This window comes from Acidovorax sp. A1169, from assembly GCF_030704685.1.
Taxonomy (GTDB): domain Bacteria; phylum Pseudomonadota; class Gammaproteobacteria; order Burkholderiales; family Burkholderiaceae_C; genus Acidovorax.
This window is the reverse complement of record NZ_JAUZDX010000023.1, coordinates 1-56,165: the sequence shown is the minus strand read 5'-3', so window position 1 is coordinate 56,165 and position 56,165 is coordinate 1. Positions and strand designations below refer to the sequence as shown.

General features: G+C 67.4%; 56 protein-coding genes (1 of these 56 running past the window's edge). 40 read left to right on the top strand and 16 right to left on the bottom strand.

Annotated features, from left to right (window positions below; translation table 11 throughout):
* The 8 genes in view from QYL93_RS27020 to rfbF are tightly spaced (at most 13 nt apart) and all read right to left on the bottom strand, a layout consistent with a single transcriptional unit that may run on beyond the window.
* A protein-coding gene (locus QYL93_RS27020; protein ID WP_305746577.1) for a cephalosporin hydroxylase family protein crosses the window boundary here: on the bottom strand, positions 1-672 show its 5' portion. The gene continues 111 nt to the left of window position 1, outside the view; the window shows 672 of its 783 coding nt (coding positions 1-672); the start codon lies at positions 670-672; its stop codon lies off the left edge, out of view.
* 10 nt (positions 673-682) lie between these two features.
* Positions 683-1,429, bottom strand: a complete 747-nt coding sequence (locus tag QYL93_RS27015; RefSeq protein ID WP_305746576.1) for a class I SAM-dependent methyltransferase — start codon at positions 1,427-1,429, stop codon at positions 683-685.
* Between the two features lie 13 nt (positions 1,430-1,442).
* Positions 1,443-2,228, bottom strand: coding sequence for an NAD(P)-dependent oxidoreductase (locus QYL93_RS27010; RefSeq protein WP_305746575.1), 786 nt, complete (start codon positions 2,226-2,228; stop codon positions 1,443-1,445).
* The gene (locus QYL93_RS27005) at positions 2,225-2,713 is read right to left on the bottom strand and encodes a DapH/DapD/GlmU-related protein (RefSeq protein WP_305746574.1); all 489 of its coding nucleotides are present in this window, start codon (positions 2,711-2,713) and stop codon (positions 2,225-2,227) included. The genes QYL93_RS27010 and QYL93_RS27005 overlap by 4 nt, the downstream gene beginning before the upstream one ends.
* Positions 2,710-3,936: a class I SAM-dependent methyltransferase gene (locus QYL93_RS27000; RefSeq protein ID WP_305746573.1), complete on the bottom strand. Its 1,227-nt coding sequence runs from the start codon at positions 3,934-3,936 to the stop codon at positions 2,710-2,712. Before QYL93_RS27000 ends, QYL93_RS27005 begins: the two co-directional genes overlap by 4 nt.
* A gap of 13 nt (positions 3,937-3,949) precedes the next feature.
* A complete protein-coding gene (locus tag QYL93_RS26995) occupies positions 3,950-4,513 on the bottom strand; it encodes a dTDP-4-dehydrorhamnose 3,5-epimerase family protein (RefSeq protein ID WP_305746572.1) in 564 nt (187 codons plus the stop codon).
* Positions 4,510-5,595 carry a CDP-glucose 4,6-dehydratase gene (gene rfbG, locus QYL93_RS26990; RefSeq protein WP_305746571.1) on the bottom strand — a complete coding sequence of 362 codons (1,086 nt, stop codon included), beginning with the start codon at positions 5,593-5,595 and terminating at the stop codon, positions 4,510-4,512. Before rfbG ends, QYL93_RS26995 begins: the two co-directional genes overlap by 4 nt.
* A gap of 5 nt (positions 5,596-5,600) precedes the next feature.
* A complete protein-coding gene (rfbF, locus tag QYL93_RS26985) occupies positions 5,601-6,383 on the bottom strand; it encodes a glucose-1-phosphate cytidylyltransferase (protein WP_305746570.1) in 783 nt (260 codons plus the stop codon).
* 329 nt (positions 6,384-6,712) lie between these two features.
* Between rfbF and motA the strand changes: the two genes are divergently transcribed.
* The 9 genes from motA to QYL93_RS26940 all read left to right on the top strand — a co-directional run bounded on the left by motA (position 6,713) and on the right by QYL93_RS26940 (position 16,084).
* Positions 6,713-7,573: a flagellar motor stator protein MotA gene (motA, locus tag QYL93_RS26980; RefSeq protein ID WP_057204096.1), complete on the top strand. Its 861-nt coding sequence runs from the start codon at positions 6,713-6,715 to the stop codon at positions 7,571-7,573.
* Between the two features lie 12 nt (positions 7,574-7,585).
* Positions 7,586-8,524: a flagellar motor protein MotB gene (motB, locus tag QYL93_RS26975; protein WP_305746569.1), complete on the top strand. Its 939-nt coding sequence runs from the start codon at positions 7,586-7,588 to the stop codon at positions 8,522-8,524.
* A 72-nt stretch (positions 8,525-8,596) separates the two neighbouring features.
* On the top strand, positions 8,597-8,983 hold the full coding sequence (cheY, locus tag QYL93_RS26970) for a chemotaxis response regulator CheY (RefSeq protein ID WP_057204094.1): 387 nt from the start codon (positions 8,597-8,599) through the stop codon (positions 8,981-8,983).
* Positions 8,984-8,987: 4 nt separating this feature from the next.
* Positions 8,988-9,617 (top strand): protein phosphatase CheZ, encoded by a 630-nt coding sequence (locus QYL93_RS26965; RefSeq protein WP_305746568.1) that lies wholly within the window; start codon positions 8,988-8,990, stop codon positions 9,615-9,617.
* Between the two features lie 200 nt (positions 9,618-9,817).
* Positions 9,818-10,978 (top strand): flagellar biosynthesis protein FlhB, encoded by a 1,161-nt coding sequence (locus QYL93_RS26960; protein WP_305746567.1) that lies wholly within the window; start codon positions 9,818-9,820, stop codon positions 10,976-10,978.
* On the top strand, positions 10,975-13,053 hold the full coding sequence (gene flhA, locus QYL93_RS26955) for a flagellar biosynthesis protein FlhA (RefSeq protein WP_305746566.1): 2,079 nt from the start codon (positions 10,975-10,977) through the stop codon (positions 13,051-13,053). The genes QYL93_RS26960 and flhA overlap by 4 nt, the downstream gene beginning before the upstream one ends.
* Complete coding sequence (flhF, locus tag QYL93_RS26950) at positions 13,050-14,564, top strand: flagellar biosynthesis protein FlhF (protein WP_305746565.1); 1,515 nt, start codon at positions 13,050-13,052, stop codon at positions 14,562-14,564. Before flhA ends, flhF begins: the two co-directional genes overlap by 4 nt.
* Positions 14,557-15,363: a hypothetical protein gene (locus tag QYL93_RS26945; protein ID WP_305746564.1), complete on the top strand. Its 807-nt coding sequence runs from the start codon at positions 14,557-14,559 to the stop codon at positions 15,361-15,363. Before flhF ends, QYL93_RS26945 begins: the two co-directional genes overlap by 8 nt.
* Positions 15,364-15,367: 4 nt before the next feature.
* On the top strand, positions 15,368-16,084 hold the full coding sequence (locus QYL93_RS26940; RefSeq protein WP_305746563.1) for an RNA polymerase sigma factor FliA: 717 nt from the start codon (positions 15,368-15,370) through the stop codon (positions 16,082-16,084).
* Between the two features lie 315 nt (positions 16,085-16,399).
* Here the strand turns inward: QYL93_RS26940 and QYL93_RS26935 are convergent, their stop codons facing one another.
* The 3 genes from QYL93_RS26935 to flgA form a co-directional block, all read right to left on the bottom strand.
* On the bottom strand, positions 16,400-16,786 hold the full coding sequence (locus tag QYL93_RS26935) for a hypothetical protein (protein WP_305746562.1): 387 nt from the start codon (positions 16,784-16,786) through the stop codon (positions 16,400-16,402).
* 51 nt (positions 16,787-16,837) lie between these two features.
* Complete coding sequence (gene flgM / locus QYL93_RS26930) at positions 16,838-17,167, bottom strand: flagellar biosynthesis anti-sigma factor FlgM (protein ID WP_057268657.1); 330 nt, start codon at positions 17,165-17,167, stop codon at positions 16,838-16,840.
* A 92-nt stretch (positions 17,168-17,259) separates the two neighbouring features.
* Positions 17,260-18,006 carry a flagellar basal body P-ring formation chaperone FlgA gene (gene flgA, locus QYL93_RS26925; RefSeq protein ID WP_370877044.1) on the bottom strand — a complete coding sequence of 249 codons (747 nt, stop codon included), beginning with the start codon at positions 18,004-18,006 and terminating at the stop codon, positions 17,260-17,262.
* Positions 18,007-18,221: 215 nt separating this feature from the next.
* Between flgA and flgB the strand changes: the two genes are divergently transcribed.
* The 13 genes from flgB (at position 18,222) to QYL93_RS26860 (ending at position 30,963) form a co-directional block, all read left to right on the top strand.
* Complete coding sequence (gene flgB / locus QYL93_RS26920) at positions 18,222-18,713, top strand: flagellar basal body rod protein FlgB (protein ID WP_057204086.1); 492 nt, start codon at positions 18,222-18,224, stop codon at positions 18,711-18,713.
* Between the two features lie 30 nt (positions 18,714-18,743).
* Positions 18,744-19,148 (top strand): flagellar basal body rod protein FlgC, encoded by a 405-nt coding sequence (flgC, locus tag QYL93_RS26915; RefSeq protein ID WP_305746561.1) that lies wholly within the window; start codon positions 18,744-18,746, stop codon positions 19,146-19,148.
* Between the two features lie 18 nt (positions 19,149-19,166).
* Positions 19,167-19,820: a flagellar hook assembly protein FlgD gene (locus tag QYL93_RS26910; RefSeq protein ID WP_305746560.1), complete on the top strand. Its 654-nt coding sequence runs from the start codon at positions 19,167-19,169 to the stop codon at positions 19,818-19,820.
* 51 nt (positions 19,821-19,871) lie between these two features.
* Positions 19,872-21,152 (top strand): flagellar hook protein FlgE, encoded by a 1,281-nt coding sequence (gene flgE, locus QYL93_RS26905; RefSeq protein ID WP_305746559.1) that lies wholly within the window; start codon positions 19,872-19,874, stop codon positions 21,150-21,152.
* 34 nt (positions 21,153-21,186) lie between these two features.
* Positions 21,187-21,927 (top strand): flagellar basal body rod protein FlgF, encoded by a 741-nt coding sequence (locus QYL93_RS26900; RefSeq protein WP_057204082.1) that lies wholly within the window; start codon positions 21,187-21,189, stop codon positions 21,925-21,927.
* A gap of 27 nt (positions 21,928-21,954) precedes the next feature.
* Positions 21,955-22,737, top strand: a complete 783-nt coding sequence (gene flgG, locus QYL93_RS26895; protein ID WP_305746558.1) for a flagellar basal-body rod protein FlgG — start codon at positions 21,955-21,957, stop codon at positions 22,735-22,737.
* A gap of 41 nt (positions 22,738-22,778) precedes the next feature.
* Positions 22,779-23,492, top strand: coding sequence for a flagellar basal body L-ring protein FlgH (locus tag QYL93_RS26890; protein ID WP_305746557.1), 714 nt, complete (start codon positions 22,779-22,781; stop codon positions 23,490-23,492).
* An 86-nt stretch (positions 23,493-23,578) separates the two neighbouring features.
* Positions 23,579-24,208: a hypothetical protein gene (locus QYL93_RS26885; RefSeq protein WP_305746556.1), complete on the top strand. Its 630-nt coding sequence runs from the start codon at positions 23,579-23,581 to the stop codon at positions 24,206-24,208.
* Positions 24,209-24,335: 127 nt separating this feature from the next.
* Complete coding sequence (locus QYL93_RS26880) at positions 24,336-25,490, top strand: flagellar basal body P-ring protein FlgI (protein ID WP_305746555.1); 1,155 nt, start codon at positions 24,336-24,338, stop codon at positions 25,488-25,490.
* A 2-nt stretch (positions 25,491-25,492) separates the two neighbouring features.
* Positions 25,493-26,419, top strand: coding sequence for a flagellar assembly peptidoglycan hydrolase FlgJ (gene flgJ / locus QYL93_RS26875; RefSeq protein ID WP_305746554.1), 927 nt, complete (start codon positions 25,493-25,495; stop codon positions 26,417-26,419).
* A 16-nt stretch (positions 26,420-26,435) separates the two neighbouring features.
* Entirely contained in the window at positions 26,436-28,367 is a 1,932-nt protein-coding gene (gene flgK / locus QYL93_RS26870; RefSeq protein WP_305746553.1) for a flagellar hook-associated protein FlgK, read from the top strand.
* Positions 28,368-28,395: 28 nt separating this feature from the next.
* Positions 28,396-29,655 (top strand): flagellar hook-associated protein FlgL, encoded by a 1,260-nt coding sequence (flgL, locus tag QYL93_RS26865; protein ID WP_305746552.1) that lies wholly within the window; start codon positions 28,396-28,398, stop codon positions 29,653-29,655.
* A gap of 75 nt (positions 29,656-29,730) precedes the next feature.
* Positions 29,731-30,963 (top strand): HDOD domain-containing protein, encoded by a 1,233-nt coding sequence (locus QYL93_RS26860; protein ID WP_305746551.1) that lies wholly within the window; start codon positions 29,731-29,733, stop codon positions 30,961-30,963.
* 15 nt (positions 30,964-30,978) lie between these two features.
* Here the strand turns inward: QYL93_RS26860 and cls are convergent, their stop codons facing one another.
* Together cls and QYL93_RS26850 are read right to left on the bottom strand one after the other, a co-directional pair.
* Entirely contained in the window at positions 30,979-32,430 is a 1,452-nt protein-coding gene (gene cls, locus QYL93_RS26855) for a cardiolipin synthase (RefSeq protein WP_305746601.1), read from the bottom strand.
* Between the two features lie 110 nt (positions 32,431-32,540).
* On the bottom strand, positions 32,541-34,007 hold the full coding sequence (locus tag QYL93_RS26850; RefSeq protein ID WP_305746550.1) for a PLP-dependent aminotransferase family protein: 1,467 nt from the start codon (positions 34,005-34,007) through the stop codon (positions 32,541-32,543).
* Between the two features lie 147 nt (positions 34,008-34,154).
* Between QYL93_RS26850 and QYL93_RS26845 the strand changes: the two genes are divergently transcribed.
* The 12 genes from QYL93_RS26845 to QYL93_RS26790 all read left to right on the top strand — a co-directional run bounded on the left by QYL93_RS26845 (position 34,155) and on the right by QYL93_RS26790 (position 44,294).
* Complete coding sequence (locus tag QYL93_RS26845; RefSeq protein WP_305746549.1) at positions 34,155-34,769, top strand: LysE family translocator; 615 nt, start codon at positions 34,155-34,157, stop codon at positions 34,767-34,769.
* Positions 34,766-35,731, top strand: coding sequence for a DMT family transporter (locus QYL93_RS26840; protein WP_305746548.1), 966 nt, complete (start codon positions 34,766-34,768; stop codon positions 35,729-35,731). The genes QYL93_RS26845 and QYL93_RS26840 overlap by 4 nt, the downstream gene beginning before the upstream one ends.
* A complete protein-coding gene (locus QYL93_RS26835) occupies positions 35,728-36,057 on the top strand; it encodes a DHCW motif cupin fold protein (RefSeq protein WP_305746547.1) in 330 nt (109 codons plus the stop codon). The genes QYL93_RS26840 and QYL93_RS26835 overlap by 4 nt, the downstream gene beginning before the upstream one ends.
* A gap of 79 nt (positions 36,058-36,136) precedes the next feature.
* Positions 36,137-37,348, top strand: a complete 1,212-nt coding sequence (locus QYL93_RS26830) for a PLP-dependent aminotransferase family protein (RefSeq protein ID WP_305746546.1) — start codon at positions 36,137-36,139, stop codon at positions 37,346-37,348.
* Positions 37,349-37,353: 5 nt separating this feature from the next.
* Positions 37,354-37,980 (top strand): glutathione S-transferase, encoded by a 627-nt coding sequence (locus QYL93_RS26825; protein WP_305746545.1) that lies wholly within the window; start codon positions 37,354-37,356, stop codon positions 37,978-37,980.
* A gap of 28 nt (positions 37,981-38,008) precedes the next feature.
* Positions 38,009-38,869: a PhzF family phenazine biosynthesis protein gene (locus QYL93_RS26820; protein ID WP_305746544.1), complete on the top strand. Its 861-nt coding sequence runs from the start codon at positions 38,009-38,011 to the stop codon at positions 38,867-38,869.
* 134 nt (positions 38,870-39,003) lie between these two features.
* Positions 39,004-39,882: a PhzF family phenazine biosynthesis protein gene (locus tag QYL93_RS26815; protein ID WP_305746543.1), complete on the top strand. Its 879-nt coding sequence runs from the start codon at positions 39,004-39,006 to the stop codon at positions 39,880-39,882.
* Positions 39,879-40,604 carry a VOC family protein gene (locus tag QYL93_RS26810; RefSeq protein WP_305746542.1) on the top strand — a complete coding sequence of 242 codons (726 nt, stop codon included), beginning with the start codon at positions 39,879-39,881 and terminating at the stop codon, positions 40,602-40,604. The genes QYL93_RS26815 and QYL93_RS26810 overlap by 4 nt, the downstream gene beginning before the upstream one ends.
* A 6-nt stretch (positions 40,605-40,610) precedes the next feature.
* Positions 40,611-41,249: a LysE family translocator gene (locus QYL93_RS26805; RefSeq protein ID WP_305746541.1), complete on the top strand. Its 639-nt coding sequence runs from the start codon at positions 40,611-40,613 to the stop codon at positions 41,247-41,249.
* Positions 41,246-42,232, top strand: a complete 987-nt coding sequence (locus QYL93_RS26800; RefSeq protein WP_305746540.1) for a threonine dehydratase — start codon at positions 41,246-41,248, stop codon at positions 42,230-42,232. The genes QYL93_RS26805 and QYL93_RS26800 overlap by 4 nt, the downstream gene beginning before the upstream one ends.
* 81 nt (positions 42,233-42,313) lie before the next feature.
* Positions 42,314-42,985, top strand: coding sequence for a histidine phosphatase family protein (locus tag QYL93_RS26795; protein ID WP_305746539.1), 672 nt, complete (start codon positions 42,314-42,316; stop codon positions 42,983-42,985).
* Between the two features lie 91 nt (positions 42,986-43,076).
* The gene (locus QYL93_RS26790; RefSeq protein WP_305746538.1) at positions 43,077-44,294 is read left to right on the top strand and encodes an aspartyl protease family protein; all 1,218 of its coding nucleotides are present in this window, start codon (positions 43,077-43,079) and stop codon (positions 44,292-44,294) included.
* Positions 44,295-44,306: 12 nt separating this feature from the next.
* Here the strand turns inward: QYL93_RS26790 and QYL93_RS26785 are convergent, their stop codons facing one another.
* Both QYL93_RS26785 and QYL93_RS26780 read right to left on the bottom strand, forming a co-directional pair.
* A complete protein-coding gene (locus tag QYL93_RS26785) occupies positions 44,307-45,185 on the bottom strand; it encodes a creatininase family protein (RefSeq protein ID WP_305746537.1) in 879 nt (292 codons plus the stop codon).
* Between the two features lie 18 nt (positions 45,186-45,203).
* The gene (locus tag QYL93_RS26780; RefSeq protein ID WP_305746536.1) at positions 45,204-45,716 is read right to left on the bottom strand and encodes a DUF1569 domain-containing protein; all 513 of its coding nucleotides are present in this window, start codon (positions 45,714-45,716) and stop codon (positions 45,204-45,206) included.
* Positions 45,717-45,771: 55 nt separating this feature from the next.
* On the opposite strand from QYL93_RS26780, the gene QYL93_RS26775 reads away from it, so the two are divergent.
* From QYL93_RS26775 to QYL93_RS26750, 6 genes are all read left to right on the top strand, one after another.
* Positions 45,772-46,524: an alanyl-tRNA editing protein gene (locus QYL93_RS26775; protein ID WP_305746535.1), complete on the top strand. Its 753-nt coding sequence runs from the start codon at positions 45,772-45,774 to the stop codon at positions 46,522-46,524.
* Between the two features lie 124 nt (positions 46,525-46,648).
* On the top strand, positions 46,649-50,395 hold the full coding sequence (locus QYL93_RS26770) for a DUF748 domain-containing protein (protein WP_305746534.1): 3,747 nt from the start codon (positions 46,649-46,651) through the stop codon (positions 50,393-50,395).
* A gap of 57 nt (positions 50,396-50,452) precedes the next feature.
* Entirely contained in the window at positions 50,453-52,669 is a 2,217-nt protein-coding gene (locus QYL93_RS26765; protein WP_305746533.1) for a protein-disulfide reductase DsbD, read from the top strand.
* 91 nt (positions 52,670-52,760) lie between these two features.
* Entirely contained in the window at positions 52,761-53,375 is a 615-nt protein-coding gene (locus QYL93_RS26760) for a thioredoxin family protein (RefSeq protein WP_305746532.1), read from the top strand.
* A 24-nt stretch (positions 53,376-53,399) separates the two neighbouring features.
* On the top strand, positions 53,400-53,876 hold the full coding sequence (locus QYL93_RS26755; RefSeq protein WP_305746531.1) for a CoA-binding protein: 477 nt from the start codon (positions 53,400-53,402) through the stop codon (positions 53,874-53,876).
* Between the two features lie 28 nt (positions 53,877-53,904).
* Entirely contained in the window at positions 53,905-55,203 is a 1,299-nt protein-coding gene (locus QYL93_RS26750; protein WP_305746530.1) for an O-acetylhomoserine aminocarboxypropyltransferase/cysteine synthase family protein, read from the top strand.
* Here QYL93_RS26750 and QYL93_RS26745 read toward each other — a convergent pair.
* Positions 55,200-56,006, bottom strand: a complete 807-nt coding sequence (locus tag QYL93_RS26745) for an IclR family transcriptional regulator (protein WP_305746529.1) — start codon at positions 56,004-56,006, stop codon at positions 55,200-55,202. The genes QYL93_RS26750 and QYL93_RS26745 overlap by 4 nt on opposite strands.
* Positions 56,007-56,165 lie beyond the last annotated feature (159 nt).

The following is a 56,165-nucleotide window of genomic DNA, read 5'->3' as shown; positions in this document are numbered from 1 at the left end:
CGCCGTCTTGGGATTGTTGCCCACATCCCAGGGCCTGTCGGCAAAGAAGTGTGGCGGCATGTCCTCTACAAAGGTATCGAACACCACGCAGTAGCTGCCCGGGGTCACCAGCGGCGCATAGGCGTCCAGCTCGCACAGTACATGCTCGTGCGTGTGCATGGAGTCAAGGCACACCATGACCCGCTGGTAGCCCTTGGCAAAGGCACGCACCTGCTCGACCACCTCGGGGGCAATGGCAGAGCCTTGGATCATCTCGATTCGGCTGGCCATGGGATGCGCCTCAATGGCAGCACGGTTGTGGGACCGGATGTCAATATCGACACCGAGCACCTTGCGGCGCGAAACACGCGGATCCAGCGTGGTACCCGCCTCGATGGCATCACTCAAGTCAAGCAGGGCCAGCAGCGAGGCACTGAGCACCAGCGAGCCGCCGTGGGCGATGCCTGTCTCGACAATGAGGTCCGGCCGCACGCGCCACACCAGCTCCTGCATGGCCACCATGTCCTGCGGGTACTGGATGATGGGGCGCCCCATCCAGTCGAAGTTGTAGACATACTGCCGGCGCATGGACTCCTGCAGCCATTGCTGCGACAGCGCCTTGAAGGGGGCATCCGTGCCGTAAGCCTGCAGGCGGGTCTGCCGCTCTTGGTTGAATTGCTCTGAGGGGGTCATGGGGATGGCCTTACTTGATTAACAAACCTTGGCCCGTGGGCATCTCGAGCACACGGTAACCGTACTTGGCAAACCAGGGGTCTTCGGCCAACTTCTGCGCACGGTAGGCCAACCAACCGTAATCGTCCAGGATCAGGACGGCGCCCGGAACCATGCGCTCAAAAAGAATCTCCAGGGCACCAACCTCCGCATCGGCATTGTTCATATCCAGATGCATGAAGGCGATTTTCTGCGGTGCGACTTCTGCCAGCACCTCGGGCACCTTGCCCTGCGTGACGGTGACATTGTTGAATCCCGAAAAACGCTCCTTCACCTGCGCATACAGCTGTTTGCTGTGCTCAGGCATGGCATGGTGAGGCAGGGTAGGGTCGTGATCGAACAGGTCGTACAGGTAGTAATGGCGGTCCGAGCGGCTTGCGAAATCCACCGCATCGCACACGATGCGGGCTGTGGTGCCCTTATAGCAGGCGCACTCCACAAAGTCGCCCTCCAGACGCAAACCATTGCGCACACCCCACAGCACAGTGGAAATACGCCAGAGAACCGCCTTCTCGATCTCGGTGCTCACATGGGCTTCAAACGCCCGCATCAAGGGCTCGTCTTCCAGGAACCCCAGATTGCGGTGGTAGGTGAAAAGATTGTCGCCCGCGTAGATCCCGCTTTGGCCACTGATTCCATTGATCGACTGCTGGATGCCCTGGATAAAGCCCGGCATGTCGCTCAGTCCAAAAAAAGCTGTACTCAAATGATTCTTCATAGATAACTTCCTGCTATGTTTTGTCACCCCAGACCGGTCTGGCTACCACCCCAAATTCTTCATGCAGGCGCGCCACGCTGATGGGCGCAAACCGCTGCAAGGGTGCTCCCTCCTGCACTTCGAAAGAGCTTCCGTAGCGATCACCCAGCCATTGGAGCCACTGGCCATGGGTAGTCTGCTTGCCACTGGCGATGTTGTAGGTCACGGACCTGCCGCTCAGCGCAATACGTGGCAGCCAGTGGACCACGTCGTCAACGTGAATGTAGTCCTTGGCGCTGTCCAGGTGGCTGCGCAGCAGCATCGCGCCCTGTTGCGCCTGGCGCACAAGGTCCGCCACGAGGTTGCCCGAATGCGCATCCATCCCCGGCCCTACCACATTCGACAGACGCGCCACGCGCACGCCAGAGCGCCCGCTGGCATGACACAGGGATTCGCCGGTCAGCTTGGACAGGTTGTACAAATAGGAGGGGTCGCCAGGCACAACGCTCAGCGGGGCATCCTCATCGGTCCTCGCTGCACCCATGTAGACCCGCGTGGACGACAGGTACAGCAGCGAATCGAACTGCGCACGCCGGAGCACGTCGGCCAGCAGCCCGACATGGGCCTCTATCGTGTCAAAGGGTCGCGTTCGGAAATCCGCCGTCAGGCCCACGCAGTACAGGACATGGCCCAGCGGCTGGCTGAATACCTCCGCATCGCCCCTGGCTGGCGCCCGGACGGGGTGCCCCTGGCCCCTGAGGTACGCCACAAGGCGGCTGCCGATGTAGCCAGATGCGCCCAGCACCGTGAAGCCCGTCATCTGCGCTCCCTCACCGGCTGGAGAGGCTGCCCTGCATACACGGTGTATGCCAACAGTTCTCCCCGCACGATGGATCCGGCGCCCACGACACAGCCTTGGCGCAGCACAGCCCCGTCCAGCAATACGCAGTTGGCACCGATCCAGACATCGTCCTCGATCACGATGCCGCTCTTGCTCGGCAGAAAGCCCTGCTCGCGGATCAGGCGCCCGCGTTCGGCATAGGCATGGTTGACCGGCGCGAAGGTGCAATTGGCGGCAATGGCGACATGGTTGCCGATGCGGATGCCGTTGCCCGTGTACAGGACACAACCAGAGTTGATAACCACATGCTCGCCCACGACGAGATCACCAGCGCCCCCTGCGGGCTTGACCTTGACGAAACTGTCGATCACCGAATGTGCCCCCACCACGATGCGCGTGCCACGCACCGAGTCTTCGATGTCGGCCAGGTGCGACACCTTCGCAGTGGCATGGATGTCGATCACCCAAACACCTCCAACCGGGGCACCGCCACGGCAAACTGCCCGCCCCAGCCACCAACATAGTCTAGTTGCGCCGTCACCTCCTCGCGCAGATTCCAAGGCAACACCAGCACGCGGTCGGGGCGGTGCGCGCGCAGGTGCGCCTCATCCACCACCGGGATGCGGCTTCCGGGCAGGAACTGGCCTTGCTTGGCAGGATTGCGGTCCACCACATAGGGCAACAGATCGGCCCGCACGCCAGCGAAATTGAGCAAGGTATTGCCCTTGGCCGCCGCGCCATAGGCGCCGACCTTCAGGCCGCGCGCATGGCAGTCGAGCAGAAAGGCCAGCAGCTCGCGCTTGATGCGCAAGGCTTGCTCTTGTAGGCCCCCGTAGAACGCCGCCGAAGACACCCCGGCCGCCGTTTCACGGGCCAGCAGTTGGGCCACCCGGTCATGCACCTGCGCCGAGGCGTCACTGCGCTGCGCGAACACGCGCAGGCTGCCGCCGTGGGTGGGCAGCTCCTGCACATCGGTCACGGTGAGACCATTGGCGGCAAAGATGCGCTGCACTGCAGTGAGCGAAAGGTACGAGAAATGCTCGTGGTACAGGGTGTCGAACTGGCACTGCTGAACCAGCTGCAGCAGGTGCGGAAACTCGAAGGTGGCCACCCCCTGCGGCTTGAGCAGCACGGCAAACCCCGCCACGAAGTCATTGATGTCGGGCACATGGGCCAACACGTTGTTGGCCACCGTGAGATCGGCGGCGCGCCCGTCGGCCACCAGCGTGCGGGCCAGCGCCACACCGAAAAACTGTTCCACGACGTCGATGCCGCGCGCCCGTGCTGCAGCTGCCGTGCTGGCCGTGGGCTCCACGCCCAGGCAGGGAATGCCGCGCCCGGCCACGTACTGCAGCAGGTAGCCATCGTTGGCGGCCACTTCCACCACCTGGCTGTGGGCGCCCAGCGACAGGCGCTGGACCATATCCTCCACATAGGCCTGTGCATGGGCCAGCCAGCTGCTGGAGAACGAGCTGAAGTACGCGTAGTCGGCATCGAACAAGGCATCGGCCGCCGCGAAGTCTTCGGTCTGCACCAGCCAGCAGTTCTCGCAGACCAGCACCCTGAGGGGATACCAGCGCTCGGGCGCATGCAGCGCGGGTTCGCGCAGGTAGGCGTTGGAAGGGGGCGCGGTACCCAGGTCTGCCAGGGGCAGGGTCACAGGAGAGGCGCAGTGGCGGCATTTCATCGGCAGAACTCGATCAGGTCAGCGCCAGCCCGGTGAAGGCCGACGCCAGGGAAGGGTGTTGGGCATCGCGCGTGGATCGCTCTGCCACGGGTAGCGGCCAGGCAATGGCAAGTCGCGGGTCGAGCGCATCGAGGCCGCCTTCCGAGGCGGGTGCATAGGGTGCCGAGTGCAGGTAGAGCATCTGGCAATCATCGACCAGCGCCTGGAAACCATGGGCGAAACCGGGCGGGATGAGCATGGCCCAATGGTTGGCGGCCGACAGCTCGCGTCCGAACCATTGCAGGAAGGTCGGGGAGCCAGCCCTCAGGTCCACCGCCACATCCCATACGGCGCCCCGCAGGCAACTGACCAGCTTGGCCTCGGCCGCCGGGGGGTGCTGGAAATGCAGGCCCCGCACGGTGCCACGCTGGGCCGTATGGGTGTGGTTGATCTGCGCAACTGGCCAGGTCCAGCCAGCGGGGGCCAGGTCTTCCGCGCAGAACATGCGCGCCAGGAAGCCCCGGCTGTCCGCCAGCGGCTGGCGCTGCACGGTCACCAGGCCCGCCAGGGGCGTGGGTTCCACGGCGAAGCGGCTCACAGGTCGGTCTCCTGCACGGCGCCGCAGGCCTGCTCATAGGCATCCAGGTCAGCCAGGCACAAGGCGCGCGCATCGGCGCCTGCGTGGTAGCCGCGGTACCAGGCCATGGTGCGGCCGACGGCCTCGGGCAGGGCCCAGCACGGGGTGATGCCCAGCAGGCTGCGCGCACGCGCCGTGTCCAGGGCAAGCAGCCCCGCTTCGTGCGGGTGCTTCGCGTCGCTCTCGTAGCGCACAGGCGCGGCGGGGTAAGCCGACCTCGCCATCTCGACCACACGCCCCACCGTGGCCGCCTCCTGTGGGGCCGGTCCGAAGTTGTAGGCGCCCGCGCGTGCAGGCTGCTCCCACAGCACCTGGGCCAGGCGCAGGTAGGCGGCCAGCGGCTCCAGCACATGCTGCCAGGGCCGCGTGGCATGGGGGCTGCGCAGCACCAGGGTCTGGCCGGCAGACCAGGCAGCCGCAGCGTCCGGCAAGAGGCGCTCGGGCGCCCAGTCGCCACCGCCGATCACATTGCCGGCGCGGGCAGTAGCCAAGGCCACCCCCTGTGCGGACAGAAAGGCGTCGCGGTAGCTGGCGGTCACGATCTCGGCGGCGGCCTTGCTGGCGCTGTAGGGGTCATGCCCTCCGAGCGCATCGTCTTCGCGGTAAGGGTAGACCCATTCGCGGTTGCGGTAGACCTTGTCGGTGGTCACGACCAGCGCCACCCGCACGCCAGGCAGGCCGCGCAGCGCATCGAGCACATGGGCCGTGCCCATGACGTTGGTGGCATAGGTATCGAGCGGCGCGGCATAGCTGGCGCGCACCAGGGCCTGGGCCGCCAGGTGCAGCACGATGTCGGGCCGTGCTGCCTGGATGAGGGCCGCCGTGGCGCCCGCATCGCGCACGTCGCAGGCATGGCTGTCCATGCCGCTCGCCACGCCAGCCAGCGCAAACAGGCTGGGCTCGGTGGCCGGCGGCAGGGCAATGCCTGTGACCTGCGCCCCCAGGCGCTGCAGCCACAGGGCCAGCCAGCTGCCCTTGAAGCCCGTGTGCCCCGTGAGCACCACCCGCTTGCCGCGCCAGAAATGGGGATCGGGCAAGGCCATGCGGCTCACCAGCACTTCCAGGGGGCTTGGCCGCCCTGCCAGAGCTCTTCGAGCAGGTTCTTCTCGCGCAGCGTGTCCATGGGCTGCCAGAAGCCATGGTGCTCGAACGCCATCAGCTCGCCATCGCGCGCCAGGCTCTCCATGGGCGCTGCCTCCCAGGGCGTGGCATCGCCATCGATGCGGTCCAGCACCTGGGGCGACAGCACGAAGAACCCGCCATTGATCCAGCCGCCATCGCCACGCGGCTTTTCGACAAAGCCCCGGACCCCTGCCCCCCGGCCATCGCCGTCGCGCACCAGCGCGCCATAGCGGCCGGGCGGCAGCACCGCCGTCACCGTGGCCAGCTTGCCATGCGCTGCATGGAATGCGAACTGCGCGGCCATGTCGAGGTCGGCCAAACCATCGCCATAGGTAAAGCAGAAGGGCTCATCGGCGCTAAGGTATTCGCGCACCCGCTTGAGGCGCCCGCCGGTCAGCGTGGACTCGCCGGTGTCCACCAGCGTCACGCGCCAGGGCTCGGCATGGCGGTGGTGCACTTCCATGCGGTTTTCGGCCATGTCGAAGGTCACGTCCGACATGTGCAGGAAATAGTTGGCGAAATATTCCTTGATGATGTAGCCCTTGTAGCCCAGGCAGATGATGAAGTCGTTGACGCCATGGGCGGCATAGGTCTTCATGATGTGCCACAGGATGGGCCGCCCGCCGATCTCGATCATGGGCTTGGGGCGCAGGTGCGACTCTTCGGAGATGCGGGTGCCGAGGCCCCCGGCCAGCAACACGGCCTTCATGGCCGGCGCACCAATGCTGCGCGGATATCCGCAAACGGGCCTGTCATCATATGTAGATCACCTGTGTCCATGGACTCTTGCCGAATCTGCCGTCTTAAAGCCCTACTATTGCGCAGCATAAACACTGCGCGCGTTTCCGAAATCGGGAAAACCGACGGAAAAACCACGCAACCCGCCCAACCGGGCGAAGAGAAGGGAGCTTTCCCGCTTGCTCGCGGGACTGGTTCGCGCACAATCAGATACAGTGAACTAGCGATACGGCCCGGTGCCGTGTTTCCACCTCAACCGCCCAGCCCTGCCTGGCGCCCGCCAAAACAAACTGAATCAGCATGTTCGTCATCATTGGCTACGTCGTCAGCATGGTCTGCATCTTCGGTGTGTACATCGTGCACGGCGGGAATATACAGGTGATCCTGAAGGCCCTGCCGTTCGAGCTCATCACCATCGGCGGCAGCGCCATGGGCGCCTTCGTAGTGAACAACCAGCCCAAGGTGCTCAAGGCCACGCTCAAGGCCGTTCCAGCCGCGCTCAAGGGATCCAAGTACACCAAGGCGCGCTACATGGAGCTGCTGGCCATGCTGTACGACATCCTGCAAAAGGCCCGCAAGGAAGGCCTGATGGCCATCGAAAAGGATGTGGAAGCCCCCCATGAGTCGGAAATCTTCAAGAAATACCCCACGGTGGGCAGTGACCACCATGTGATCGAGTTCACGACCGACTATCTGCGCATGATGGTCTCGGGCAACCTCAACTCCCACGAGATCGAGGCCCTGATGGACAACGAGATCGACACCCACCACCAGGAGGCCCACGCCCCGGTGGCGGCCATTGCCCGGCTGGCCGGCGCCCTGCCCGCCTTCGGCATCGTGGCCGCCGTGCTGGGGGTGGTGAACACCATGGGCTCGGTGGGGCAACCGCCCTCGGTGCTGGGCGGCATGATCGCCTCGGCGCTGGTGGGCACCTTCCTGGGGATCTTGCTGGCCTATGGCTTCGTGGAGCCCCTGGGCGGCCTGATGGAACAGAAGACCGAAGATGCCGCCAAGGAATTCCTGTGCATCAAGTCCACCCTGCTGGCCAGCATGCAGGGCTACAACCCTGCCACGGCCATCGAGTTTGGCCGCAAGGTGTTGTTCTCTACCGACAGGCCGACCTTCGCTGAGCTTGAAGGACATGTAAAAGGCAAGAAGTAAGCCCTCACCACCATGGCAGAAAAAAAGCTCCAGCCCATCATCATCAAGCGCGTAAAGAAGGGCGGCCATGCCGTTCACGGTGGCGCCTGGAAGATTGCCTATGCCGACTTCGTGACGGCGATGATGGCGTTCTTCCTGCTGATGTGGCTGCTGGGCTCCACCGCCAAGGGAGAGCTGCAGGGCATTTCCGCCTATTTCAGCTCCCCGCTCAAGGTGGCCATGACCGGCGGGGATGGCGCGGGCAACAGCTCCAGCGTGATCCCGGGCGGCGGCAACGATCTCTCGAAGGTGCACGGCCAGGTACGCCGCTCCGACTCCGACCCCGACAAGGACCGCCGCGCCAGCATCGACAACGCACGTGCCGAGCGCGCCAAGCAGGACCAGGAACGCATCAAGGCGCTGCAGGCCAAGATCGACGCCCTGATCACCGAGAACCCGCGCCTGAATGAGTACAAGTCGCAGATCCGCATCGATGTCACGCCCGACGGGCTGCAGATCCAGATCGTGGACGACCAGAACCGCCCCATGTTCGACAGCGGCAGTGCGCTGGTGAAACCCTATATGCGCGACATCCTGCGTGAAATCGGGGCCGCGCTGGGCGGGGTGGAAAACCGCATCAGCCTGGCGGGCCACACAGACGCCGTGCCCTATGGCAACAGCGAGCGCGGCTACAGCAACTGGGAGCTCTCGGCCGACCGGGCCAATGCCTCGCGCCGCGAGCTGGTGTCTGCCGGCATGCCCGACGCCAGGCTGGGCCGCGTGGTGGGATTGGCTGCCAGCGATCTGCTTGAGCCCACGAATCCACGCGCACCCGCCAATCGCCGTATTACCATCACGGTGCTGACCCGCGAGGCCGAAGAACGCCTCATGGGCAAGGGGACTCCTGCGGCGGCAAGCCCTCCTGCAGAGCTGCCGACGGAAAAGCGCGAAAATCCAACGCTTGGCGGGTGATCGTTACGACTTGTCACCAAACCTGCCACACTTGACAATACAACCAGCCTATTTCGACCGAAAGGGTCCCACGTGACCACAGCCCTTCGCTTCTTGATCGTTGACGACTTCTCCACCATGCGGCGCATCGTCCGCAATCTGCTCAAGGAGAGTGGATTTGCCGACGCAGACGAGGCCGAAGATGGCGTCGCCGCACTGAACAAACTGCGCAACAGCAAGTTTGACTTCGTGGTGACGGACATCAACATGCCCAACATGAACGGTTTCCAGCTCCTGGCGGAAATCAAGAAAGACGACAAGCTCAAACACCTTCCGGTGCTTATGGTGACCGCCGAAGCCCGCAAGGAAGACATCGTCGCGGCCGCCCAGGGCGGGGCAGCCGGCTACATCGTCAAGCCCTTCACCAAGGCCACTCTGGAAGAAAAGGTCCTGCTGATTCTCAAGAAGATGGGGCTGTGACGCCATGGAAACCCCTGACATCCCCCCTGGTGAACCCACGGCCGAGGTCCACCACAAGATCGGCCTGCTGACCCGCCAGCTGCACGATTCGCTCAACGAACTGGGCTACGCAGACAAGCTGCGCGGCTCCATGGGCGAGCTGCCCGACGCCCAGAGCCGCCTGTCCTACATCGCCCGCCTGACGGGCGAGGCCGCAGAAAAGGTGCTCACCCGGGTCGAACAGGCCAAGGCGCAGCATGATTTCATCGCCGCCGAGACACGCCGCGTAGTGGCCTCGCTGGTCAAAGACCCTGTGGCTGCCGTGGCCAAGGGCGAGATCATGAACTTCCTGTCCGACGTGGAGCGCGTCACCAAGGAAGCCGATACGCACCTGACCGAAATCATGATGGCGCAGGACTTCCACGACCTCACGGGCCAGGTGATTGCCCGGGTGGTCAACTTGGCGGCCACCATCGAGGAGCAACTGGTTCAGTTGCTGATCCAGACCGCCCCGCCCACCGCCAACGTGCCCGCCGCGCTGGTGGAGGTTCCGCGCGAGCACCTCGCCGGCCCCGTGGTGGACCCGGAAAACACCGCGGACATCGTGACCGACCAGTCCCAAGTGGACGACCTGCTGGCTAGCCTGGGTTTCTGACCCGATTTCTACCTGGGCCGCTCGGGTGGGTTGCGCCAGTGCAGGCGCACCGCTCGATGCCAGGATGTTTGCCGCCAGGCGCTGCACGCGGCATCTTTGCAACCGCTTGTTAGGGAAAAGGGGCCTGCAGCCGCCCTTTATCCGTCTTTAGATTTCCGGGTCGTTCACGACAATGGCAGGACACAAGTTGTCACGCCATCATGGAATCCAGCCAAGAAAAAAGCCTACCGGCGTCCGAGCGCAAGCTGCAGAAAGCACGCACGGACGGACAGGGTGCGCGTTCGCGCGATCTGTCCCACCTGGCCATTCTGGGTGCGGGCGGCGCCGCCATGCTGGTCCTGGCTCCAACGCTCATGGAGCACCTGCAGCAGGCGCTGGCCCACCAACTGGTGTTCAACGCCAGCATCGTGATGGCGCCCGCCACCATGGTCGATCGCATGCAGACCATGGTCATCGTGGGCCTGGTCGCCAGCACGGTGTTCGCGCTGCTCACCAGCGGCGCCGCGCTGCTCAGCGCCATCGGCGCCGGCGGCTGGATCTTCAGCATGAAGCCCATCAGCCCCCAGTTCAACCGCCTGAACCCCATCTCCGGGGTGGCGAACCTGTTTTCCAAGCAGCAGATGGCCAACGTGGCGAAGATGGTGCTGATGACGGCCATCATCTCCGCCGTGGCCTGGCACTACATGTCGGGCAGCATCGAGCGCGTGGCCATGCTGGTGCTGCAGCCCTCGCCCATGGCGATCCGCCACATGTCCGAGTGGCTCACCTCCGGCGTCAGCCTGATGCTGCTGGTGGTGTTTCTGGCAGCACTGATCGACGTGCCGCTGCAGGCGTACTTCTTCAAGGCACGCCTGAAGATGTCGCACGAGGAAGTCAAGCAGGAGCACAAGGAATCCGACGGCGACCCGCACACCAAGGGCCGCATCCGCCAGAAGCAGCGTGAGATGGCCGACGGCGCCAGCGTGTCGGCGGTTCCCAAGGCGGACTTCGTTGTGATGAACCCCACCCACTATGCCGTGGCCCTGAAGTACGACGACAAGACCATGGCCGCCCCGCAAGTGATTTCTCGCGGCACCGACCTCACGGCCATGCGCATCCGTGACCTGGCCCGCGCCCACGACGTGCCGGTGCTGCAGTCTCCCATGCTGGCCCGCGCCCTCTACGCGCACGCCGAGATCGACCAGGCCATCCCGGCCACCCTGTACGCCGCCGTGGCGCAGGTACTGGCCTATGTGTACCGCCTCAAGGCCGCGCTGCGCGGCGAAGGGCAGATGCCCGACGCGCTGGTCGAGCCCTTCGTTCCCCCTGAGCTCGATCCGCTGAACAAGACGTCTTCCACCGTGCAAGGCACCGCCCCATGAACAATTCCCTGAATTCCCTTCGGCTGTGGGCGGGCAAGAACACGTCGGCCTTCCAGGGCATGTCGGCGCCGCTGCTGGTGGTGGCCATCCTGGCCCTGATGGTGCTGCCCATCCCGCCTTGGCTGCTGGACACCTTTTTCACGCTGAACATCGCCGTGGCGCTGATGGTGATGATGGTCTCGGCCTACATGATTCGGCCGCTGGACTTTGCCGCCTTTCCCTCGGTGCTGCTGCTCACCACGCTGATGCGCCTGTCGCTGAACGTGGCCTCGACCCGTGTTGTGTTGCTGGAAGGCCACACCGGCCCCGGCGCCGCCGGTGCCGTGATCGAGGCCTTCGGCCACTTCCTGATCGGCGGCAACTTCGCCGTGGGCCTGATCGTTTTCGCCATTCTGGTGGTTATCAACTTCGTGGTGATCACCAAGGGCGCCGAGCGCATTGCCGAAGTGTCGGCCCGCTTCACGCTGGACGCCATGCCCGGCAAGCAGATGGCGGTGGACGCCGACCTCAACGCCGGCCTGATCGACGAGAAGGAAGCCAAGCGCCGCCGCGCCGAAGTGGGCGAGGAAGCGAACTTCTTCGGCTCCATGGACGGTGCCTCCAAGTTCGTGCGCGGCGATGCCGTCGCCGGCATCCTGATCCTCTTGATCAACATCATCGGCGGCTTCGCCATCGGCGTGCTGCAGCACGACCTCACGGCCAAGCAGGCCGCCGACAGCTACATCCTGCTGGCCATCGGCGATGCGCTGGTCGCCCAGATCCCCGGACTCTTGATCTCGGTGGCCGCTGCCATGGTGATCTCGCGAGTCGGCAAGGAACAGGACATGGGCCGCCAGATCGTGCAGCAGCTGTTCATGTCGCCCCGCGTGCTGGGCGTCACGGCCGGCATCCTGATCCTGCTCGGCCTCATCCCCGGCATGCCGCACCTGGTGTTCCTGATCACCGGAGCGCTGCTCGGCTACTGGGCCTGGACGCTCTACGAGCGCCAGCAGGTGCCTGAGGAAGTGGCCCCGCCGCCCCCCGTGGCCGCCGATGGCGAAGCCACCTGGGACGACCTGCAGCCCGTGGACCTGCTCGGCCTGGAACTGGGCTACCGCCTGATCACGCTGGTGGACAAGAGCCGCCAGGGCGACCTGCTGACCCGCATCAAGGGCGTGCGCCGCAAGTTTGCGCAGGAAGTGGGCTTCCTGCCCCCTGCCGTGCATGTGCGCGACAACCTCGAACTCAAGCCCAGCGGTTACCGCATCACGCTGCGTGGCGTGGTGGTGGGCGAAGGCGAAGCCTTCCCCGGCATGTTCCTGGCCATCAACCCAGGCGGCATCACCACGCCGCTGATCGGTACCCCGACCACCGACCCGGCCTTCGGTCTGCCCGCGCACTGGATCGACGACCGCCAGAAGGAAGCGGCGCAAATGGCCGGCTTTACGGTCGTTGATTCGGAAACCGTGATGGCGACGCATTTGTCACACTTGATGCAAGTGCAGGCAGCCAAGTTGTTGAGCCGCACCGAAACGCAGCAACTCGTGGAACACGTCGCCAAACTGGCCCCCAAGCTCATCGAAGAAGTCGTCCCGAAAATGGTTTCCATCGCCACGTTCCAGAAAGTCCTCCAGCTGCTGCTGGAAGAGTCTGTGCACATCCGCGATATCCGCACCATCATCGAGACCCTGGCCGAGCATGCCGGCGGCATCTCCGACCCCGTGGAACTGGCGCGCCGCGTGCGAATCGCACTGTCGCCCGCCATCGTCCAGCAGATCTATGGCCCGACGCGCGAGCTCAACGTCATCGCCATCGAACCCGGCCTGGAGCGCCTCCTGGTGCAGGCCCTGGGCAACACCGCCAGCCCGGCGCTGGACCCTGGCGTGGCCGACATCCTGACCCAGAAGGCCGCCGAAGTGGCCCTGCGCCAGGAAGAGATGGGCCTGCCCGCCTGCCTGCTCGTTCCCGACCAGATCCGCACCGCGATCTCCCGCCTGGTGCGCCGCGTGGCGCCCCGCCTGCAGGTCCTTGCGCACAGCGAAATCCCTGAGACCCACACCATCCGCATTGGGCCCATCCTCAAAGGTGCATCATGAACATCAAACGCTTTCACGCTGCCACGTCCCGTGAAGCACTGGCCAAAGCACGCATGGCCTTTGGCGAGGGCACACTGATCCTGTCCAACCGCCCCACCGCCAACGGTGTGGAGGTGATGGCCACCGCCGAGGACACGCTCTCGTCGCTGGACAGTGCCGCGGCGGCCAGGCAATCGAGCGCCCCCTCCCCCCTGGCACAGGCCAGCCAACGCCAGCAGCTGCAACAGCAGCCGCCCCGCGCTGCGCAGCCGGCCGCTGCGGCCCACCGCAACCCGGTGGAGGAAGATACCGAACAACTGGCCATGAGCACCCTGTCCTTCCAGGACTACGTGCGCGAGCGCATGCTGCGCCGCCGCCACGAGGCCATCAGCGGCCCGTCCGACCCGGTTCCCATGATGGAGCGCAGCCGTGACCGTGCCGCCGAGCTGGCCCGTGAGCGCCCCGCCGCCCAGGTGGCCCGCCACAACCCGCTGCGCTCGATCCCCATGGACCTTGCAGAGCCCGCGCCCCGCAAGCAGCAGCGCCAGGAAGCCCCCTCGCTGTCGAACGCGCAGGTGAACAACCAGCAGAACCTGATGAGCGAGCTGCACTCGATGAAAGAGCTGATCGAGGACCGCTTCAACACACTGGCCTGGCTGGGCCAGGCACGCCAGAACCCGATCCAGTCCAACCTGATGCTGAAGATGATCCGGGCCGGCTACTCGCCCGCCCTGGCCCGCGCCGTGCTCGAACGCATGCCAGAGGAACTCTCGGCCGCCGAATCCGTGCGCTGGCTCATGGAGGTTCTGGAACGCAACCTCAAGACCGACACGGATGCCGCACCCCTGTACGAGCAGGGTGGCATCTTCGCCATGGTGGGCTCCACCGGCGTCGGCAAGACCACCACCACCGCCAAGCTGGCCGCCCTGTGCGCGCGCATCCACGGCCCCGGCAGCGTGGGCCTGATCACCCTCGACACCTACCGCGTGGGCGCCCACGAACAGTTGCGCACCTATGGCCGCATGCTGGGCATCGTGGCCCACCTGGCCCACGACCGTGCGGCACTGCAGGACCTGCTGGGCCTGCTCAGCGGCAAGAAGATGGTCCTGATCGACACCACCGGCGTTGCCCCGCGCGACCCGCGCAAGCGCGACATGCTCGACGTGCTCGACCTGCCCCACGTCAACCGCCTGCTGGTGCTCAATGCCGGCTGCCACGGCGACACGCTGGACGACGTGCTGACCGCCTTCAAGACCAAGGGCTCGCAGCAGGCCATCCTGTCCAAGGTGGACGAGGCCGTGAAGCTGGGCCCCTCCATCGACGCCCTGATCCGCCACCAGATGGTGCTGCGCGGCGTGACCAACGGCCAGCGCGTGCCCGAAGACTGGGAAGCGGCCGATGCCCACCAGCTCATCAGCACCTCGATGCGCGCGCCGGTCAAGTCGCCGTTCGACCCCAAGGCCAGCGACCTGAATTTCTTCTTCTCGCATTCACCCGAATTGGTAACCGACAGGGGGTTGGTCGATGCTTGATACCGGCTTTCACCAAGCTGCGGGGCTGCAAAGCCTCACCCCGCAGACCGAACTGCGCGTACTGGCCGTGGCCAGCCAGGAACAGGCCGGCAGCGGCCTCGAGACCCTGTGGCAGATCTGCGCCAGCCTGCAGCGGATGGGTTACCCGGTCGTGGTGCTCGACGCCACGGGCTACGAGACCGACGAGTCCCCGGGCCTGTACCACCTGCTGCGCCGGGCACCCTGGCACGACGGCATGGACCAGGGCGCCGCAGCCTCCTCCCTGGCGGTGATCCCCGCCGCTCGGGGCCTGTGGCAGATCAGCCGGGCCGATCGCCCGGCGCATGTCTCGCCGCTGCAGGACATCCAGCCCTGCGTGCGCGCCTACAGCATCCTGGTGCTGCACGCCCCACCTCCCCTGCTGGGCCAGTTGCTCACCCATACCCGGACCATGCCGCTGATGGTGATGGAGGGCGCCGCCGCGGGCGTGCTCACCACCTACAAGAGCCTCAAGCAGATGGCCCAGCACACCGGCCTGTCCTGCACCGTGGCGGCGCTGTTGCGCGGCTCGGGCACGGCCGAGCGCCGCAAGACCCTTGCCGCATTGCAGACATTGCAGGACTGCGCCGAGCGCCACCTGGGCGGTCAGGTGCACACTACCGCCGTCTCCACCCAGAATCCCCAGGACCTGCAGCGCCTGGCCTTGCAACTGCTGGAAAACGCGGGCACCATCAATGGAACGATGGCGGCTGCAGCTGCAATTGCATCCAGCAATTTTGCTGGTATACCTGCAGCTGCACATCTTCTCCGGAGCCACTGATCTGATGTACACCGCCAAAGGCCAGCTCGATCGTGATGCGATGATTCGCCAGCACGTGCCCCTGGTACGGCGGATCGCACACCACATGATCGCCAAGCTGCCTCCCAATGTAGAGCTGGACGATCTGATCCAGGTCGGCATGATGGGCCTGGCGGAAGCCCTTTCGCGCTACGAGGCCGCACAGGGCGTGCAGTTCGAGACCTTTGCCACCCAGCGCATCCGCGGCGCCATGCTCGATGAGCTGCGCGAGGGTGACTGGATGTCGCGCAGTTCGCGCAAGAGCCAGAAGGACATCGAGCAGGCCGTCAACCGGCTGGAGCAGCGCCTGGGCCGCAGCCCGCTCGAATCGGAGATCGCCAGCGAGATGGGCATGGCCCTGCCCGAATACCAGAGCCTGCTGGGCCGGGTGCGGGGCACGCAGCTCGTGTACCTGGAGGACATGACCCACAGCAATGACGACGATGATGGTTTCCTCGACCGCCATGTGGGCGACGAGACCGCCAACCCGCTCGAAATGCTGCGCGACCACCGCCTGCGCTCGGCGCTGGTTACGGCCATCGAGTCACTGCCCGAGCGCGAACAGCACATCATGGGCATGTACTACGAGCACGACATGAATCTCAAGGAGATCGCGGCCGTGCTGGGGGTCACCGAGTCGCGGGTGTGCCAGTTGCACAGCCAGTCGATCGCCCGGTTGCGGGCGAAGATGCGCAGTCATTAAGCGTACAACCCCCTGAGGCGCTGACGCGCCTCGGCACCGCCGCCAGAGGCGGCGGCTCTTCGGGCACGTCCAAGCCTGCGCAGGCAGGCTTGGAGCCGCGGCCCTCAGCCCCTTCTCTCGAATGGCTCCGCCATTCGGGAAGGGGGACGCAGCCAGTGCGGCGGGGCGGCCCTCGCACGGCTGCCCTGGTATGGGGCGCGCGCTATCCACGGGTTTGTCCTGGCGCTTGCGCGCCATTCAGGACGGAGCTATGTACTAGTACAAAAAAATTGTGGCCATACAGTGCGGTCTTGCCGCGCCTGTGGCGCGCGCCGATCAGCCGGCCGAGCGGTAGATCTTGGCGACGCCGGCGGCTTTTTGCTTGCCGCCCAGGCCGTTGCCGTAGGTGGCATTGGCAGAGCTGTCCTGGGACGGGACGAGCACGGCGGTCTGGCGGTCGGTGATGGCTGCCAGGCGGGCCAGGCTTTCGCGGTGCACCACCAGGGTGGCGGCGATGGCGTCCATGCGAGCCTTGAGGGCGGGAGTGATGATGCTCACCTGCTGGCGCGACAGGTCCAGTGCATACGAAAAACGGGCTGCGGTGTCGCGCAGCCCGGTGCTTGCTTGTTCGAGGGTGGGGGCATCGGCCTTGAGCAGGGCGGCAGACACCATCTCGATGTGCTGTTCAACGGCCTGCAGGGCGTCTTCCAGAGGCGTGGTCACGGCTTGTCCTGGTGAATGCGGACCGGTGACGCCTGGAAGAAAGCGGTCACGCTAGCCGCGCGAGCGGGAAAAAATCTCTTGGGCGTTGGCCAGCAGCTTGTCGGCAATGGCGCCGGCGCTGACCGTGAACGTGCCCTTTTCAATGGCAGCACGCACCGCCGCCACCTTCTTGGTGTCGAAATCGCCCGAGGCACGGCCCGTCTGATCCAGGGCCCGCGCTGCGGTGGAAACCGTCACAGGCACGCCAGGGGCAGGGGCAGCCGCAGTGCCTGTTGCCACTCCTTGGGGCGTAGCAGGGGCTGCAGCGGGGGCCTTGGCCTGCTTGGCCTGCCCCGTTTGCGCCAGTGCGCCCGGAAGTTCCGGTGGTTGACCTATCTTCATCGCCTTCTCCAGCGCTCCGATGACACGGAGCTCGTAGCAATGTTTTCGACCCTTTGGCGCTGGACTTTAGCTGTTTATGCAGGCGGGATGAATCAAAGGGTAACGTCAACCGTTCCATTTTCACCCACAATACCAGAGATGGTACGACCATTATCCATGCGTACACGCACAGTCTGGCCTACGGCGCCCGCAGAGAGTGCCTGCCCTGACGAGGTTACCGCATAACCGGGCCCTTGTGCCGCCACCCGCACCTGGGCGCCGGCCTTGAAAATACTCGGCGCACGCACCATCGGCTGGCGCAAGGCCTGCCCTGCCACCAGGGGGCGCGAGGCAATCTGGCCGACCCACTGGTCGGGATTGGCCACGATGGCGGCCGCATCGGCGGCCCAGTCCACCTCGGCCTCGGTGGCGTCATTGGCGCTCAACACGGCACCGGAGGCCACATTGCCCGTCAGCACCCACGCCGGCCCCCAGGCCTTGACCGTGACGGGCAGGAACACGTTCCAGGCGGTCTGCCCTTCCACGCAGCGCAGGCCCAGCCGGGTGCGGCCCCACAGGCGCGAACCTGCCGGCAGATAGGGCTCGACCCGGGCACAGGGCGCCAGGCGCAACCGGCTGTCCAGCGCACCAATGCTCACCTCCATGCGCAGCGGCAGGCCGGCAGGCTGGTTGCGCGTGATGGCATCGTCCAGCCAGCGCTGGGTCAGGGCGGGCAGGTCTGCGGCGGGGTCGGCCACTGCCTGGGCCTGGGCCATGCCAGCGGCCAGCACACAGGCCAGTGCGGCCAACGCGGTGCGGCCGGCCGTGGACAGGGATGGGAATGCTGATGCTGATGCCATGGGGCGCCTCCTGGTACGTCAGTGCGGCCCTGCAACACGGTGCAGAGGCCATTTCACGACCATCACTGTAGGCCCCCTGGCCGCCGCCGAACCCCCGAACTGCGGCCCCAAACGCGGGCTCTTCGCGCTTTAGAAAATCCGGGCGGTTTTCATAATCGAGCCACGCCAGAAAACCGTTTTTGCTGGCGCTTTCGCAACCTGGACGTGAGGCAGACATGCTTGACAAGATGACCAACCGGCTGGACTTCCACGGCAACGCACTGATCCTGCGTGCCGAGCGCCAGCGCGCCATCGCCAGCAATATTGCGAATGCCGATACCCCCGGCTACGTCGCACGCGACTTCAAATTCTCCGACGCGCTGAGCAACGCCACGGGCGAGCGCTCCTCATTCACCGAATCGCCACACCGCCTGTCCACGACCACGCTGGGCAGCTCCGGCTACACCAGCGAGCGGCCCACGGTCACCATCGGCACCGATCCGCGGCACATCGCCGCCTCTTCTGCAGACCCGGGCACGTCGGCCGAGCTGGGGAGCAAGGGCAAGCTGGCCTATTCCGTGCAGACCCAGCCCAGCCTGGACAACAACTCGGTGGACCTGGACCGCGAACGCGCCGCCTTCGTGGACAACGCCGTGCGCTACGAAGCCACGCTGCGCTTCATCAACGGCAACGCCAAGACCATGCTCAGCGCCATCCAGGGCCAGTAAGCCCCATAGCGACCCAAGAGGCACCCCACCATGTCCATGTTCTCCATCTTCAACGTCTCGGGCAGCGCCATCAGTGCGCAGTCCCAGCGCCTGAACGTCGTGGCCAGCAACCTGGCCAACGTCGATGCAGTGGCCGGCCCCGACGGCAAGGCCTACCAGGCACGCCAGGTGGTCTTTCGCACCACCAACATGGGCGAGCAGGGCTCGGACGGCGTGCGCGTGAGCGCCATCACCGAAAGCAATGTGCCGGGCCGCAAGATCCACGACCCCAGCCATCCTTCTGCCGATGAGCAGGGCTACGTGACCCACTCCAACGTGAACGCCGTGGAGGAGATGGTGAACATGATTTCAGCGTCGCGCTCGTACCAGAACAACGTCGAGGTGATGAACACGGCCAAGTCACTTCTGCTCAAGACCCTGCAGATGGGCCAGTAACCCCGGGAGACCCTCGCCATGATCCTCAGCGCCACCAATGCCGCCACCACCGCCGACACCGCCAATGCCAAGGCGACCGCGGCCAACGACCCTGCGGCCTCGCAGGACCGGTTCCTCAAGCTGCTGGTTGCGCAGCTGAACAACCAGGACCCGATGAACCCGCTGGACAACGCCCAGATGACCTCGCAGATCGCACAGATCAACACCGTCACCGGCATCCAGCAGCTCAACACCACCATGGAAAGCATGGCCGCGCAGTTCAACTCGCTGCAGGTCATGCAGGGCACGACCCTGGTCGGGCGCAACGTGCTGACCGAAGGCACGGGCATGACCGTGGCCGATGGCGTGGGCAAGGCCGGTTTCGAGATTCCGTACGCCGCCACCAAGGTGCAGGTGGAAGTCGTGACGCCCGGCGGCCAGGTGGTCGATACCCTGGACCTGGGCCCCAAGGACCAGGGGCGCCACAACTTCGAATGGGATGCAAGCGCCTACAAGGGCAGCACTGCGGGCCTGCAGTTCCGCGTCAAGGCGGTCAATGGCGCCACCACGCTCGAATCCACGGCCCTCACCCTGTCCAAAGTCACGGCGGCAGGCGCCACCGACGGCCAACTGGTGCTCACGCTGGCCAACGGCAAGAACATCAGCTACAGCCAGATCAAGTCGCTGGTCTGACGCCCCAACCGCCCACTCTTCACTGAACACGCCCCCTCCAAGGAGAACACCATGAGTTTCCAGCAAGGCCTCTCCGGCCTGAACGCCGCCAGCAAAAACCTCGATGTGATCGGCCACAACATCGCCAACTCCAACACCGTGGGTTTCAAGGCATCGCGTGCTGAGTTTGCCGAAATGGTGGCCAATGCCATCGGCTCGGCCGGGGGCTCCAACGCCGGGATCGGGGTGGAGACGGCCAACGTAGCGCAGCAGTTCACCCAGGGCAACCTGACCATCACCGGCAACAGCCTGGACGTGGCGATCAACGGCAACGGTTTCTTCACGCTGCAGCTGCCCGACGGCTCCTCGGCCTATACCCGCGCCGGCAATTTCAAGCTGGACAAGGTGGGCAACATGGTCACCAACGACAACGCCAAGGTGATGGGCTACCCCATCGATCCGGCCACGGGCCTGCGCACGGGCACCGACCCGATTCCCATGGTGTTCCCCACGTCCGAACCCATCCCCGCCAAGCAGACCACGAAGATCATTGCGGCCTTCAATCTGGATGCGCGCGCCACCGATGCCGCTGGCGACCCGGCCGCCACACCGCCCGTGCCCGCCACCCCGCGCGCCACCTACGGCACCTCGATCAACGTGTTCGACAGCCAGGGCGTGGCCAAGCCCGTCAACCTGTACTTCCAGAAGACCGCCACGGACAACACCTGGGACGTGTACGACACCCTGGACGATCCCACGGCCGTGCCGCCCGTGGTGGGCACGGCCATCGGCCAGATCACCTTCGACAACAATGGCGTGATCACCGGCCCTGCCGCCACGCCGCCGGCCACCGGCTTCTCGCTGGCACTCAGCGTGAACCCCACGCCACCCAACCCGAACAACCTGCCCGCCTACAACGTGGATGTGAGCCTGGACGATGTCACGCAGTTCGGCCGCAAGTTCGCCGTGTCCGACCTGTCGCAGGACGGATACACCGCAGGCGACCTGACGGGCATCAATGTCGAGAACAACGGCATGATCATGACGCGCTACTCCAACGGCGTCACCCGCGCCGAGGGCCAGATCGCGCTGTCGAGCTTTCGCAACACGCAGGGCCTGGCCTCGGTGGGCGGCAACAACTGGGTCGCCACCTTCGAATCGGGCCAGCCGGTCACCGGCACGGCCACCGACGGCAACTTCGGCGCCCTGCGCTCGGGTGCGCTGGAAGACTCCAACGTGGACCTCACGGCCGAGCTCGTGAACATGATGACCGCGCAGCGCAGCTACCAGGCCAACGCGCAGACCATCAAGACACAGGACCAGATCATGTCCACCCTGGTGAACCTGCGCTGATCCGCGCCTGACCTCCTGACCGCAGAGAAACGCCATGGACCGCATCATCTACACCTCCATGACCGGGGCCAACGCCGCTGCCCACCGGCAGGCGGTTCTGGCCAACAACCTGGCCAACGTGTCCACAAACGGCTTTCGTGCGGAGATGTCCACCTTCCGCTCCGTACCGCTGCAAGGCGATGGCTCCACCACGCGCGTGTTCGCGCTGGAGGCCACCTCGGGCCACGTGGACACGCCCGGTCCCGTGCAGCGCACGGGCCGCGCCCTGGATGCCATGCCCATCGGCAAGTCCTGGTTTGCCGTGCAGGGCCTCGATGGAGTGGAGGCCTACACGCGCAACGGCGGCCTGGAGGTCTCGCCCACGGGTGCCCTGCTCACCAACACCGGCCTGCCCGTGCTGTCCGACGGCGGCGGCCCCATCGACGTGCCGCCAGGCTCGGAGGTCTCGCTGGGCTCGGACGGCACGCTCACCGCCAAGACAGCGGGTCAACCCCCGGCCGCCATTGGCCGCCTGAAACTGGCCACCCCCACCCCCGAAGACCCGCTCAAGCGCGGCGATGACGGGCTGTTTCGCACCACCTCGGGCGACCCGCTTCCCAACGACGCCAACGCGCGCCTGCTCGCAGGGGCCATTGAGGGCTCCAACGTGAACGCGGTGGAGACCATGGTCGGCATGATCGCCGCCTCGCGCCAGTTCGAGCAGCAGATCAAGATGCTGCAGACCGCCGAAACCAATGACAAGGCCGCCAGCCAGCTGCTGAGCATCAACGGCTGACCATCCCCATAAGCGCAAGGAAACGCCATGATCAACTCCCTGTGGATCGCCAAGACCGGCATGGAAGCCCAGCAGACCCAGCTGGACGTCATCTCCCACAACCTGGCCAATGTGTCCACCACCGGATACAAGCGCGCCAATGCGGTGTTCGAGGACCTGATCTACCAGAACCTGCGCCAGGTGGGCGCCCAGACCACCGAGCAGAACCAGTTGCCCACCGGCCTGCACCTGGGCCTGGGGGTGCGCACCGTGGCCACCGCCCGCAACTTCATGCAGGGCAGCATGCAGCAGTCCAACAACAACCTGGACGTGGCCATCAAGGGCAATGGCTTCTTCGAGGTCACGCAGCCCGACGGAACCATCGGCTACACCCGCGACGGATCGTTCCAGCTCGATTCGCAGGGCCGCCTGGTCACCTCCAGCGGACTGCCGATTGCCAATGGCATCACCGTGCCACCGAATGCCACCAGCGTGACCATCAGCGCCGAAGGCGCCGTGTCCGCCACGGTACCGGGCAACACTGCACCGCAGCCGCTGGGCAACCTCGCCATGTCCACCTTCGTGAACCCGGGTGGCCTGGAGCCACGTGGGCAGAACCTGTTTATCGAAACCGCCGCATCCGGCCAGCCCCAGCAGGGCACACCCGGCACCAACGGCCTGGGCACCGTCTTGCAGGGCTACCTCGAAACCTCCAACGTGAACGTGGTGCAGGAGCTGGTGACCATGATCCAGACCCAGCGCGCCTATGAAATGAATTCAAAGGCCATCCAGACCTCGGACCAGATGCTGGCCAAGCTGAGCCAGATGTAACACGCAGACAGGCCACAAGCCCCTTTGCCAGGACTCCCACCATGACCCTCCTTTACGCCTTCCGTCAGCTGGCCCGACGCCGCGCCCTCGCCTGGCCGGCACTGGCCGCCGCCGTGCTGAGCGCAGGCTGCGCCAGCATGTCCCCGCCCCCACCCGTGGACATCCTGCCCACCGCGCCGCCGCCCCTGGCCATGGCGACGCGCACGCCACCGCCGGTCACCGGCGGTCTGTTCCACACCGCCAGCTACCGCCCCTCGTTCGAGGACCGGCGTGCACGCCTGGTGGGCGACAACGTCACCATCCAGATCGTGGAGAACGTGACGGCCAGCCAGAAATCCTCGTCCACCGTGGACCGCACCTCCAAGGTCAGCAGCGGCGTGACGGCGCTGCCGTTCACCGGCCAGAAGTTCACCGACAAGCTGGGCGTGGGAGCCAATTCGGAAAATGCCTTCGAAGGCAAGGGCGGCACGGAAAGCGCCAACACCTTCCAGGGATCGATCACCGCGATCGTCATCGACGTGCTGCCCAATGGCCACCTGGTCGTGGCCGGCGAAAAGCAGATCGGCGTGAACCAGAACGTGGATGTGCTGCGCTTCTCCGGCACGGTGGATCCCCGCGCCCTGCAGCCCGGCTCCATCGTGACCTCTACCCAGGTGGCCAATGTGCGCGTGGAATCGCGCGGGCGCGGAGCCCAGGGCGAGGCCCAGGTCACCGGCTGGCTGGGGCGCTTCTTCAACACCGTGACACCGTTCTGATACAAAATGTGACCATGCGCATGCTCCTGGTCTTGACCAGGGCATCCAGCGCAGCGCCCCTTTTCGCATTCAGATCGAGGTTCCCGATGTCTTTTTTCCGCAGCTCCCTGGCGTGCGGCCTCACTGCCCTGGCCGCTGCATTTGCGCCAGCCGCCCAGGCGCAGCCGACCACCTATGCCTACTCCGTGGCGCTGACGCTGGCCGCCCCCAAGGGCTCGGCTGCCGAAACCGCCTCCAAGAACAAGACCCTGCCCGCAGGCATCAAGTTCTCGCCCTGCGAAGCCACGGCACTGGACCAGTTCGCATTCACCATCAAATACGACGCCGGCAAGGCCGCGGTGGGCACCACCCCGGGCACGCTTCAGAACGTGTATGTGATCTTCCACCGGGACGGCAGCTTCGTCTTTCCCCTGGTGCGCTCGCCGCTGATCACCACCGGCGCCATCTTCAAGGTGTACGTGGCACCCGGCAACATCCAGACGACGGACGCCTACACCGCCGTATCCGACAACCTCGGCGGGGCGCAGACCGAGGTGATCCTGGGTGGCAACCTCACGCTGCACGGGCTGGACTCCGGCGTCTGGCTGGTCACGGCCATCATCGCGCCGGCCGCCACGGTGAACTTCGACGATCCGCGCACCTGGAGCGCCTGGGACACCCTGCCATTCATGCTGCGCAAGCCCTGGAAGGGCTTTACGAACAGCTATTGCGAGTGATCGCAGGGGCCTGCAGGAACCAGGCTGACAGCCGGACGGGTCTGAAAAATGTAACCAGGGCCCCTCTTCCAAAAGGCGGGTGAATGCGCCTCTTTTTGGCCATTCCCCTGGGCGGCAGCAGCCCACAATGGAGGCCATGAAAGCCTTGCCCTCCCCCTTCCTGGCACACCCCCAGCGCGCGCTGTGGCTCTCGGCCATCGCCCTGGCGCTGGTGTGCTCGGCCTGGCCTGCCCATGCGCTGCGCATCAAGGAAATCGCGGCGGTGCAGGGCGTGCGCAGCAACCAGCTGACCGGCTATGGCCTGGTCGTGGGCCTGGACGGCACGGGTGACCAGACCACGCAGATGCCCTACACCACGCAGGCCATGTCCAACTACCTGCAGCAGATGGGCATCAGCCTGCCGCCCGGCACGGCCTCGCAGCTGCAGCTCAAGAATGTGGCCGCCGTGATCGTCACGGCCCAGTTGCCCGCCTTCGCGCAGCCCGGCCAGCAGATCGATGTCAACGTCTCGTCCATGGGCAATTCCAAGTCGCTCAAGGGTGGCCTGCTGATGGTCACGCCGCTGCGCGGCGCCGACGGTGAAATCTACGCCCTGGCCCAGGGCAACCTGGTGGTGGGCGGTGCCGGCGCCTCGTCCGGTGGCAGCAAGGTGCAGATCAACCACCTCGCCGCCGGCCGCATCCCCCTGGGCGCCCAGGTGGAGCGCTCCGTGCCCACGCCGCTCAACGAGGGTGACACCATCAGCCTGGGCCTCAACGCCTCCGATTTCCAGACCGCACGCCGCGTGGCCCAGGTCATCAACAGCCGCCTGGGCAATGGCCTGGCCACGGCCCTGGACGGGCGCACAGTGCAGGTGCGCGCGCCCAGCGACCCTGGCGCCCGCGTAGGCTTCATCGCTGACCTGGAAGAGCTGCCGTTCGAACTGTCGGCCCCCGCCGCCAAGGTGGTGATCAATGCCCGCACCGGCTCCATCGTGCTCAACCAGGCCGTGACCCTGGGCCCCTGCGCCATCGCGCACGGCAACCTGTCCATCACCATCAGTTCGCGCCCCGTCATCAGCCAGCCCAACCCGCTGTCGCAGGGGCAGACCGTGGTCGCACAGCAAAGCGACATCAAGATCAACCAGGAGCCCGGCAACATCATCCAGATGCCGCCCTCGCCCCAACTGGCCGACGTGGTGCGCGCGCTCAACTCGCTGGGTGCCACGCCCGGGGACCTGCTGGCCATCCTGCAGGCCATCAAGGCCGCCGGCGCCCTGAACGCCGAGCTCGAAGTGATCTGACCATGGCCCTCACGCTGCCTTCGTCCTCCACCACCAGCACGTCCAACGCGCTGGCGGCAGACGTTCGCTCGCTGAACGCGCTCAAGTACGAGGCGGGCAACAACAACCCCCAGGCCACGAAAGAGGCCGCCAAGCAGTTCGAATCGCTGTTCATGCGCGAACTGATCAAGAGCATGCGCGAGGCCACGATGAAATCCGGCCTCATGGATGGCGCCCAAGGCGACCTGGGCACCGACCTGCTCGACCAGCAGTTGTCGGTGCAGATGGCCGGCCAGTCGGGCGGCCTGTCCGAGGCCATCGCGCGCCAGCTCTCGCGCCAGATGGGCGGCCCCGACCCCTCTTTTTCCGTGCCCTCCACGGTGAGCCTGTCGCAGGTGCAGCGCCCGGCAGCCGCCAAGGTGAGCGCCAGCCCTGCCAGCACCGAGGCGGTGGGCCAGGCGCCCAAGGGCCGCGACGGCTTCGTACAGCACCTGAGCGGCACGGCCGAGAAGGTGGCGCAGGAAAGCGGCATCCCCGCGAACTTCATGCTCGGCCAGGCCGGCCATGAGACCGGCTGGGGCAAGAGCGAGATCAAGAATGCCGACGGCAGCAACTCCTTCAACCTGTTCGGCATCAAGGCCGGCAAGGGCTGGACAGGCAAGGTCGCCGAGATCACGACCACCGAATACATCAACGGCACGCCGCGCAAGGTGGTAGCCAAGTTCCGGGCCTACGACTCGTACGAGGATTCGTTTCGCGACTACGCGCGCCTCATCAAGGAAAGCCCTCGCTATGAAAAGGCAGAGTCCGTGGCGCAGTCCGGCTCGGCCATGGCCTATGCCTCCGCATTGCAGAAGGCGGGCTATGCCACCGACCCCGAGTACGCCAGGAAGCTCAGCGGCGCCATCAACAGCGTGCAGCGTGCGCAGCAGCAGCGTGCGCAGGCTTGAGAACACGAGGTAAGCCATGAGTCTTCTCAACGTCGGCGCCCGCGCCCTGCTTGCCAACCAGGTGGCCCTGCAGACTGCAGGCAACAACATTGCCAATGTGAACACGCCCGGCTATTCGCGCCAGAGCGTGGTGCTGCAGACCGTGCAGGGCCAGTTCACGGGTGGTGGCTACATCGGCCAGGGTGTGGACGTGCAGACCATCCTGCGCAACCAGAGCGAGCTGCTCACGCGCCAGTCGGCAAGTGCCGGATCCGTGCAGGCCGGCGACATCGTGCGCGCGGAGCGCCTGCGCCAGTTGCAAGACGTGTTCAGCGGCGGTGCCACGGGCCTTGGCGCCGCCATCAACGACATGATGAACTCGTTCTCGGACGTGGTGAGCTCACCCACCGACATCACGGCCCGCACGCTGGCGCTCACGCGCATGGACGAGACGGCGTCCCGCATGCGCTCGGCTGGCGAGCGTGTCGACGAGATCCAGTACACAGTGAAAGAGCAGCTGCAAAGCAGCATCACCGCCATCAACAGCCTGGCCGGCCAGATCGCCGCCGTGAACGAGCAGATCGCACGCGCCAAGGGCAACGGCCAGACCCCCAACGACCTGCTCGACAACCGCGACCAATTGATCCGCGAGATGAACCAGTACGTGCAGACCACGCAGATTCCTGCGGACGACGGCACGATCGGCCTGTTCGTGGGCGGCAGCCAGCCGCTGGTGCTGGGCACCACGCCATCGCAGGTGTCCGTGGACGATGCCACGCAGTTCCCTGGCAGCGGCCAGCTCAAGCTGTTCTTCAATCGCCCGGGATCGCCGGCCATCGAAGTGGACGAAAACACCATGGGCGGCGGCTCGGTCTCGGGGCTGCTGCGCTTCAACAACACCGACCTCGCCGAAAGCCGCAACCTGCTCGGGCGCATGGCCATGGCCATCGGCATGACCATGAACGAGCAGCACAAGCTCGGCCTCACGCTGGACGGCCAGATGGGCAAGGACCTGTTCTCTCTGCCGGCCAGCATGCCCGGCCTGACCAATGGCGTGGGCGTCGGTACGGTGGGCTTCACGGATCCGACCAAGTTCGCTGCCTCCGACTACGAGATTCGCTTCACCACCGGCACGGCCGGCCAGGTGGTGCGCCTGTCCGACGGCAAGGCCACGGCCTTCACCGACGCCGCCAACCTGGCGACGCTCACCATCGACGGCCTGCAGTTCAACCTCACCACGCCAGGCGCGCCGGGCGAACGCATGCTGTTCCAGCCCTTCAGCACGGCGGGCTCCAACATCAAGGCGCTGGTGTACTCGCCACGTGACCTGGCGGCGGCCAACCCCATCAATGCGGCCATGGGCACCACCAATGGGGGCACGCTGCAGCTGGCAGGCCTGAAGGCCACAGCCAATGGCCTGGTGGCGCCGCCCATTCCCGGCGGCGTGACGCTGACCTTTGCCGCCGGCCCGCCCACCACCTACACCGTGACGGGATCGACCACGCCACCTTCGGGCACGGCCGGCCTGCCCTACACCTCGGGCACTCCCATCACCATCGACGGCTGGGAGATCAAGCTGCAGGGCACGCCCAAGTCCGGCGACACCGTGAAGGTGGGCAACTCCCTGGACCCCCAGTACGGCGACAACTACACGCGCAACGCCGGCAACGCCACATCGCTCATGAACCTGCGCGATGTGAAGATGTTCGACGAATCCACGCTCAGCGACGGCTATGCGGGCCTGATGGCCCAGGTGGGCACGCGCACCCAGAGCGCCACGTTCGCCGCCGAGCTGTCCACCACCATCGCCGGCAACCTGGAACGCGACCGGACGGCGGTCTCGGGCGTGAACCTCGATGAAGAAGCGGCCAAGCTGATCCAGTACCAGCAGGCCTACCAGGCATCCGCCAAAATGCTGCAGATTGCACAAAGCGTCTTCGACACCCTGATGCAGGGTCTGACGCGTTGATGTTTGAGAACAGGTCCAGGAGTTCGACATGAGCAATACCCTTTACCGCCTTGGCACCGCCAACATGTACGACAACGCGCTGCGCAACCTGGGCGCGCGCCAGACCAACCTGTCCAACCTGCAGGAGAATTTGACCTCTGGCAAGCGCGTCGTGCGCGCCAGCGACGATCCGGTTTCGGCCGCGCAGGCCGAACGCGCACTCACCCGCATCACCCGCATCCAGACCGAGCAGCGCGCCCTGGAAACCCAGCGCAATGCCATCGCGCAGGCCGAGTCCTCGCTGGGCGATGCCATCGGGCTGGTGCAGAGTGCCCGCGAACTGATGGTCAGTGCCGGCAGTCCGGCCCTCACCAGCAGCGACCGCGCCACCATCGCCAACCAGTTGCAGGGCATCCGCGAGCAGCTGCAGGAAGTGGCCAACCGCAAGGACACCAACGGCATTCCCCTGCTGGGTGCGCTGGGCAGTGCGCTGGCACCATTTCTGGGCCCGCAGTCCACCTCGCCGGACTACCTGTTCAACGGGCAGCCCGGACAGTCGGGCAGCACCGGTGTGTCGATCCCGAACACGCTGGACGGTGAATTCGCCTTCATGTTTGAGCCCCAGCGCGACGGGGCCTACAACGTGCAGGTGAACCCGGCAACCGTCAACAACAACCAGCAGTTGACCACCACCGGCGTCAAGCCGACCAACCTGAGCCTGGTGACCGGAGACAACTACTCCATCGCTTTCAGCGCGGTGGGCCCAGGCGCCACGGTCGGCACCAGCACGGCTACCTACACCATCACCAACACCACCACTGGCGTGGTGTCGGCCCCCGTCGTGGTGCCCGACTATCCGACCGACAAGCCCGTGACCATCTCGGTGACGGGTGTGCCGGGTCTGACCTTCGACATCACCGGTGCGCCAGCCAATGGCGACGCCATCACGCTGCAGCCCACCGCCAGCGTGTTCAGCACACTGGACAGTGCGATCCGCGACATCCGGGCAGCGCCCAACAGCAACGCCGCGACCCAGGCTGTCGGACAGGCCTTGACCAACATCGACATCGGCCTGGACCGCATCAGCAACATGCGCAGTTACTCGGGCGAGTTGCTCAACCGCGCCGACCGCATCACGGGCGACCAGGAAAAGCGCTCGATCCAGCTCGAAGGCGACCGCTCCCGGGCAGAGGATCTGGATATGATCAAGGGCATTTCGGACTTCCAGAACCAGCAGGTGGGCTACGAGGCAGCACTCAAGTCCTATGCTACGGTTCAGAAACTGTCCCTGTTCAACTTCATCAGTTAAAGCAGGCCTGCCCACGCCGCAATGTCCTTGCCGGACCGGGGGGACAGGCCCCTACGAGACAACGCCTGAGAGCCCATGGTCCAATCCGTCCTCGGCAGCCTGATCCTGGGGTACCGTCCCCTGTGGAATCGCGCCCGCAAGCTTGCAGCCATCCAGCTGTACGTTCAGAACGAATCTCCCGCCAGCATGGTGGACACCGGCCACCTGTTGCGCACGCTGCAGGAGCTGTGGTCGGCAAGTTCGCCACCCCTGCTGCTGTCGCCCCAGACCCACCAGGTGCTGGCCGACATGCTCGAACATGCGCCCCGGGGCGCCCCGTGGATCGAGGTGCGTGGCGACTGGCTGCAGGATTCGGGCATCTATGCCCTCGTGAAAGCCGCACATCAGCGCGGCCTCAAGCTGGTGTGGCGCGGCGACATCGGCAAGCTGCCCGAGCCCGCCGTGGCCCAGTGCTTCGACAACAGCCTGCTGAGCCTGACCCCGGCCGACGCGGTGGCCGCCCTGCAGGCCAACCCACGGCCCGGCAGCCCGCCGGCCAAGGCGCCGGCTCGGGCCGTGAGCCCCATCCTGGCCGGCCAGATGTACGAGAACATCCCCAGCCGTGCCCTCATGGAGCACTGCCTGGACAAGCACAACGCCCTGGCCCTGGCCGGCTGGCCCACGGAAGACGTGCTCTACACCCTGCGGCACACGCCGCAGCAGCCCTCGCACGCCGTGATCGCCAAGCTGCAGAAGGCCATCGATGCCGAGCAGTCGCTGGAGACGTTCGAGGACATCATGGGCGAGGACCCGCTGCTGGCCTACCGCTTCATGGTCTACACCAACTCGGCGGCCCTCGGCCTGCGCACCGGCATCGACTCGCTGCGCCGGGGGCTGGTGATGATGGGCTATGGCTCCATCAAGCGCTGGCTGTCCGACCAGTTGCCCTACGCCAACACCGACCCCAACATGCTGCCCGTGCGCGAATCCATGGTGCTGCGCGCCAAGCTCATGACGCAGCTGCTCAACGCCGGTGTGGAGAACGACCTGCGCCGCGAGATCTACCTGTGCGGCCTGCTTTCGCAGATCGACGAGCTGATGCAGGAGCCCCTGGGCACCATCCTGCACCGCATCCCTCTGTCCGAGCGCATCTACGATGCCACCGTGCTGCGCACAGGCCCCTATGCCGCCAGCCTGCAGATGGCCTGCGCACTGGAGACGGGCGATGCGAGCGCCATCCGCCACCTGTGCGAGACGCAGGAGATGGACCTCGAAGAAGTCAACCGCGGCCTGCTGCGTGTGCTATCCGACATCGAGGTACAGCGGTAGCAGCCCCCTGCGGGACTACAGCAGCGGCGAGAACAGACGGGCTGCGGCATCGCCCAGGCGCGGCACGAAGGCCTGGCGGCGGCGCGCCTGCACGGCGCTGGAGCTGCGCAGGTCCATCTCGAATTGCCGGGCCAAGGGCAGCGCCAGTGCCGGCCCGTACACCACGGCGCAGACCTCGAAATTGAGCCGGAAGCTGCGGTTGTCGAAATTGGCGGTGCCGATGAAGGCGCAGTTGTCGTCCACCAGCATGGTCTTGGAGTGCAGCATGCCGGCCGTGTACTCCCAGACCTTGACGCCGGCGGCAATCAGCTCGTCGAAGTAGGAGCGCGCCGCCGCACTCACCACGAAGGAATCGCTGCGCCGGGGCACGAGAATGCGCACGTCCACCCCGCGCAGCGCCGCGCTGGTCAGTGCCATGAGCGCGGGCTCGCCGGGCACGAAATACGGCGTGGTGAGCCAGACCCGGTCTGCCGCCATGTGGATGGCCGCCACGTACATGCGGTGGATGGCCTCGTTGGCATTGTCCGGGCCCGAGGTGAGGATCTGCACCGGATGGTCGCCGGGGTCGGTGGCGGGCAGCAGTTGCCGGCTCTCGCGCGCCACGGCCTCGGGGCCCTCGCCCGTGGTGTAGACCCAGTCCTCCATGAAGGTCATCTGCAGCAGGCGCACGGCCCCGCCCTCGATGCGCAGGTGCACGTCGTGGTAGGCATCGCGCCGGGCACGCTGGTCTTCCTCGTCGGTGATGTTGATGCCGCCCGTGAAGCCGATGCGGCCGTCGCAGACCACGATCTTGCGATGGGTGCGGAAGTTGATCACCGGCCGCAATCGGCGCCCGATGCGCGATGCATGGAAGAAGGCCACCTGCACGCCCGCCTCCTGCAGCGGTGCCAGGAAGCGCCGATCCAGCCGCTTGGAGCCCAGGGCATCGACCAGCAGCCGCACGATCACGCCCTCTCGCGCCTTGTCCACCAGCAGGTCGCGCAGGGCCGTGCCAATGCCATCGGGCTCGAAGATGTAGTACTCCAGGTGCACATGGTGGCGCGCGGCACGGATGGCGTCGAAGATCGCGCCAAAGGCCTCGGCCCCGTCGACCAGCAGGTCCACCTGGATGGCGGTGGAGACGCGCAGGTCACAGCTGGCCTCGCCCAGCAGCACCAGTTGCCGCAGGGCCTGGGGTGCGGCGGCCGCCGTGCCGCGCAGGCTGGCAAAGTCGGCATGGGCATACAGCGCCGACTGGCTGCGCATGCGCTTCAAACGCTGCTTGCGCAGCCGCTGCGGGCCGAAGAAGTAATAGACCACGTAGCCCACGAAGGGCAGCAGCGCCATCGACAGGATCCAGCTCAGGGTGGAGACCGGGGCGCGCTTTTGCAGAATGATCCACACCGCCAGCACGGCGATGTACAGGCTCCAGGCCACGGAGATGGTGGTCAGCAGCCCCTCATGCCCGCCGGGAAAGAACTGCACCATGGACTGCAGGCCATCGGTCATTGCGGCCCAGCGTCCTTGTAGGTCCATGGTTCCCTTGCGATCAGATCAAAAGGCCATTGTAGGCAGCGAAGGTGACGGCGCCCGCGCGGTCAGCGGCTTTGCCGGACGATGCGCTCGAAGGTGCGCCAGAAGGTGGCGTCCTGCGTGGTCGCGAAGTTGATGCGCATGAGGGTGCTGGGCTTGCGCTCGGCGTGGAACAACGCGCCCGGGGCCAGCAGATAGCCCTCGTCCAGCATGCGCTGCGACAGCGCATCGGTGTCCACCCCGGTATCCACCCAGCCGAACAGGCCCGCCGGGTCGGCTGCGAAGGTGCAACCTGCACTGAGCGCCAGCTTGACACTGCGCGAGCGCGCGGCATCGAGCCGGGTGCGGATGCGCTCGGCATGGCGGCGCAGTTGCCCCTGCTCGATGCACAGCGCCAGGGCCTTCTCCAGCAGCGCGGGCGTGGTCAGCGTGGCCAGCAGCTTGGTATCGAGCAGTTGCTCGACCAGGGCCGGCGGAGCGGCCAGGAAGCCGATGCGCCAGTTGGGCGCGAGGATCTTGGCAAAGCCGCTCACGTAGATGGTGCGCTGCAGGCCGTCGAGCGCCGTCAGCCGCGTGGCATGTTCGGGCGCGATATGGCTGTAGGTGTCGTCCTCGACGATGTGGAAATTGTGCTGGTTGGCCAGTTGCAGGATGCGGTGCGCGCTGCCCGGCGAGAGGCAGTAGCCCGTGGGGTTGTGGAACACGCTCACGCTCACGTAGAGCTTGGGCTTGTGCACCTCACAGTAGCGGGCCATCACCTCCAAGTCGGGCCCGTCGGCGCGGCGCGGCACCGGCAGGATATGCATGCCCAGGGCCGCCAGGCGCGCGAACTCCACGGCCCAGCCGGGCTCCTCCACCATCACCGGATCGCCCGGGCGCAGCAGCGTGCGGCTCACGATGTCGAGCGCATGCGTGGCGCCCACGGTGGTGATGATGTTCTCGGCCGCGGTGTGCACGCTCAGTTGGGCCAGTTTCTTGACCAGCAGGCGGCGCAGCCCGCTGTCGCCCAGCGGCTCGCCGTACTGCAGCGAGTATTCCTGCAGCGCCCGGGTGCTGGTGACCTTGCGCACCGCCGCGGGCATGAAGGTGGATTCGAGCCACTGCGGCGGCAGCACCCCCATGCCGGGCTGGGGCTTGTCGCTGATCTTGTGGAACATGCCCCGGATCAGCGCCGTGGCGTTCACCGGCGGCGAGCCACGCCCTGCGCCGCGCGCAGCGAACCAGTGGGCCGTGGTCCAGTTGCCACCCGCAGCCTCCATGGCGACCGCATCCACGGTGGCCGGCGCATCGGCCCCCACGGGGGCCAGCTCGCGCACGAAGAAGCCCCGGTTCTTGCGCGCCTCCACCAGCCCCTGGGCCAGCAACTGGTCGTAGGCGGCCACCACGGTCGAGGGGCTCACGCTGTGCTGCAGCGCGCACTGGCGCACCGAGGGCAGGCGCGCGCCCGGCGCCAGCAGCCGGTTGCGGATGCGCTCGCCAAAGCGCGCCGAAAGCTGCTCGGTGAGCGACTGGGTGGTGGTCTTCATCAGCATGCGGGAATCCTCACGAGGCCTGTGTACTGCCATGGCAGCCAATACAGATCACGAACTGCGCTGCTGTACTGTACTGGTTGTGTATTGGTGCAGAAGATTACAGTGAAGGCCAGACGCTGACAAGCCCACGATTCCAAACACCGCCCCATGACCGCCGCCGAACTCACTGCCCTGCTGGTCTTCTGCACCGCGATGAGTTTTTCGCCGGGGCCCAACACCACCCTGTCCACCGCGCTCGCGGCCAATCTGGGGCTGCGCCGGGCGCTCAACTTCTGCCTGGCTGTGCCCACGGGCTGGACCTTGCTGATGCTGGTGAGCGGCCTGGGCCTGGGCGCCCTGATCACCGGCGTGCCGGCCCTGCGCATGGCCGTGACGCTGCTGGGCGTGGCCTACATGCTCTGGCTGGCCTGGAAGCTCAGCCGCGCCGGCCAGCTCTCGGACGTGGACAGCTCCCGCCTCTCCGTCACCTTCTGGCAGGGCGTGGGCCTGCAGTTCGTGAACATCAAGGCCTGGATGCTGGCTCTCACGCTCAGCGCGGGCTGGGTGGTGAATGCCGCGGGCCAGCCCTCGGCCAACCCCGGTGAGCGCCTGGCCATCATCTGCGGCGTGATGATGGTGTTCGCCTTCACAAGCAATTTCGTCTACGCCCTGGTGGGCTCGCTGCTGCGCCAGTGGTTGTCGCAGGGCGTGCGCCTGCTGTGGTTCAACCGGCTGCTGGCCCTGGTGCTGGTGGCCACGGCCCTGTGGATGCTCACGCTATGACCGATACACAAGAACGCGAAGCCCTGATCTGGGGCCTAGTGGGCGTCACCTTGTTCGCCGCCACGCTGCCGATGACACGCCTGGCCGTCGGCCCCGTCGATGCACCACAACTGTCCCCCTGGTTCGTCACCTTCGGCCGGGCTGCCGTGGCCGGGCTGCTGTCCCTGGTCTACCTGGGCTGGCAACAGGCGCGCGGGCGCCTGCGCATTCCCGTGCCATCGCAATGGCCCGTTCTGGGCGTCACGGCCTTTGGCGTCATCATCGGCTTTCCGCTGTTCCTTGCGCTGGCGCTGCGGCATGTGCCCAGCACGCATGGGGCCGTGGTCACCGCACTGCTGCCGCTGTCCACGGCCGTGCTCGGCGCCCTGTGGTTCCGGCAACGCCCGTCGGCAGGCTTCTGGGCCTGCGCCGTACTGGGCAGTGGGCTGGTGCTGGCCTTCATGGCATGGCGCGCCGGGGGCTTCTACCTGGGCGCGGCCAACCTCTACCTCATCATCGCCATGACAACAGGTGCACTGGGCTACATCGGCGGCGCACGGCTGACACCCAGCCTGGGAGCCGAGCAGGTGATCTGCTGGGTGCTGGCCTGTGCCCTGCCGCTGACGCTGCCTGTGACCTGGTGGTTCGCGCCGGCCATTCCGTCGGCCATCGGCACCATGAGCTGGGTGGGGTTTGCCTATGTGGCCCTGTTCTCGATGTGGATCGGCTTTTTCGCCTGGTACCGCGCGCTGGCGCTGGGTGCCGTGCGGGTCAGCCAGATCCAGCTGATCCAGCCGTTTCTGAGCCTGCTGTTCGCGGTGCCGCTGCTGGGCGAGCACCTGGACCTCACCACGGTCGGGTTTGCCCTGGCCGTGATCGCCACGGTGTTCCTGGGCAAGCGCATGCCCGTGCATCAGGCCGCCCCGCACGCACCCGCAACACCGCCCGGCCCCCTTGCGCCCTTGAAGGACCCAAGCCCATGAGAATGAACGACATCCCCTTCGCCGCCACCGACTGGAGCCAGGTCGAGCGCGTCGAAAAGAGCGCCCAGGCCGGCCAGGCCTTCTGGCAGACGCTGCAGTACGGCGCGTTGCGCGTGCGCAAGGTGGAGTACACCCCCGGCTATGTGTCGGACCACTGGTGCAGCAAGGGCCATGTGCTGCTGTGTCTGTCCGGCGAGCTGCACACCGAGTTGCAGGATGGCCGCCAGTTCACGTTGACTCCCGGCATGAGCTACCAGGTGGCGGACAATGCGGAACCGCACCGCTCCACCGCCCCCTTGGGTGCCACGCTGTTCATCGTGGACTGAAGGCACCAGGGCGCCGTGAGACACCATTTTTTCTGATGACTTTGCAACCGGTTCTTAGGACCACCGCAGGAGAACGAGAGTGAAACTGAACGACCTTCCCCACACCAGCCCCTGGACCCTGGCGCGCCGTGCCGAGCGCATGAATCCCTCGGTCATCCGCGAAATCCTCAAGGTCACGGAAAAGCCCGGCATCATCAGCCTGGCCGGCGGCCTGCCCTCGCCCAAGACCTTCCCGGTCGAAGCCTTTGCCGCCGCCTCGGCCGCCGTGCTGGCCAACGACGGCCCTTCGGCGCTGCAGTACGCATCGAGCGAAGGCTTTGCACCGCTGCGCGAAGCCATCGCCGCCTTTCTGCCGTGGGACGTGGACCCGGAGCAGGTGCTGATCACCACCGGCTCGCAGCAGGGTCTGGACCTGATCGCCAAGGTGCTGATCGACACCGACAGCCGCGTGCTGGTGGAAACGCCGACCTACCTGGGCGCCCTCCAGGCCTTCACACCCATGGAGCCCAAGGTGGTGGCGGTGGCCAGCGACGAGCAGGGTGTGCGCATCGATGACCTGGTGGCCAGGGTCGGCACGGGCGCCGACAAGGCGCGCTTCCTGTACGTGCTGCCCAACTTCCAGAACCCCACGGGCCGCACCATGAGCGATGCGCGCCGCGCCGAGCTGGTGGCCAAGGCCGCCGAGCTGAACCTGCCGCTGGTGGAAGACAACCCCTATGGCGACCTGTGGTTCGACGGCCCGCCGCCCGCACCGCTGACTGCGCGCAACCCCGACGGCTGCATCTACATGGGCTCATTCTCCAAGGTGCTGGCCCCGGGCCTGCGCCTGGGTTACCTGGTGGCGCCCAAGGCCGTCTACCCCAAGCTGCTGCAGGCCAAGCAGGCAGCCGACCTGCACACCCCCGGCTACAACCAGCGCATGGTGGCCGAGGTGATGAAGGACGGCTTTCTGGAGCGCCATGTGCCCACCATCCGCGCGCTCTACAAGCAGCAGCGCGACGCGATGCTGACCGCGCTGGACAAGGAGATGCAGGGCCTGTCCGTCGAATGGAACAAGCCCGACGGCGGCATGTTCCTGTGGGTGCGTCTGCCCGAAGGCATGAGCGCCATCGAACTGCTGCCCAAGGCCGTGGAGCGCAACGTGGCCTTCGTGCCCGGCGCCGCCTTCTACGCCGACGATGCCGACCACCGCACGCTGCGCCTGTCGTTCGTGACCTCCACGGCCGAGCAGATCGCCACCGGCATCGCGGCGCTGGCAGCGGCCATCCGCGACCACCGGGCACAGGGCTGAGCACCGTGCTGCGCCTGTGGGGACGGCTGTCGTCCATCAACGTCCGCAAGGTGGTCTGGGCCGCGCAGGAGCTCGGCATCAGCCTGCAGCGCACCGATGCGGGTGGGCAGTTCGGCATCGTGCGCGAAGCGCACTACCTGTCCCTGAACCCCAACGGCCTAGTGCCGCTGATCGAGGACGAGGACACGGGCGTGGTGCTGTGGGAGTCGAACCCCATCGTGCGCTATCTGTGCGCCCGGAACGCGCCGGGCGAGCTCTACCCCGAGGACATCGCCACGCGCTTTGCGGCCGAGCAGTGGATGGACTGGCAGCAGACCACGCTGAACCCGGCGGGGCGCGATGCCTTCATCCAGTGGATACGCACGCCGGCCGCGCAGCGCAATGACGCGCTGATCGCCGCATCGGTGGCGGCCACCGATCCCCTGTTGGACCTGCTGGACGCGCACCTGGCGCGCCAACCCTTCCTGGCTGGCGAGCGCTTCACCATGGCCGACATCCCGGTGGGCTGCGAGATCCACCGCTGGTGGGGCCTGCCCCAGGAGAGGGCTGCCCGGCCGCACCTGGAGCGCTGGTACCAGGCGGTGAGCTCGCGCTCGGGCGCACGCGGCGTGCTCGACCAGGCGTTATCCTGACGGGACCATCCGCCCGCAAGACCGCACCATGCATCCACGCCCCTTCAAGCAGATCGACGTGTTCAGCGACCACCCCGGCGACGGCAACCCCGTGGCCGTGGTGCTGGAGGCCGAGGACCTGAGCGATGCGGACATGCGCCGCTTTGCCGCGTGGATGAACCTGTCGGAAACCACCTTCCTGCTGCCGCCCACCGAGGCCGGCCGCGCGCAGGGCGCCGACTACCGCCTGCGCATCTTCAGCCCCCAGGGCGAGCTGCCGTTTGCCGGCCACCCCACGCTGGGCACCTGCCACGCCTGGCTGCAGGCAGGCAACGCACCGCGCCAGGAAGGCATGGTGGTGCAGGAATGCGCGCTGGGGCTGGTGCGCATCCGGCGTGAGGACCATACCCTGGCCTTTGCCGCGCCGCCGCTCAAGCGCAGCGCGCCCAGCCCGGCGCTGGTGCCGCTGATCGCCAGCGCCCTCGGTGTGCGCCCGGCGCAGATCCTGGGCACGCAGCTGCTGGACAACGGGCCGGTGTGGCTGGGCATGCTGCTCGACAGCGCCGACACCGTGCTCGGCCTGCAACCCGACCATGCGCGCCTGATGGACCTGGGCCAGTCGGTCGGGGTGGTGCACGTGGGCACCGGCGCCAGCGACACCAGCCGGCCCGGAGTCGTCGTGCGCGCCTTTGCCGCCCCCATGGGCAACCGTGAGGACCCGGTGACCGGCAGCCTCAACGCCAGCCTGGCCGAATGGCTGATTGCCGAAGGCCTGGCACCGCACCACTACCAGGTGGCCCAGGGCGAGTGCCTGGGCCGCGCAGGACGGGTGCACATCCGCCAGGACGACCACCAGGTCTGGGTAGGCGGGCGCTCCGTCACCTGCATCGAAGGCACGGTGCTGCTGTGAAACCGCCCCGCATCCCCATCCACGCCAGCGGCTGAACCCCCCCCCCGGTGCCCCCGCTTTGGCTCCCAGGGCCGCCCCCGGCGTGCCCGCTCCCCGAAACCCCCACCCCATCCATCTACCTGACAGGCTCTCCCATGAAACTGCGCCCCTTCCAGCAAGTCGACGTCTTCACCGCCACGGCATACCGCGGCAACCCGCTGGCCGTGGTGCTCGACGGCGAAGGCATCACCACCGAGGCCATGCAGGAGTTCACGAACTGGACCAACCTGTCCGAAGCCACCTTTCTGCTGCCGCCCACGCCCGAGGGTCGGGCGGCGGGTGCCGACTACCGCGTGCGCATCTTCTGCCCCGGGCGGGAGCTGCCCTTTGCCGGCCACCCCACGCTGGGCAGCTGCCACGCCTGGCTGGGCGCGGGCGGCAAGCCGCAGACCCCGGGCCGCGTGGTTCAGGAATGCGCGCTGGGTCTGGTGCCGTTGCGCCAGGACGCTGGGCGCCTGGCCTTTGCCGCCCCGCCCCGCCTGCAAAGCGGCCCGCTGGACGAAGCGGACGTGGCGCTCATCGCACGCGGCCTGGGGGTGGAGCGCGCCGATATCCTGCACCACGCCTGGTGCGACAACGGCCCCAAGTGGCGTGGCGTGATGCTCCAATCGGCCGAGCAGGTGCTGGCGCTGCGGCCCGATGCCGCCATCCTGGCGGGCCTCGATATCGGCGTGGTGGGCCCGCGCGGCAAGGTGGGCGTGATCGGTGCCGACACCGCCCGCGAGGACATCGCCTTCGAAGTGCGCGCCTTTTTCCCGGGCAACAACGGCCTGGCCGAAGACCCGGTGACCGGCAGCCTGAACGCGGCGCTGGCGCAGTGGCTCATCGGCGCAGGCCTGGCCCCTGCGCACTATGTGGCCAGCCAGGGCACCGCCCTGGCGCGCGCAGGCCGCGTGTATGTGGACCAGGAAGGCAGCGACATCTGGATCGGCGGCCATTCGGTGACCTGCGTGCAGGGCGAGGTGCTGCTGTGACGGCGCAGACCGCAGCCTGCATCGACCACCTGGTGGTGCTGGCCCGCGACCTGGCCACGGGCGTGGAGTGGTGCGAGCGCACGCTCGGCGTCACCCCCGCTGCGGGCGGCGAGCACCCGCTGATGGGCACGCACAACCGCTTGCTCAATGTCTCCAGTCCAGCCCATCCGCGCGCCTACCTGGAGATCATCGCGGTCAACCCGCAGGGCAGCAAGAGCATCCCTGACGGTGACCGGCGCTGGTTCGACATGGACGATATTGCGCTGCAGCAGCAGGTCGCCGAGCACGGCCCGCAGCTCATGCACTGGGTGGCCTCGGTGCCCGACGTGGCCACCAGCCTGGCCGCGCTCGCCAGCTTAGGCGTGGACCGGGGCCGCGCCCTCACCGCCAGCCGCCCGACACCACAGGGCCTGTTGCAGTGGCAGATCACCGTGCGGCACGACGGCCAGCGCCTGTGGGACGGCTGCCTGCCCACGCTGATCGAATGGGGCGCCATGCACCCCTGCGACCACCTGCCCGCCAGCGGCGTACAGCTGCAGTCCCTGCAACTGCAGCACCCCGACGCCCGCGCCCTGCGCGCGGCTTGTGACGCTGCGGGCCTGCGCGACGTGGCCATGCCCACGGAAGGCCCCTTGGCCCAGCTGCACGCGCGACTGCTCACCCCGCGCGGCGCTCTTGCCCTGCAGTCGCGCGCCCTGCCACCCCCGCCCTCACCGGAGTAACCCACCATGCTCACCCCCCAGGAACTGCTGATCTTTGCGTTCGCGTCCCTCTTGCTCGTGCTCACGCCCGGGCCCAACATGGTCTACTGCATCTCGCGCAGCCTCACTCAGGGCCCGCGTGCCGGGCTGCTATCGCTCGGTGGCGTGATCGCCGGTTTCGGCGTGCACCTGCTGGCGGCATCGCTCGGCCTCACGGCCCTGCTGGCCGCCGTGCCCATGGCCTTCGACGCGATCCGCATCGCGGGCGCGGCCTACCTGCTGTGGCTGGCCTGGCAGGCTGTGAAGCCCGGCGGCACCGCCCCGTTCGAGGCGCGCGACCTGCCGCACGACACGCCGCGCAAGCTGTTCCTCATGGGCTTCATGACCAATTTGCTCAACCCCAAGGTCGCCATGTTCTACCTGTCGTTCTTTCCACAGTTCCTGCGCCCCGAGCGCGGCAACTGGCTATTGCAGAGCCTGACCCTGGGCGCTGTGCAGATCAGCACCAGCGCCCTGGTGAATGCACTGCTGGTACTGTTCGCGGCGCGCGTGGCCCTCTTCATGAACCGCAGCCAGGGCTGGATGCGCGCCCAGCGCTATGTGATGGGCACGGTGCTGGGCCTGCTGGCCGTGCGCCTGCTGACCGAAAAGAGGCCTGCCGCATGAGCGCCCTGCCTTCCACCCCTCTGCCCTGGCTGCCAGGCCTGGCCGACATCGAGGCCGCCGCCCAGGTCGTCTACCGCGACTTTGGGCCCACGCCGCAGTACCGCTGGGCCCTGCTCAGCGAGCGCCTGGGCACGGACTGCTGGCTCAAGCACGAGAACCATACGCCCGTGGGGGCCTTCAAGATCCGCGGCGGGCTCACCTATTTCGACCAGCTCGCCAAGCGTGGGGCGCTGCCGCGCGAGGTGGTCAGCGCTACACGCGGCAACCACGGCCAGAGCATGGGCTGGGCTGCGCGCAGCCACGGCGTGGCCTGCACCATCGTCGTGCCCCGGGGCAACTCGGTGGAGAAGAACGCCGCCATGCTTGCGCTGGGCGTCACGCTGATCGAGCACGGCAGCGACTTCCAAGAGGCGCGCGAGCATGCCATGCAACTGGCCGCCGAGCGCGGTGCGCACATGGTGCCCAGCTTTCACGCCGACCTGCTGCGCGGCGTGAGCACCTACTGGTGGGAGTTCCTGCGGGCGGTGCCGCAGCTCGGCGTGGCCTATGTGCCCATCGGCCAGGGCTCGGGCGCGTGCTCGGCCATCGCGGCCAAGTTGGCGCCCGGCCACGGCGTGCGCATCGTCGGTGTGGTGAGCAGCCATGCCACCACCTATGCCGATTCGCTGGCCGCGGGCCGCGTGGTCGAAGCGCCCGTGACCACCGAGCTGGCCGACGGCATGGCCTGCCGTGTGGCCGATACGGATGCGCTGTCCGTTTTGGCACCGCACATCGACCACATCGTGCAGGTGACGGATGCCGAAGTGGCCGCCGCCATGCACGCGATCTACACCGATACGCACAACGTGGCCGAGGGTGCGGGTGCCGCCGCCCTGGCCGCAGCGCTGCAGGAGCGCGACCGCCTGCGCGGCCTGGCGGTGGGCCTGGCACTCACGGGCGGCAATGTCGACGCGCCGGTGTTCAGCCGCGTGCTGGCGGGCTAGCTGTCTCCAAGGCTACTGGCGCGGCTGCGCCGGTCGCTTGGGAGACAAACGGGGGGCCGGTGCCTGCCCACAATCCGGCGCATGGGAACCCTTTACCTCGTGCGCCACGGCCAGGCCTCGTTTGGCGCAGAAGACTATGACCAGCTGAGCCCCCGTGGGCGCGAGCAGGCTGTGCGCCTCGGTGAGCACTGGCGCGAGCGCGGCCAGGTCTTCGATGCCGTGATCACCGGCACGCTGCGCCGCCACACGCAGACGCTCGAAGGCGTTGCCGAAGGTCTGCAGACCACCCCCGAGGTGCTGCAGATGCCCGGCCTCAATGAATACGACAGCCATGCGCTGATCACCGCCATCCACCCGCAGCCCCTTCCCAAGCCCGATACCCCGGAGCTCTACCGCCACCATTTCCGCCTGCTGTGCGACGCGCTCGCGCAGTGGATGGCGGGCGTCATCAGCCCGCAGGGCATGCCCAGCTGGAACGAGTTCAGCGCCGGTGTTCGGGCTGTGCTCGACCATGTGCGCCAGCACCACGTGGGGCACAACGTGCTGCTGGTGAGCAGTGGCGGCCCGATCTCGACCGCCGTGGGCCAGGTGCTGGGCACCGCGCCCGAGGTGACGATTGCGCTGAACATGCGCATCCGCAACAGCGCGGTCACGGAGTTCAGCATCAGCCCCAAGCGCTTGATGCTGCAGACCTTCAACACCCTGCCCCACCTGCAGGCGCTGGAGCATGCGGACTGGCTGACGCACGCGTAAAAACTTCCAGCCGTGCTGGCTTGAATAAAATTATTGCGAAACAATAAATAATTGCTGTTTAATAGCAACTCTTGCACTGTCTGGAGTTGCCATGCGCCGCCGCCGCCTGCTGGGCCATGCCCTTCTGACCCCTTTTCCGCTGCTCGGCGCCCTGAGCGGCTGCGGCGGCTCCCTGGGCGCCGCCAGTCCCCAGGCCGAGGTCATCGCGCCCGGCGGCGTCACGGTTCCAATGCAACGGCAACAACACCCCCATGTGTCGGTGGCGGTGCGTGCCAACGGCCAGCCCCTGCGCTTTCTGCTCGACACCGGGGCGGACCACAATGTGCTCACGCCGGGCACGGCGGCCATGCTGGGTCTGCCCCTGTCCGAGGAGCGGGTGCCCAGTTCCGGGGCCGAGGCATCGGCCCCGCCCGTGCCCTGGACGTTTCTGGACGACCTGGCTGTGGGTGATGCCGTGCATCTGCGGCGCTCAGTGGCCTTCGTCATACCGCTGCCCGACGAATTCACCTGCGACGGCATCCTGGGCGCCACGTTCTGGCGCGCTTTCGCAGCGCGCCTGGACTATGGCCGTGGCGAGCTCACGTTGGCGCCCGTGGGCGGGCTGGCACCACCACCGGGGGCCGTGCGCCTGCCCCTGCAGGTGCTGCCCGGCGGCAAGATGCTGGTCCAGGCCAGCGCCGCAGGGCACACCGGCTGGTTCTCGGTGGACACCGGCGACGGCGGGGCCGTCACGCTGTTTCGCCCCGCGGTGGAGCGGCTGGACCTGCGCACGGCACTGCAGCCCTCGGTGCGCATGCCCACCGGGGTGAGCGTGGGCGGCACCACCTGGGCGGATGTGGCACGCCTGCCCGTGTTCGAGCTGGGCCCCTGGCAATGGCCACAGGTACCGGTGCACCTGTCTCTCGCCACAGGGGGGCTGTTCGGCAGCGAAGCCTGGATGGGAAACCTGGGGGGCGAGTTGTGGCGGCGCTTTGCCGTCACCATCGACGTGGCCGGCGGCGCGCTGTACCTGGAGACCCAGGCGGCTTCCAGCGAGCCATTTGCCGGGCCACGCAGCGGTCTGGTGGCGCGCTGGAATGGCGAGCGCTTCGAGGTGCTCCATGTGGTGGCCGGCAGCCCGGCGGACCAGGCAGGTGTGCGGCCGGGCGACGCGCTGCTGGCGGTGCAGGGGCATGGCCTGGGCGCCAGCGATGCCGGCTGGCTGCGCGAGCAACTGGCCGCGGCACCCGGCACGGCGCTCGCCCTGCAGTTGCGTGCCGCCGATGGTGCCGAGCGCCAGGCCACGCTGGTGCTGCGGGAACTGGTCTGACTCAGATCTGACTCAGGGCGGGCTGGCGCCGTCCGGCGCGTCGCGCAGGGTGCTCAGCGGCAATGCCACCATCTCCTGCAACAGGGCCACGAGTTGGGTGGCGGCGGCGTCCACAACGCGCCGGCCCTTGTCGGCCGCGGCGGCCGCGGCATTGCCCACGGCACCGGCCGGGTGGTAGTCCTGCATCTGCCAGCCGAGCTTGGCGCTCTTGCCGTTGCCCAGGATGGCGTACTGCTCCGAGCGGTCCTGCGAGGTGGAGCGAAAGTCCTGCGCATGCGCCATGTGCACGGTGCCGGGCGACAGGTGCAGCATCATCGAGGTCTCGATTTCGCCCGCGTGGATGCCGAAGCGGTGCTCTGCCGCACTGAACTGGCCGGCCACCGCCTCGGGCAGGGGCAGGCTGAACCAGCTGGCGCTGTAGACCAGCAGGTCGCAGCGCGTGCGCAGCTCGCGCGCCACGATGTCCATCACGCTGACCTGGCCGCCATGGCCGTTGAACAGCAGCAGCTTCTTCACACCGGCGCGTGCGACGCACTCACCGAGCTCGGTCCACAGCGCGATGATGGTGGCCGGCGACAGCGTGAGCGTGCCGGGGTAGCGGATGTGCTCGGGGCTCAGGCCCACGCTCTGTGGCGGCAAAAATAGCACTGGCAGCTCGGCCGGCAACAGCGGCAGCGCCGCGTCGATCACGCCCTGCAACAGCGTGGCATCCACCGACAGCGGCAGGTGCGGCCCATGCTGCTCGATGGCCGCCACGGGCAGCACGGCCACGGTCTGCGCTGCCAGGCCCGAGGCCTTGCGCTGGGCGAAATCGCGCGTGCCGAGATCGGCCCACCAGCGCGGGGGCGTGGCGGTGGATGGAGAAGAGGGAGGCACCAGTGGCTGCGTCATGCCGCCATGGTAGCGGCCTCAGCCCAGAATGATCTCGTCCTGGTGGTTGGCGATGTGAAAGGTGTGGGCACGTGCGAACTCGACTTTGTCCAGCACACCATAGGCAAAGTGCGGACGCAGCGCCCCCGAGTGGGCGTTGAAGCGCGCGATGGCGGCCCGCAGGCGCTGGGATGCTGGCTTCCACTCGCCTGACATGGTGAGCGCTGGCGCTGCGGGAATGGGCTCTGCCAGGCCGTGCGACATGCGCCCGCGCCAGCCGAAGAAGCCGAACGCAGCCGCACCCAGCGTGCGCTGGAAGAGGGCACTGTTCTCCTTGGGAAATCCGTCCATGCTCATCTCGATGCTTTGAGAGAGATGCTCCAGCACCGCCACCAGCGGCCAGGCACCATTGGTGCGGGCCTGGGGCGCTGCCTCCATCCGGTCCAGCCAGCGCAGCGCGCCGGACAGGTCGGCGACCTTGGGCTCATCGGCCCAGCCGAAGGCGGGGACCAGGAGCAGGGGGGCGGCGATCAGGGCGGTGCGGCGTTTCATGGTGCACCGATGGTAGCGCCCTGCAAGCGCGCGCCGCAGCCGCTACCATCCGGGAATGACCCACGATCTGTTCCGAGAAGATGGCTACCTGCGCGAATGCAGCGCCCGCATCACCGCCATCACCGACGCCGGCATCGTGCTCGACCGCACGGTGTTCTACCCCCTGGGCGGCGGCCAGGCCGGCGACAGCGGCCACCTGCTGCTGGCCGACGGCACGGCCATCGCCATGGCCGACACGCGCAAGGGCAAGGATGCCGAAGGCCAAGCCACCGCCGACATCGTGCATGTGCCCGCCCCGGGCCAGGACGCGCAACTGGCGGCGCTCGCCACCGGCGCGCCCGTGACGGCCCGCATCGACTGGGAGCGCCGGCATCGCCTGATGCGCCTGCACACCACCACCCACCTGCTGTGCCACCTGGTGCCGCAGCTGGTCAACGGCTGCTCCATCACGCCCGAGTACGCGCGCCTGGATTTCTCGATGACCGACCCGCTCGACAAGGAGGTGCTGACCGCCGGCATCGCCGCGCTGGTGGCCGCAGGCCACCCGCTCACCGTGGCCTCGATCAGCGACGAGGAACTCGACGCCAACCCGACCCTGGTCAAGAGCATGAGCGTGCAGCCCCCGCGCGGTTCGGGGCGCATCCGCACCATCCGCATCGGCGGCGAGGGCGGTGCCCCGCTGATCGACCTGCAGCCCTGCGGCGGCACGCACGTGGCCAACACCGCAGAGATCGGCGCCATCGTGGTCACCAAGATCGAGAAGAAGAGCGCCACCACGCGGCGGGTGGTGCTGGGCTTCGCCGCCTGAACGTCAACAAACATCAACCACACCTCTGGATACACCGCGCGGTACTGCGCGGTGGTACCTTGGGCGGCCTGCCGCCCGTTTGCGGCGTCGCTCCCCTGACCGCCCGACGTTTTCAGTTGCCTCCATGCCTCTTCCCAAGCGCTTTTCCCTGACCCGCCCCTCCCTGGCAGCCCTGCGCCAGCACCGCTGGGCGCGCCGTGCTGCTGTTGCCCTGGCGGCTTTGCTGGCCCTGTGGCTGCTGGCCTGGCTGGCCGTGCCCCCCCTGCTCAAGGGGCCGCTGCAGCGTGCGGCCAGCGCGCAATTGGGCCGCGCGGTGACGGTGGGGGCCATCGATTTCAAGCCCTGGTCGCTGGAGCTCACGCTGCGCGACATCGCCGTGGCGGGCGCCGAGGGCAGCGACAAGCCCCAGCTCACCATCGCCCGCGTGCACGTGGATGGCGAGCTGCAATCGCTGCTGCGCCTGGCACCGGTGGTGGACGAGTTCACGGTGGAGTCACCCGTGCTGCACATCGCCCACCTGGGCGAGGGCCGCTACGACGTGGACGACATCATCGCCAAGGTCACGGAACCGCCCGCCGAACCCAAGCCCGACACCGGCCCGGCGCGCCTGGCGCTGTACAACCTGGCGCTTGTCGGCGGCAGCATCGACTACGACGACCGCAGCGTGGGCAAAACACACACCGTGCGCGGCCTGGCGCTCACCGTGCCCTTCATCAGCACTCTGCCCTCGCAGCGCGAGGTGAAGGTGGAGCCGCACCTGGCCTTCACCCTCAATGGCAGCCGCTTCGACTCTTCCGCACAGGGCACGCCCTTCGCCCAGACGGGCAAGACCGACGCCAGCGTGCGCTGGGACGGCGTGGACCTGGCCCCCTACCTGGCCTACCTGCCAGCCAGCCTGCCCGTGAAGGTGCAGGGCGCCACCCTGGACGTGGACCTGAAGGTGGCCTTCGAGCAGACACCGAAGATGGCCGTGAAGCTCACTGGCAGCGTGCAGGCGCGCGACGTGCGCCTGGCGGACCGCCAGGGGCAGGACCTGTTGAGCTACGAGCGCCTGAAGGTCGACCTGGCCGACGTGCGCCCGCTCGACCAGGTGGTGCGCTTGTCGCAGGTGGAGCTCACGGCCCCGGTGCTCAATGCCACGCGCAATGCCGACGGGCAGATCAACCTGGCGCAACTGGCGCCCGAGAGCCCGCCCGCTGCGGCGGCGCCTGCCGCCAACGCTGCCAGTACCGCGTCTCGCCCAGCCTCGGCCGCTGCGGGCAAGCCCGCGACCGCCAGGCCCTGGACCGTGGAGGTCGCCCACACCCTGGTGCGCGGCGGCACGCTGCGCTGGGGCGACCAGACCACCCGCCCGGCCGCTGCACTAGAAGCCCGCGAGTTCACGCTGGATGCTAGGGACCTGGCCCTGCCCTGGGCGCACCCCGTGGCCTTCGAGGGGGGTTTCAAGCTGCAGGATGGCAGCCTGGGCTTCAAGGGCGAGGCCACCGACCAGAAGGCGCAGGTGCAGGCGACTGTGACCGCACTGGCGCTGCAGGTGGCCGCCCCCTACCTGGCGCAGGCGCTGGAGCCCGCCGTGTCGGGCCAGCTCACCGGCGACATCGGGGTGCAGTGGGCAGCGCCCGATGCCTCGTCCGTGAAGCCCGGTGCTGCGGCGCCCACGGGCGTCACCCTCACCGCCGGCCCGCTGGCGCTGGAGCAACTGGCCTTGCGCCAGGGCAAGACCGTGCTGGCCAGCCTGGGCCGGCTGGAAGTCAAGGGCGTGCAGGTGCCATTGGACACACGCACCGCCACGCTGGAGAGCCTGGCCCTGACCCAGCCCAAGGCCACGGTGGACCGCAGCGCGGATGGGCGCTGGATGTTCGAGCGCTGGATGAAGGCGCCGGCCACCACGCCCCCGGCAGAAGAAGCCGCCCCGGCACCGAATGCCCCCGCCGCCGCGCCGTGGGTGCTGCGCGTGGCGGATTTCAGCCTGCAGGGCGGTGCCATTGCGCTGGCCGACAACGCCCAGGCCCGCCCCGTGGCGCTGGAGCTGTCGGCCCTGGGCATCAGCGCCAAAAACCTCGCCACCGACGGCAGCAAGCCCGAAGCGCTCAAAATTTCTGCCCAGGTGGCCGCAGGCAAGGGCACGCCTGGCAAGCTCGACTACCAGGGCACGCTGGCGCTGCAGCCGCTGGCCACGCAGGGCAGGCTCGAGGCCACGCGCCTGCCGCTGCACGCGCTCGACGGCTACCTGGCGAGCCAGTTGGCCATCGAGCTGCTGCGCGCCGACGTGGGATTCAAGGGCCAAGTGGCCTTTTCGCAGGGCGACAAGGGCGCCAGCCTGCGCCTGTCGGGCGACGCCGCCGTGGACGACCTGCAGGCCAATAGCACCTCGGCCTCCACCCCCAAGACCGAGGCCCAGGTGGGCGAGGAACTGCTGGCCTGGAAGAGCCTGAACCTGCGCGGCGTGGAGCTGGCCACCGCCCCCGGCACGGCCCCGAGCCTGTCGGTCAGAGAGACCAGTCTGGCCGACTTCTTCGCGCGCATCGCCATCAACGAGGCCGGCCGCATCAACCTGGGCGACATCGCCAAGACCCCGGCCGAGGCCCAGGCGGCCAATGCCGCCAGTGCCGCGAAGTCGGTGCCACCCGCGATGGCGCCTGCCGCGTCCGCAGCGTCCGCTGCCGTGGCGGCAGCGCCGGCCGACCCGCTGGCACCGGTGGTGCAGTTCGGCCCGGTGAGCCTGGTCAACGGCAAGGTGCTGTTCTCCGACTTCTTCATCAAGCCCAACTACTCGGCCGACCTGTCGGAGCTCACGGGCAAGCTCAGCGCCTTTTCCACCGCGGCACCCGGGGGCGAGCCGGTGCTGGCCGACCTGGAGCTGCGCGGCAAGGCCGAGGGCACGGCCTCGCTGGAAATCACCGGCAAACTCAACCCACTGGCCAAGCCGTTGGCGCTGGACATCGCAGGCAAGGTGCGCGACCTGGAGCTGCCACCGCTGTCGCCCTATGCCGTCAAATACGCAGGGCATGGCATCGAGCGCGGCAAGCTCAGCGTGGACGTGGCCTACAAGGTGCTCCCGAGTGGCCAGCTCACGGCCAGCAACCGGCTGGTGCTCAACCAGCTGACCTTTGGCGAACCCGTGGCCGGCGCGCCCAACAGCCTGCCCGTGAAGCTCGCCGTGGCGCTGCTGGCCGACCGCAATGGCGTGATTGACCTGGACCTGCCGCTCAGCGGCTCGCTCAACGACCCCGAGTTCCGCGTGGGCCCGGTGATCTGGAAGATCATCGTCAACCTGATCGGCAAGGCCCTGATCTCGCCCTTCAGCCTGCTGGCCAGCGCCATGGGCGGCGGCGACGAACTGGGCAGCGTGCCCTTCGCCCCCGGCAGCGCCAGCCTGAGCCCCGAGGCCCAGCAGAACCTTGCCAAGGTCGTCAAGGCGCTGACCGACCGGCCCAACCTGCGCATCACCGTGACCGGCCAGGCCAGCCTGCAGGCCGAGCGCGAGGGCCTGCAGCGCGAGCACCTGCAGCAACTGGTGCTGGCCGAAAAGCGCCGCGCCAGCCCGGCCGACACCGCAGCAGTGCAGGCCGCCGAGTACCCCGCCCTGCTCAAGGACGTGTACCGCCGCGCCGACATCCCCAAGCCGCGCAACCTGGTGGGCCTGGCGCGCGAGCTGACCCCGGCCGAGATGGAGGCCCTGCTGCTGGCCAACCAGCCCGCCACCGAGGCCATGGCGCAGGAGCTGGCCACCCAGCGGGGCCAGACAGTGCGCAGCTACCTGATGGCGCAGAAGCTGCCCGTGGAACGGCTCTTTCTGGCGGCGCCGCGCGCGGGAACCCAGCCCGAAAAATGGTCTCCCCAGGCGCAACTGACCCTGGCGACACAATAAGGGGCATCTTCCCCGCCCAGGAACCAAACGGTCTTCTGGGCGCTCACACCTTGCAACATGCACTACCGCCCGACCTCCCTGCTCGCCAGAGCTATCTTTCTCATAGCAGTCATGCTGGCTGGCGCGGGCAGTTGGGCCCAGTTGCCGGCCAAGGGTGGCGCGGCCACCAGCGCCGTGGTGACCACCCCCCATGTGCGGGCGGAGCTGATCGCCCATGCACCACAAGGCGTCGAGCCCGGCCAGCCGCTGTGGCTGGGCCTGCAGATCACCCACCAGCCCGAGTGGCATACCTACTGGAAGAACCCCGGCGATTCCGGCCTGCCCATCGAGATGGCCTGGACCCTGCCCGCCGGGCTGGACGTGGGCGAGATCGCCTGGCCCCTGCCCAAGAAGATCCCCATCGGCACCCTGGCCAACTACGGCTACGAGGGCACGGTGCTGCTGCCCGTGCCTGTCACGGTGGACAGCACCTTTGCGCCCAAGGCGCTGTCGAACGATGCCACGGTGCGCCTGCACGCCACCTGGCTGGTGTGCCGCAAGGAATGCATCCCTGAAGAGGGCAACTTCACGCTGACCATCCCCGCTCGCAGCACCACGGCCATGCATGGTGCGGCGTTCGATGCCGCCCTGGCGGCCCAGCCCCGCCCGGTGATGGGCAGCGTGCAGGGCGTGCGGCCCGACAGCAATGCCCGCATCGAGGGCAACACGCTCCAACTGAGCGTGCAGGGCCTGCCTGTGGAACTGCGCGGCAAGACGCTGGAGCTCTTCCCCGAGACGCCCGAGGTCATCGAGAACGCCGCCGCCTGGACCCAGGCCTGGAAGGGCGCGGTGTGGACTGCCGAGGTGCCTCTGTCGGCCCAGCGCAGCAACAGCCCTGACCCGATGCCCGTGGTGCTGGCCGCCAACGGCCAGGGCTACCGGGCCGAGCTCAAGGTGCTGGGCGCCTGGCCCACGGTGGCCGCAGCGGCCACCGTGTCGCCCGCGCTGGAGGCGGCGCTCAAGGCCAATGCGGCGGGCGCAGGCACGTCGCGCGCCCCCCAGGCCACCTCGTCGGTCCCGCCCCTGACCTTGCTCGCAGCGCTGTTCGGCGCGTTGCTGGGCGGCCTCATCCTGAATCTCATGCCCTGCGTCTTCCCGGTGCTGGCCATCAAGGTCGTGGGCTTTGCCCAGCATGCGCAGGACCGGCGCGCGCACCGGCTCAGCGGCATCGCCTACACGGCAGGCGTGGTGCTGTCCTTCGTGGCGCTGGGCGGGCTGATGCTCGGCCTGCGCGCGGCGGGCGAGGCCATCGGCTGGGGCTTTCAGCTGCAGTCACCGGCCGTGGTGGCGGGGCTGGCGGCGCTGTTCACGCTGATCGCGCTGAACCTGGCGGGGGTGTTCGAGTTCGGGCATTTCCTGCCTTCGTCGGTGGCCAACCTGCAGGCGCGCCACCCGGTGGCCGATTCGTTCCTGACGGGCGTGCTCGCCGTGGCCGTGGCCTCGCCCTGCACCGCGCCGTTCATGGGGGCCTCGCTGGGCCTCACGGCCACGCTGCCAGGCCCACAGGCGCTGGCCGTGTTCGCGGCGCTGGGCCTGGGCCTGGCCCTGCCCTACCTGGCCGCCGCCTTCGTGCCCGCCGTGGCGCGCGCCCTGCCGCGCCCCGGCGCGTGGATGGACACGCTGCGCAAATTCATGGCCTTCCCCATGCTGGCCACGGTGGTCTGGCTGGTGTGGGTGCTGGGCCAGCAAAGCGGTATCGATGGCGCGGGCGCGCTGCTGATCCTGCTGGTGGCACTGGGCATGGTGGCCTGGGCGCTGTCGCTCGCGGGCACCGCGCGCCGTTTCATGGCCCCGGTCTCCGTCCTGGCGCTGGCGCTGCTGGCCTGGACCTTCGTGCCCCACATCACCAACGTGGCTGCGGCGCCCATGTCCACTGCCACGGCCAGCGCCACCGGTCCGCAGTGGCAGGCCTGGACCCCGGGCGCGGCCGAGCAGCTCGTCGCCAGCGGCCGGCCGGTGTTCGTGGACTTCACCGCCGCCTGGTGCGTGACCTGCCAGTACAACAAGAAGACCACCCTGGCCGACGCCGACGTACAGGCCGACTTCACCGCCAAGAACGTGGCCCTGCTGCGCGCCGACTGGACGCGCCGCGACCCGGCCATCACCGCCGCACTGGCCCAGCTGGGCCGCAGCGGCGTGCCGGTGTATGTGCTGCATGCCCCCGGCAAGGCGCCCGTGGTGTTTTCCGAGATCCTGGGCGAAGCGGAACTGCGCGCCGCGGTGGCGGCGCTGTAAGACCAGCCGGTCGGCAGGGGCTCCGCCTGGAAATCCGGGGCCGCATCGCCCATACTGCCCCACCACCGTCCCACCTGGAGATCTTTCATCCATGCTGCTTCGACGTACCCTCTTCGCCCTGCCCCTCGTGCTGGCTGCCGCCGGTGCCCAGGCCGCCGCCACCGTGGGCCAGCCGGCTCCCGACATCACCCTCAAGGACACCACGGGCAAGACCGTGCGCCTGTCGGACTTCAAGGGCAAGCATGTGGTGCTCGAATGGACCAACCCCGGCTGCCCCTTCGTGCGCAAGCACTACGACAGCGGCAACATGCCCGCCACGCAGAAGGACGCTGCGGGCAAGAACGTGGTGTGGCTCGCAGTCAATTCCACCGAGAAGGCCAGCGGCGACTACCTGGAGCCCGCCAAGCTGACCAGTTGGCTCAAGGAGCGCCAGTCGGTGCCCACCGCCATCCTCATGGACGAGGAAGGCACGGCCGGCCGCGCCTACGGCGCACGCACCACGCCGCACATGTACATCGTGAACCCGCAGGGCCAGCTGATCTATGCCGGCGGCATCGACAGCATCGCCTCGGCCAAGGTTGACGACATCCCGCGCGCCACGAACTATGTGAAGACCGGGCTGGCGGAGGCGCTGGCGGGCAAGCCGCTGACGGCCTCGACAACCCGTCCTTACGGCTGCAGCATCAAGTACAAAGACCCGGCCTGACCGGCTGCGCCCTACACTGGTGGCATGAGCACCATCAGCGAACTGCGCCATATCCTCGCAAGCTGCCGCACCATCGCGGTCGTGGGCCTGTCGCCGCAATGGCACAGGCCCAGTTTCTTTGCGGCCAAGTACATGCAGGCCCATGGCTACCGCATCGTGCCGGTGAACCCCATGGCAAGCGAGATCCTGGGCGAGCGCAGCTACCCCAGCATCACCGCTGCGGCGGCGGACCACCGCATCGACATGGTGGACTGCTTTCGCAAGAGCGAGGACATTCCGCCGCTGGCCGAGGAAGCCATTGCCATCGGCGCCCAGTGCCTGTGGATGCAGCTCGGTGTCGTGAACGAAGACGCAGCAGCTCGTGCGCGCGCTGCGGGCCTGTCGGTGGTAATGGACCGCTGCGTGAAGATCGAGCATGCGCGCCTGTTCGGCGGGCTCAACTGGGCTGGCGTCAACACACGCGTGATCTCGGCCAAGCGCCCGCAGCAACTGCCTTACTGAACAGAAGAACAAAGAGAGACATTCGCCCATGGAAAAGGACAGAGACTACGGCTTCGGCACGCGCGCCATCCACGCGGGCGCCATTCCCGACCCGGTGACCGGCGCGCGCGCCACGCCCATCCACCAGACGACGAGCTTTGTCTTCGACAGCGCCGAGCACGCCAGCAGCCTGTTCAACCTGCAGACCTTCGGCAATGTCTACAGCCGCATCAGCAACCCCACGGTGGCGGTGTTCGAGGAGCGCATCGCCAGCCTGGAGAACGGCCGCGCGGCCCTGGCCTGTGCCAGCGGCATGGCCGCGCAGATGGCGGCGCTGCTGGCCATCCTCAAGACCGGCGACCACATCGTGGCGGCCAGCACCCTGTACGGCGGCACGGTGGGACAGCTCGGCGTGGGCTTTGCACGCCTGGGAATCGAAACGAGCTTCGTGGACCCTGCTGATCCGGAGAATTTCGCTCGCGCCATGCGTCCCAACACCCGCGCCGTGTACGGCGAGACCATCGGCAACCCGCTGGTCAACGTGCTCGACATCGGGGCCGTGGCCGGGGTGGCGCACGCCCACGGCGTGCCCCTGGTGATCGACAACACCGTGGCCAGCCCCTACCTGTGCAACCCGCTGGCCTTTGGCGCCGACATCGTGGTGCACAGCGCCACCAAGTACATCGGCGGCCATGGCACGACCATGGGCGGCGTGGTGGTCGAGGGCGGCAAGTTCCCCTGGGACAACGGCAAGTTTCCCGAGATGGTGGAGCCCAGCCGCGCCTACCATGGCGTGAAGTTCTACGAGACCTTCGGCGACTTCGGCTACACCATGAAGGCACGCATGGAGATCAACCGCACCTTCGGCGGCGTGCTCTCGCCCATGAACGCCTGGCAGTTGCTGCAGGGCGCCGAAACGCTGCACCTGCGCATGCGCGAGCACTGCCGCAACACGCTGGCGGTGGCGAAGTTCCTGCAGGGCCATGCCAAGGTGGCCTGGGTCAACTACCCGGGCCTGGCCGATTCACCGTATTACACCTTGGCGCAAAAGCAGTTTCGCGCGGTGGACGGCACGCCCGGTGCCTCGGGCATCCTGACCTTCGGCATCCAGGGTGGCGCCGCGGCAGGAGAGAAGTTCATCGACGCCTGCGAGTTCCTGAGCCACCTGGCCAACATCGGCGACGCCAAGACCCTGGTGATCCACCCGGCATCGACCACGCACCGGCAATTGAGCGACGAAGAACTGGCACGTGCCGGCGTGAGCGCGGACATGGTGCGCCTATCGGTGGGCATCGAGGACCTGGACGACATCCTCTGGGACATCGACCAGGCGCTGTCAAAAACCTAAGCGCTGGTGGGGGCGCCCAGCCTCTGCGACAGGCTGCGCGCCATGTCGCGCAGATGCCCTGCGGCGGCACTGTCCGGGCCGGTGCGCAGCGTGGCGCTCAGGCCGATCACGGCCAAGCACAGCACGAGCTGGCCAAAACCGTCGAACACCGGAGTGGCCAGTGCGCTGATGCCCGGCAGCAACTGGTCGGTGACCTCGGCCACTTGGTGGGTGCGCACGGCGTCCAGCTCGGCGGCAAAGGCCGGGTCGTCGAGCGCCCCGGCATGGCCATCGGCGGCCAGGGCAGCCGCTGTGCGCTCGCGCGGGCCGAAGGCCGCGAACACTTTGCCCGTGGCGGTGTGCCGCACCGATGCCGTGGTGCCGTGGCGCATGGCCACGTAGACGGCAGTGGGCCCTTCTTCGACGCGGATGATGGTCGGGCCGTTGTCCCCCCAGACCGATGCCGAGACCGTGTAGCCGATGCGCTGGGCCAGCGCCGGCAACTCGGCAATCGCCAGCCGCACCGGGTCCACCTGCTGCAGACTGATCAAACCCAGTTGCATGGCCAAAGGCCCCAGGCCATAGTGGCCGCTCACGGCGTCCTGCTCGATCAGGCCCAGTTTGCCGAAGCTCACGAGGTAGGGGTGGGCCTTGGCGGGCGTCATGTCGGCGGCCCGCGCCAGGTCCTTGAGCGCCATGCGCCGGCCAGTGCGGGCCAGCACCTTGAGCAGCTGGCCGCCCACCTCCACGCTCTGGATGCCGCGCGGCGCGCGCGGGCTGTCTTCGTCGTCGGCAGGGGAAAGGTCGCGAGAGGGATCGTCCATGGCGCCATTGTCCACCGAGCCCATGGCGATCCCGGTCACCCTGGGGTTTCCACTTAAACAAATGAATTAGACATTGACGAATTTATTGCCTATGATCAAAACATTCCGTTTAGATGAATTCATTCCACTAAACCAAATTAACCGGTAACACCCCATGAC

Coding starts and splice junctions, on each gene's coding strand:
- QYL93_RS27015 (WP_305746576.1), bottom strand. CDS start 1,429: ATGAAGAATCATTTGAGTACAGCTTTTTTTGGACTGAGCGACATGCCG.
- QYL93_RS27010 (WP_305746575.1), bottom strand. CDS start 2,228: ATGACGGGCTTCACGGTGCTGGGCGCATCTGGCTACATCGGCAGCCGC.
- QYL93_RS27000 (WP_305746573.1), bottom strand. CDS start 3,936: ATGAAATGCCGCCACTGCGCCTCTCCTGTGACCCTGCCCCTGGCAGAC.
- rfbG (WP_305746571.1), bottom strand. CDS start 5,595: ATGGCCTTGCCCGATCCCCATTTCTGGCGCGGCAAGCGGGTGGTGCTC.
- rfbF (WP_305746570.1), bottom strand. CDS start 6,383: ATGAAGGCCGTGTTGCTGGCCGGGGGCCTCGGCACCCGCATCTCCGAA.
- motA (WP_057204096.1), top strand. CDS start 6,713: ATGTTCGTCATCATTGGCTACGTCGTCAGCATGGTCTGCATCTTCGGT.
- motB (WP_305746569.1), top strand. CDS start 7,586: ATGGCAGAAAAAAAGCTCCAGCCCATCATCATCAAGCGCGTAAAGAAG.
- QYL93_RS26965 (WP_305746568.1), top strand. CDS start 8,988: ATGGAAACCCCTGACATCCCCCCTGGTGAACCCACGGCCGAGGTCCAC.
- QYL93_RS26960 (WP_305746567.1), top strand. CDS start 9,818: ATGGAATCCAGCCAAGAAAAAAGCCTACCGGCGTCCGAGCGCAAGCTG.
- flhA (WP_305746566.1), top strand. CDS start 10,975: ATGAACAATTCCCTGAATTCCCTTCGGCTGTGGGCGGGCAAGAACACG.
- flhF (WP_305746565.1), top strand. CDS start 13,050: ATGAACATCAAACGCTTTCACGCTGCCACGTCCCGTGAAGCACTGGCC.
- QYL93_RS26945 (WP_305746564.1), top strand. CDS start 14,557: ATGCTTGATACCGGCTTTCACCAAGCTGCGGGGCTGCAAAGCCTCACC.
- QYL93_RS26940 (WP_305746563.1), top strand. CDS start 15,368: ATGTACACCGCCAAAGGCCAGCTCGATCGTGATGCGATGATTCGCCAG.
- flgM (WP_057268657.1), bottom strand. CDS start 17,167: ATGAAGATAGGTCAACCACCGGAACTTCCGGGCGCACTGGCGCAAACG.
- flgA (WP_370877044.1), bottom strand. CDS start 18,006: ATGGCATCAGCATCAGCATTCCCATCCCTGTCCACGGCCGGCCGCACC.
- flgB (WP_057204086.1), top strand. CDS start 18,222: ATGCTTGACAAGATGACCAACCGGCTGGACTTCCACGGCAACGCACTG.
- flgC (WP_305746561.1), top strand. CDS start 18,744: ATGTCCATGTTCTCCATCTTCAACGTCTCGGGCAGCGCCATCAGTGCG.
- QYL93_RS26910 (WP_305746560.1), top strand. CDS start 19,167: ATGATCCTCAGCGCCACCAATGCCGCCACCACCGCCGACACCGCCAAT.
- flgE (WP_305746559.1), top strand. CDS start 19,872: ATGAGTTTCCAGCAAGGCCTCTCCGGCCTGAACGCCGCCAGCAAAAAC.
- QYL93_RS26900 (WP_057204082.1), top strand. CDS start 21,187: ATGGACCGCATCATCTACACCTCCATGACCGGGGCCAACGCCGCTGCC.
- flgG (WP_305746558.1), top strand. CDS start 21,955: ATGATCAACTCCCTGTGGATCGCCAAGACCGGCATGGAAGCCCAGCAG.
- QYL93_RS26890 (WP_305746557.1), top strand. CDS start 22,779: ATGACCCTCCTTTACGCCTTCCGTCAGCTGGCCCGACGCCGCGCCCTC.
- QYL93_RS26885 (WP_305746556.1), top strand. CDS start 23,579: ATGTCTTTTTTCCGCAGCTCCCTGGCGTGCGGCCTCACTGCCCTGGCC.
- QYL93_RS26880 (WP_305746555.1), top strand. CDS start 24,336: ATGGAGGCCATGAAAGCCTTGCCCTCCCCCTTCCTGGCACACCCCCAG.
- flgJ (WP_305746554.1), top strand. CDS start 25,493: ATGGCCCTCACGCTGCCTTCGTCCTCCACCACCAGCACGTCCAACGCG.
- flgK (WP_305746553.1), top strand. CDS start 26,436: ATGAGTCTTCTCAACGTCGGCGCCCGCGCCCTGCTTGCCAACCAGGTG.
- flgL (WP_305746552.1), top strand. CDS start 28,396: ATGAGCAATACCCTTTACCGCCTTGGCACCGCCAACATGTACGACAAC.
- QYL93_RS26860 (WP_305746551.1), top strand. CDS start 29,731: ATGGTCCAATCCGTCCTCGGCAGCCTGATCCTGGGGTACCGTCCCCTG.
- cls (WP_305746601.1), bottom strand. CDS start 32,430: ATGGTGCAGTTCTTTCCCGGCGGGCATGAGGGGCTGCTGACCACCATC.
- QYL93_RS26850 (WP_305746550.1), bottom strand. CDS start 34,007: ATGCTGATGAAGACCACCACCCAGTCGCTCACCGAGCAGCTTTCGGCG.
- QYL93_RS26845 (WP_305746549.1), top strand. CDS start 34,155: ATGACCGCCGCCGAACTCACTGCCCTGCTGGTCTTCTGCACCGCGATG.
- QYL93_RS26840 (WP_305746548.1), top strand. CDS start 34,766: ATGACCGATACACAAGAACGCGAAGCCCTGATCTGGGGCCTAGTGGGC.
- QYL93_RS26835 (WP_305746547.1), top strand. CDS start 35,728: ATGAGAATGAACGACATCCCCTTCGCCGCCACCGACTGGAGCCAGGTC.
- QYL93_RS26820 (WP_305746544.1), top strand. CDS start 38,009: ATGCATCCACGCCCCTTCAAGCAGATCGACGTGTTCAGCGACCACCCC.
- QYL93_RS26815 (WP_305746543.1), top strand. CDS start 39,004: ATGAAACTGCGCCCCTTCCAGCAAGTCGACGTCTTCACCGCCACGGCA.
- QYL93_RS26805 (WP_305746541.1), top strand. CDS start 40,611: ATGCTCACCCCCCAGGAACTGCTGATCTTTGCGTTCGCGTCCCTCTTG.
- QYL93_RS26800 (WP_305746540.1), top strand. CDS start 41,246: ATGAGCGCCCTGCCTTCCACCCCTCTGCCCTGGCTGCCAGGCCTGGCC.
- QYL93_RS26795 (WP_305746539.1), top strand. CDS start 42,314: ATGGGAACCCTTTACCTCGTGCGCCACGGCCAGGCCTCGTTTGGCGCA.
- QYL93_RS26790 (WP_305746538.1), top strand. CDS start 43,077: ATGCGCCGCCGCCGCCTGCTGGGCCATGCCCTTCTGACCCCTTTTCCG.
- QYL93_RS26785 (WP_305746537.1), bottom strand. CDS start 45,185: ATGACGCAGCCACTGGTGCCTCCCTCTTCTCCATCCACCGCCACGCCC.
- QYL93_RS26780 (WP_305746536.1), bottom strand. CDS start 45,716: ATGAAACGCCGCACCGCCCTGATCGCCGCCCCCCTGCTCCTGGTCCCC.
- QYL93_RS26775 (WP_305746535.1), top strand. CDS start 45,772: ATGACCCACGATCTGTTCCGAGAAGATGGCTACCTGCGCGAATGCAGC.
- QYL93_RS26770 (WP_305746534.1), top strand. CDS start 46,649: ATGCCTCTTCCCAAGCGCTTTTCCCTGACCCGCCCCTCCCTGGCAGCC.
- QYL93_RS26765 (WP_305746533.1), top strand. CDS start 50,453: ATGCACTACCGCCCGACCTCCCTGCTCGCCAGAGCTATCTTTCTCATA.
- QYL93_RS26760 (WP_305746532.1), top strand. CDS start 52,761: ATGCTGCTTCGACGTACCCTCTTCGCCCTGCCCCTCGTGCTGGCTGCC.
- QYL93_RS26755 (WP_305746531.1), top strand. CDS start 53,400: ATGAGCACCATCAGCGAACTGCGCCATATCCTCGCAAGCTGCCGCACC.
- QYL93_RS26750 (WP_305746530.1), top strand. CDS start 53,905: ATGGAAAAGGACAGAGACTACGGCTTCGGCACGCGCGCCATCCACGCG.
- QYL93_RS26745 (WP_305746529.1), bottom strand. CDS start 56,006: ATGGACGATCCCTCTCGCGACCTTTCCCCTGCCGACGACGAAGACAGC.